The 56,451-nt window shown below is 67.7% G+C and carries 54 protein-coding genes (2 of these 54 running past the window's edge); 11 read left to right on the forward strand and 43 right to left on the reverse strand.

Features of this window, described 5'->3' with window-relative positions; all coding sequences use genetic code 11:
• The 16 genes from AC3WMA_RS06655 to AC3WMA_RS06730 form a co-directional block, all read right to left on the reverse strand.
• On the reverse strand, window positions 1-1,268 hold the 5' portion of the coding sequence (locus AC3WMA_RS06655; RefSeq protein ID WP_492284571.1) for an MFS transporter. 352 nt of this gene lie to the left of the window's left edge; only the first 1,268 of its 1,620 coding nucleotides appear in the window; the start codon lies at window positions 1,266-1,268; its stop codon lies off the left edge, out of view.
• Window positions 1,265-1,687: a DoxX family protein gene (locus AC3WMA_RS06660; RefSeq protein ID WP_492284572.1), complete on the reverse strand. Its 423-nt coding sequence runs from the start codon at window positions 1,685-1,687 to the stop codon at window positions 1,265-1,267. Before AC3WMA_RS06660 ends, AC3WMA_RS06655 begins: the two co-directional genes overlap by 4 nt.
• A gap of 2 nt (window positions 1,688-1,689) precedes the next feature.
• Window positions 1,690-3,687, reverse strand: coding sequence for an amidohydrolase (locus AC3WMA_RS06665; RefSeq protein ID WP_492284573.1), 1,998 nt, complete (start codon window positions 3,685-3,687; stop codon window positions 1,690-1,692).
• Entirely contained in the window at window positions 3,687-3,956 is a 270-nt protein-coding gene (locus tag AC3WMA_RS06670; protein ID WP_492284574.1) for a XapX domain-containing protein, read from the reverse strand. The genes AC3WMA_RS06665 and AC3WMA_RS06670 overlap by 1 nt, the downstream gene beginning before the upstream one ends.
• A 61-nt stretch (window positions 3,957-4,017) precedes the next feature.
• The gene (locus tag AC3WMA_RS06675; protein WP_492284575.1) at window positions 4,018-4,854 is read right to left on the reverse strand and encodes an alpha/beta fold hydrolase; all 837 of its coding nucleotides are present in this window, start codon (window positions 4,852-4,854) and stop codon (window positions 4,018-4,020) included.
• A gap of 2 nt (window positions 4,855-4,856) precedes the next feature.
• A complete protein-coding gene (locus AC3WMA_RS06680; protein WP_492284576.1) occupies window positions 4,857-5,510 on the reverse strand; it encodes a hydrolase in 654 nt (217 codons plus the stop codon).
• Window positions 5,511-5,641: 131 nt separating this feature from the next.
• Window positions 5,642-6,076 carry a response regulator gene (locus AC3WMA_RS06685; RefSeq protein ID WP_492284577.1) on the reverse strand — a complete coding sequence of 145 codons (435 nt, stop codon included), beginning with the start codon at window positions 6,074-6,076 and terminating at the stop codon, window positions 5,642-5,644.
• A gap of 62 nt (window positions 6,077-6,138) precedes the next feature.
• Entirely contained in the window at window positions 6,139-6,786 is a 648-nt protein-coding gene (locus AC3WMA_RS06690) for a response regulator transcription factor (protein ID WP_492284578.1), read from the reverse strand.
• A complete protein-coding gene (locus AC3WMA_RS06695; protein ID WP_492284579.1) occupies window positions 6,783-8,363 on the reverse strand; it encodes a sensor histidine kinase in 1,581 nt (526 codons plus the stop codon). The genes AC3WMA_RS06690 and AC3WMA_RS06695 overlap by 4 nt, the downstream gene beginning before the upstream one ends.
• Before the next feature lie 232 nt (window positions 8,364-8,595).
• Complete coding sequence (locus AC3WMA_RS06700; protein ID WP_492284580.1) at window positions 8,596-10,038, reverse strand: metal-dependent hydrolase family protein; 1,443 nt, start codon at window positions 10,036-10,038, stop codon at window positions 8,596-8,598.
• A 147-nt stretch (window positions 10,039-10,185) separates the two neighbouring features.
• The gene (locus tag AC3WMA_RS06705) at window positions 10,186-11,631 is read right to left on the reverse strand and encodes a GntP family permease (RefSeq protein WP_492284581.1); all 1,446 of its coding nucleotides are present in this window, start codon (window positions 11,629-11,631) and stop codon (window positions 10,186-10,188) included.
• Between the two features lie 65 nt (window positions 11,632-11,696).
• Entirely contained in the window at window positions 11,697-12,749 is a 1,053-nt protein-coding gene (locus AC3WMA_RS06710; RefSeq protein WP_492284582.1) for an urea transporter, read from the reverse strand.
• A gap of 144 nt (window positions 12,750-12,893) precedes the next feature.
• A complete protein-coding gene (ureC, locus tag AC3WMA_RS06715) occupies window positions 12,894-14,597 on the reverse strand; it encodes an urease subunit alpha (protein ID WP_492284583.1) in 1,704 nt (567 codons plus the stop codon).
• A 1-nt stretch (window position 14,598) separates the two neighbouring features.
• Window positions 14,599-14,910 carry an urease subunit beta gene (locus tag AC3WMA_RS06720; RefSeq protein WP_492284584.1) on the reverse strand — a complete coding sequence of 104 codons (312 nt, stop codon included), beginning with the start codon at window positions 14,908-14,910 and terminating at the stop codon, window positions 14,599-14,601.
• A 9-nt stretch (window positions 14,911-14,919) separates the two neighbouring features.
• A complete protein-coding gene (gene ureA / locus AC3WMA_RS06725; protein WP_492284585.1) occupies window positions 14,920-15,222 on the reverse strand; it encodes an urease subunit gamma in 303 nt (100 codons plus the stop codon).
• 30 nt (window positions 15,223-15,252) lie between these two features.
• Entirely contained in the window at window positions 15,253-16,146 is an 894-nt protein-coding gene (locus AC3WMA_RS06730) for an urease accessory protein UreD (protein WP_492284586.1), read from the reverse strand.
• A 338-nt stretch (window positions 16,147-16,484) separates the two neighbouring features.
• Between AC3WMA_RS06730 and AC3WMA_RS06735 the strand changes: the two genes are divergently transcribed.
• From AC3WMA_RS06735 to AC3WMA_RS06770, 8 genes are all read left to right on the forward strand, one after another.
• On the forward strand, window positions 16,485-17,090 hold the full coding sequence (locus AC3WMA_RS06735; RefSeq protein WP_492284587.1) for an urease accessory protein UreE: 606 nt from the start codon (window positions 16,485-16,487) through the stop codon (window positions 17,088-17,090).
• 60 nt (window positions 17,091-17,150) lie between these two features.
• Window positions 17,151-17,801 (forward strand): urease accessory protein UreG, encoded by a 651-nt coding sequence (gene ureG / locus AC3WMA_RS06740; protein ID WP_492284588.1) that lies wholly within the window; start codon window positions 17,151-17,153, stop codon window positions 17,799-17,801.
• Between the two features lie 3 nt (window positions 17,802-17,804).
• Window positions 17,805-18,500: an urease accessory protein UreF gene (locus AC3WMA_RS06745; protein ID WP_492284589.1), complete on the forward strand. Its 696-nt coding sequence runs from the start codon at window positions 17,805-17,807 to the stop codon at window positions 18,498-18,500.
• A 77-nt stretch (window positions 18,501-18,577) separates the two neighbouring features.
• Window positions 18,578-19,027 (forward strand): nickel-responsive transcriptional regulator NikR, encoded by a 450-nt coding sequence (nikR, locus tag AC3WMA_RS06750; protein ID WP_492284590.1) that lies wholly within the window; start codon window positions 18,578-18,580, stop codon window positions 19,025-19,027.
• A 100-nt stretch (window positions 19,028-19,127) separates the two neighbouring features.
• Window positions 19,128-20,660 carry an ABC transporter substrate-binding protein gene (locus AC3WMA_RS06755; RefSeq protein WP_492284591.1) on the forward strand — a complete coding sequence of 511 codons (1,533 nt, stop codon included), beginning with the start codon at window positions 19,128-19,130 and terminating at the stop codon, window positions 20,658-20,660.
• 9 nt (window positions 20,661-20,669) lie between these two features.
• Window positions 20,670-21,626: an ABC transporter permease gene (locus AC3WMA_RS06760; RefSeq protein WP_492284592.1), complete on the forward strand. Its 957-nt coding sequence runs from the start codon at window positions 20,670-20,672 to the stop codon at window positions 21,624-21,626.
• On the forward strand, window positions 21,623-22,456 hold the full coding sequence (locus tag AC3WMA_RS06765; RefSeq protein ID WP_492284593.1) for an ABC transporter permease: 834 nt from the start codon (window positions 21,623-21,625) through the stop codon (window positions 22,454-22,456). Before AC3WMA_RS06760 ends, AC3WMA_RS06765 begins: the two co-directional genes overlap by 4 nt.
• The gene (locus AC3WMA_RS06770) at window positions 22,453-23,157 is read left to right on the forward strand and encodes an esterase/lipase family protein (RefSeq protein WP_492284594.1); all 705 of its coding nucleotides are present in this window, start codon (window positions 22,453-22,455) and stop codon (window positions 23,155-23,157) included. The genes AC3WMA_RS06765 and AC3WMA_RS06770 overlap by 4 nt, the downstream gene beginning before the upstream one ends.
• Window positions 23,158-23,170: 13 nt before the next feature.
• On the opposite strand, the gene AC3WMA_RS06775 is transcribed toward AC3WMA_RS06770, so the two are convergent.
• The 22 genes from AC3WMA_RS06775 to AC3WMA_RS06880 form a co-directional block, all read right to left on the reverse strand.
• Entirely contained in the window at window positions 23,171-24,892 is a 1,722-nt protein-coding gene (locus tag AC3WMA_RS06775) for an alpha/beta hydrolase (RefSeq protein ID WP_492284761.1), read from the reverse strand.
• A gap of 125 nt (window positions 24,893-25,017) precedes the next feature.
• Window positions 25,018-26,817: an SLC13 family permease gene (locus tag AC3WMA_RS06780; RefSeq protein WP_492284595.1), complete on the reverse strand. Its 1,800-nt coding sequence runs from the start codon at window positions 26,815-26,817 to the stop codon at window positions 25,018-25,020.
• Between the two features lie 19 nt (window positions 26,818-26,836).
• Window positions 26,837-28,468 (reverse strand): complex I subunit 5 family protein, encoded by a 1,632-nt coding sequence (locus tag AC3WMA_RS06785; protein WP_492284596.1) that lies wholly within the window; start codon window positions 28,466-28,468, stop codon window positions 26,837-26,839.
• Window positions 28,468-29,988, reverse strand: coding sequence for a complex I subunit 5 family protein (locus AC3WMA_RS06790; RefSeq protein ID WP_492284597.1), 1,521 nt, complete (start codon window positions 29,986-29,988; stop codon window positions 28,468-28,470). Before AC3WMA_RS06790 ends, AC3WMA_RS06785 begins: the two co-directional genes overlap by 1 nt.
• A complete protein-coding gene (locus AC3WMA_RS06795; RefSeq protein WP_492284598.1) occupies window positions 29,985-30,290 on the reverse strand; it encodes an NADH-quinone oxidoreductase subunit K in 306 nt (101 codons plus the stop codon). Before AC3WMA_RS06795 ends, AC3WMA_RS06790 begins: the two co-directional genes overlap by 4 nt.
• Entirely contained in the window at window positions 30,287-31,219 is a 933-nt protein-coding gene (locus tag AC3WMA_RS06800) for a hydrogenase subunit MbhD domain-containing protein (protein WP_492284599.1), read from the reverse strand. Before AC3WMA_RS06800 ends, AC3WMA_RS06795 begins: the two co-directional genes overlap by 4 nt.
• On the reverse strand, window positions 31,216-31,509 hold the full coding sequence (locus AC3WMA_RS06805; protein WP_492284600.1) for a monovalent cation/H(+) antiporter subunit G: 294 nt from the start codon (window positions 31,507-31,509) through the stop codon (window positions 31,216-31,218). The genes AC3WMA_RS06800 and AC3WMA_RS06805 overlap by 4 nt, the downstream gene beginning before the upstream one ends.
• Window positions 31,506-31,793, reverse strand: a complete 288-nt coding sequence (locus AC3WMA_RS06810; protein ID WP_492284601.1) for a monovalent cation/H+ antiporter complex subunit F — start codon at window positions 31,791-31,793, stop codon at window positions 31,506-31,508. Before AC3WMA_RS06810 ends, AC3WMA_RS06805 begins: the two co-directional genes overlap by 4 nt.
• Window positions 31,786-32,280: a Na+/H+ antiporter subunit E gene (locus AC3WMA_RS06815; protein ID WP_492284602.1), complete on the reverse strand. Its 495-nt coding sequence runs from the start codon at window positions 32,278-32,280 to the stop codon at window positions 31,786-31,788. Before AC3WMA_RS06815 ends, AC3WMA_RS06810 begins: the two co-directional genes overlap by 8 nt.
• Before the next feature lie 143 nt (window positions 32,281-32,423).
• Window positions 32,424-33,482: an AI-2E family transporter gene (locus AC3WMA_RS06820; RefSeq protein WP_492284603.1), complete on the reverse strand. Its 1,059-nt coding sequence runs from the start codon at window positions 33,480-33,482 to the stop codon at window positions 32,424-32,426.
• A 65-nt stretch (window positions 33,483-33,547) separates the two neighbouring features.
• Window positions 33,548-34,603 (reverse strand): patatin-like phospholipase family protein, encoded by a 1,056-nt coding sequence (locus tag AC3WMA_RS06825; RefSeq protein WP_492284604.1) that lies wholly within the window; start codon window positions 34,601-34,603, stop codon window positions 33,548-33,550.
• Between the two features lie 60 nt (window positions 34,604-34,663).
• On the reverse strand, window positions 34,664-35,173 hold the full coding sequence (locus tag AC3WMA_RS06830) for a DUF1269 domain-containing protein (protein WP_492284605.1): 510 nt from the start codon (window positions 35,171-35,173) through the stop codon (window positions 34,664-34,666).
• Between the two features lie 96 nt (window positions 35,174-35,269).
• A complete protein-coding gene (locus AC3WMA_RS06835; RefSeq protein ID WP_492284606.1) occupies window positions 35,270-36,403 on the reverse strand; it encodes an efflux RND transporter periplasmic adaptor subunit in 1,134 nt (377 codons plus the stop codon).
• Window positions 36,400-39,480 carry an efflux RND transporter permease subunit gene (locus AC3WMA_RS06840; RefSeq protein ID WP_492284607.1) on the reverse strand — a complete coding sequence of 1,027 codons (3,081 nt, stop codon included), beginning with the start codon at window positions 39,478-39,480 and terminating at the stop codon, window positions 36,400-36,402. Before AC3WMA_RS06840 ends, AC3WMA_RS06835 begins: the two co-directional genes overlap by 4 nt.
• A complete protein-coding gene (locus AC3WMA_RS06845) occupies window positions 39,477-40,577 on the reverse strand; it encodes an efflux RND transporter periplasmic adaptor subunit (RefSeq protein ID WP_492284608.1) in 1,101 nt (366 codons plus the stop codon). The genes AC3WMA_RS06840 and AC3WMA_RS06845 overlap by 4 nt, the downstream gene beginning before the upstream one ends.
• 191 nt (window positions 40,578-40,768) lie before the next feature.
• Complete coding sequence (locus AC3WMA_RS06850; protein ID WP_492284609.1) at window positions 40,769-42,040, reverse strand: MFS transporter; 1,272 nt, start codon at window positions 42,038-42,040, stop codon at window positions 40,769-40,771.
• 3 nt (window positions 42,041-42,043) lie between these two features.
• Window positions 42,044-42,997, reverse strand: a complete 954-nt coding sequence (locus AC3WMA_RS06855) for an AraC family transcriptional regulator (protein WP_492284610.1) — start codon at window positions 42,995-42,997, stop codon at window positions 42,044-42,046.
• A gap of 215 nt (window positions 42,998-43,212) precedes the next feature.
• Window positions 43,213-44,379, reverse strand: a complete 1,167-nt coding sequence (locus AC3WMA_RS06860) for an alpha/beta hydrolase (RefSeq protein WP_492284611.1) — start codon at window positions 44,377-44,379, stop codon at window positions 43,213-43,215.
• 648 nt (window positions 44,380-45,027) lie between these two features.
• Window positions 45,028-46,053, reverse strand: a complete 1,026-nt coding sequence (locus AC3WMA_RS06865) for an amino acid ABC transporter substrate-binding protein (protein ID WP_492284612.1) — start codon at window positions 46,051-46,053, stop codon at window positions 45,028-45,030.
• Window positions 46,054-46,088: 35 nt separating this feature from the next.
• Window positions 46,089-46,712, reverse strand: coding sequence for a L,D-transpeptidase (locus AC3WMA_RS06870; RefSeq protein WP_492284613.1), 624 nt, complete (start codon window positions 46,710-46,712; stop codon window positions 46,089-46,091).
• 14 nt (window positions 46,713-46,726) lie between these two features.
• Window positions 46,727-47,176 carry a hypothetical protein gene (locus AC3WMA_RS06875; RefSeq protein WP_492284614.1) on the reverse strand — a complete coding sequence of 150 codons (450 nt, stop codon included), beginning with the start codon at window positions 47,174-47,176 and terminating at the stop codon, window positions 46,727-46,729.
• A gap of 829 nt (window positions 47,177-48,005) precedes the next feature.
• Window positions 48,006-48,272 carry a YMGG-like glycine zipper-containing protein gene (locus AC3WMA_RS06880; protein ID WP_492284615.1) on the reverse strand — a complete coding sequence of 89 codons (267 nt, stop codon included), beginning with the start codon at window positions 48,270-48,272 and terminating at the stop codon, window positions 48,006-48,008.
• 769 nt (window positions 48,273-49,041) lie between these two features.
• Here AC3WMA_RS06880 and AC3WMA_RS06885 point away from each other — a divergent pair.
• The 3 genes from AC3WMA_RS06885 (at window position 49,042) to AC3WMA_RS06895 (ending at window position 52,333) form a co-directional block, all read left to right on the forward strand.
• Window positions 49,042-49,920, forward strand: a complete 879-nt coding sequence (locus AC3WMA_RS06885; protein WP_492284616.1) for a LysR substrate-binding domain-containing protein — start codon at window positions 49,042-49,044, stop codon at window positions 49,918-49,920.
• 92 nt (window positions 49,921-50,012) lie between these two features.
• Complete coding sequence (locus AC3WMA_RS06890; RefSeq protein ID WP_492284617.1) at window positions 50,013-51,197, forward strand: trans-sulfuration enzyme family protein; 1,185 nt, start codon at window positions 50,013-50,015, stop codon at window positions 51,195-51,197.
• Between the two features lie 113 nt (window positions 51,198-51,310).
• Window positions 51,311-52,333: an amino acid ABC transporter substrate-binding protein gene (locus AC3WMA_RS06895; RefSeq protein WP_492284618.1), complete on the forward strand. Its 1,023-nt coding sequence runs from the start codon at window positions 51,311-51,313 to the stop codon at window positions 52,331-52,333.
• 51 nt (window positions 52,334-52,384) lie between these two features.
• Here AC3WMA_RS06895 and AC3WMA_RS06900 read toward each other — a convergent pair whose 3' ends face one another.
• The 5 genes from AC3WMA_RS06900 to AC3WMA_RS06920 form a co-directional block, all read right to left on the reverse strand.
• Window positions 52,385-53,914 carry a copper resistance CopC/CopD family protein gene (locus AC3WMA_RS06900; protein ID WP_492284619.1) on the reverse strand — a complete coding sequence of 510 codons (1,530 nt, stop codon included), beginning with the start codon at window positions 53,912-53,914 and terminating at the stop codon, window positions 52,385-52,387.
• A 107-nt stretch (window positions 53,915-54,021) separates the two neighbouring features.
• Window positions 54,022-54,534, reverse strand: a complete 513-nt coding sequence (locus tag AC3WMA_RS06905) for a YcnI family copper-binding membrane protein (protein ID WP_492284620.1) — start codon at window positions 54,532-54,534, stop codon at window positions 54,022-54,024.
• Window positions 54,535-54,649: 115 nt separating this feature from the next.
• A complete protein-coding gene (locus AC3WMA_RS06910) occupies window positions 54,650-55,429 on the reverse strand; it encodes a DJ-1/PfpI family protein (protein ID WP_492284621.1) in 780 nt (259 codons plus the stop codon).
• A gap of 288 nt (window positions 55,430-55,717) precedes the next feature.
• Window positions 55,718-56,110, reverse strand: coding sequence for a hypothetical protein (locus AC3WMA_RS06915; protein ID WP_492284622.1), 393 nt, complete (start codon window positions 56,108-56,110; stop codon window positions 55,718-55,720).
• 90 nt (window positions 56,111-56,200) lie between these two features.
• Window positions 56,201-56,451 carry the 3' portion of a ribonucleotide-diphosphate reductase subunit beta gene (locus tag AC3WMA_RS06920; protein WP_492284623.1) on the reverse strand. It continues 877 nt past the right edge of the window, so the window shows 251 of its 1,128 coding nt (coding positions 878-1,128); its start codon lies beyond the right edge, outside the window; the stop codon is at window positions 56,201-56,203.

Raw genomic sequence — 56,451 nt, forward strand, 5'->3', positions numbered from 1 at the left:
GCGATCTCGGCCGCGACCAGCGGCTCCGGCCAATGGTTGGAGGGCGCGAGATCGGCCTCGCCGGCCGGCAGCTTGATCCGGTGCATGACGAGCCCGGCGACCAGCAGTGCCGCGGCGCCGATCAGTAGCGTTGCGCGAATGCCCACGGCCTCCGCTACCGCGCCCCAGCCCAGGCTGCCCGCCGTCATCGCGCCGTTGAACACGGTGAGATAGACCGCCAGCGCCCGGCCACGCACCCAGTTCGGCAGGATCGCCTGCGCCACGCCGTTGAGCGTGGTCAGCGCGACGATCCAGGCCGCGCCGAGCAGAAGCAGGACGGCGATCGCGAGCCATTGCGGCGGGCCGAGCGTCAGCGCCGCCATCACGGCGGCGGTGACGATCGCCGATAGCAGCAGCAATCCGTCGGCATCGAGCCGGGCGCGCAGGCGCGGCAGCAGCACGGCGCCGCCGATCGCACCGGCACCGACCGCGCCGAGCAGGACGCCGTAGAAACCGGCACCGCCGCCGAGCAGATTGCGCGCGACCAGCGGCAACAGCGCCCAGACGGCGCTGGCGCAAGCAAAGAAGATCGCCGCGCGCAGCAGGACGACATGCAATTCGCGGCTCGCCCGGGCGTAGCGGAGGCCTGCCCGGAAGGCTCCGGTGAAGCGCTCGCTCAGCGCATCGTCGGCGCCTTGCGGGCGCCGCCACCAGAGCAGAGCAGCGATGACGATGACGTAGCTCGCGACGTCGGCGCCATAGGTCATGCCGGCGCCGAAGGCCGCGAGGATCAGCCCGCCCAGCGCCGGGCCGATGGCGCGCGAGATGTTGATGCCGAGCGAGTTCAGGGCGACGGCGCTCTTGAGATCGGCCTTGCCGACGAGTTCCGGCACGATCGCTTGCCAGGTCGGCGCCATCAGCGCCGCGCCGACACCGCCGAGGAAGGTCAGGCCAACCAGCGCCGGCACGCTGAGCTGGCCCAGGCTCGCCAATGCCATCAGCGAGAGGCTGACGCAGCCGAGCAGGAGCTGGATCGCGATCAGGAACTTGCGGCGGTCGAGGATGTCCGAGAGCACGCCGGCCGGGATCGCCAGCAGGAAGATCGGCAGCGTCGCCGCAGCCTGGACCAGCGCGACCGCGGCCGGCGCACCGGAGAGGTCGGTCACCAGCCAGGCGCTGGCGACGTCGCGCATGAAGGAGCCGATATTGCCGATGATCGTCGCCGCCCAGAGCACGGCGAAGACCTTCTGGCGCAGCGGCGCGAAGCCCGAGGCGGTTTCGGCACTCATCGTGCCGCGCTCTTCCGGCGCCCGAGATCGTCCAGCGCGACGATGATGAAGCCGCCGATCAGGCCGAGATGCTCGAAGAAGCTGTTCGTCGCCATCATCCGCCCCTGGCCTGCCGGCAGTTCCCAGAAGCGGATGGCGATGAAGGTCGCGACGAGCGTGAAGCCGGCGAGCGCCAGCGCGGCGAGCCATCGCCAGTGGCCGATCAGGATCATCGCGGTGGCGGTGAGTTCGAGGACGATCACGCCGACCGCGAAGAGTGGCGCCGGGGTCAGGCCGAAATGGGTCATCTCGGCGATGGCACCGGGAAAATCGAGGATCTTGGTGATCGGCCCCTGGATATAGGCGGCGCAGAGTAAGAGAAGCGCGAACCAGCGCAAAGCACCGGTCTTCGGCGCGGAGAGATGGCCGTCGCCCGCCATGCTCATACCGCCCAGCAGGCGCAGCCGAGCGCGCCCCAGAAACTCCTGAGATCGCCGACCGGCAGCTTGCTCGACCAGGCGCCGGCATGGTCATGGCCATGGACGCCGCAGGAACTGGCGCAACCGCAATTGCTCAGCGCGGCGCGGCGCAGCGAGTTCTTGCCGGCGCCGTCCGGTTCGCCCCAGGCGCCGTAGCCCTTGAAGGTGCGGACAGGTGACCAGTCCGGCATGGCCGGCGGCGGGGCGCTCTGGTCGGCGCTGGCGAAGTCCCTGATGCCATAGACGACCTTGCCGCCGACGATGGTGAGATCGGCGCTGATGAACGAGATCTCGTCCTCCGGGCAGGCGAAGTAATCGCGGTCGGGCACGATCAGGTCGGCGAACTGGCCGACCGCGATCTGGCCCTTCTTGCCTTCCTCGTTGGAGAACCAGGTGACCTTCTCGGTCATCATCCGCAGCGCCGTCTCGCGGTCGAGGCAGTTGCGCTGCGGCGTCATGCGCAGGCCACCGACGGTCTTGCCGGTCACCATCCAGGCAAGCGCAACCCAGGGGTTGTAGGAGGCAACGCGGGTGGCGTCGGTGCCGGCGGAGGTCCTGACGCCCTTCTCCAGCAGGCGTGCAACCGGCGGCGTCGCCTCGGCGGCGGCCGCGCCATAGCGCTCGACGAAATACTCGCCCTGATAGGCCATGCGATGCTGCACCGCGACGCCGCCACCAAGCGCGGCGATGCGGTCGATCGAGCGCTCCGAGATCGTCTCGGCATGGTCGAAGAACCAATTCAGGCCCTTGAGCGGAATGTCCTTGTCGACCTTCTCGAAGACGTCGAGAGCGCGCGAGATCGTCTCGTCATAGGTCGCGTGCAAACGCCAGGGCCAGCGGTTCTCGGCGAGGATGCGCACGACGCCCTCGAGATCGCCCTCCATCTCGGGCGGCATGTCCGGGCGCGGCTCGCGGAAATCCTCGAAATCGGCGGCGGAGAAGACCAGCATCTCGCCGGCGCCATTGTGCCGGAAATAGTCGCTGCCCTGCTTGTATTTCGAGGTCTTCGTCCAGTTGAGGAAGTCGTCCTTCTCCTGCTTCGGCTTCTGCGTGAACAGGTTGTAGGCGAGGCGGATGGTGAGCTGGTTGTCGTCGGAGAGCTTCTGGATGACGGCATAGTCGTCGGGATAGTTCTGGAAGCCGCCGCCGGCATCGATCGCGCCGGTGACCCCGAGCCGGTTGAGCTCGCGCATGAAATGGCGGGTCGAATTGACCTGATAGTCGAAGGGAAGCTTGGGCCCCTTGGCCAGCGTCGCATAAAGGATATTGGCGTTCGGCCGCGCAAGCAGCAGGCCGGTCGGATTGCCGCTGGCGTCGCGGGTGATCTCGCCGCCGGGCGGCTGCGGCGTGTCCTTGGTGTAGCCGACGGCGCGCAGCGCGGCGCCGTTCAGCAGCGCCCGGTCGTAGAGATGCAGGATGAAGACCGGCGTGTCGGGCGCGACGGCGTTGAGTTCGTCAATCGTCGGCAGGCGCTTCTCGGCGAACTGGTGCTCGGTGAAGCCGCCGACGACGCGCACCCATTGCGGCGGCGGCGTCACCGCGACCTGCCGCTTCAGCATGTTCATCGCGTCGGCCAGCGAGCGCACGCCGTCCCAGCGCAGCTCCATGTTAAAGTTCAGGCCGCCGCGGATGATGTGGAGATGGTTGTCGATCAGGCCCGGCAGCGCGCTGCGGCCCTTGAGATCAATGGTTCTGGTGTCCGGCCCGGCATGGGCCATCACTTCGGCCTCGCTGCCGACCGCGAGGAAGAGGCCGTCCTTGATCGCGACCGCGCTCGCGGTCGGGTTGCCGCGGTCCAGCGTTGTGAAGCGGCCATTGCGGAGAATGAGATCGGCGGTCATCGGGCGGGCTCCAGGGCCTGTAGATTGCGGGCCGGGCGTTTGGGCGTTGGCGCTGCCGAGCAGGCCAGTCAGGGCGCCGGCGGCAGCGCCGAAGGTGGTTTGGCGGCGCGTCGGGCTCATCAGGCCTGTCCCTTGTCCTTGTCGTCGATGGGCTGGCGTGCCGGGAGCGCGCCGAAGACATGCTCGCCGCATTCGCGCTGCAGCCAGCCGAGGCTGAGCCCCTGGCCCGAGACCAACCGCTTGGCGATCGGCACGATCTGCTCGCCGGCGAGGATGCCGAGCAGGCCGATCAGCGCGATCACGGGCGGCGCCGGCGAGCGCACGTTCATGAGGCTGTAGAGGACGCCGACGAGCAGGCCGGCGCCGAGCGACAACAGATAGAGCTTCATCGCATCCCCCACGGCTGCGACCGGGGCGGCATGGCCGCCCCGGAGCGGATATCGGCCGGGCTCAGCCCTTCACGAAGGCGAGCAGGTCGGCGTTCAGCACCTCGGCATGGGTGGTCAGCATGCCGTGCGGATAGCCCGGATAGACCTTGAGCGTGCCGTTCTTCAGATGCTTGATCGATTCATGCGCGGAGGCGCCGATCGGCACGATCTGGTCGTCGTCGCCATGGGCCACGAGCGTCGGCACGCCGATCGCCTTGAGGTCGCCGGTCTGGTCGGTCTCGGAGAAGGCCTTGATGCCGTCGTAATGGGCCTTGGCGCTGCCCATCATGCCCTGGCGCCACCAGTTCCTGATCACGCCCTCGTCGACCTTCGCGCCTGGCCGGTTGTAGCCGTAGAACGGCCCGGTCGGGACATCCAGGAAGAACTGCGCCCGGTTGTCGGCGAGCGCCTTGCGGAAGCCGTCGAAGACCTCGATCGGCAGGCCGCCGGGATTGCCGGCCGTCTTGACCATGAGGGGCGGCACGGCCGAGACCAGCACCGCCTTGGCGACGCGGCCCTGCGGCTCGCCATGCTTCGCGACATACCGCGCGACCTGGCCGCCGCCGGTCGAATGGCCGATATGGACGGAGTTTCTGAGATCGAGGTGCTCGACGACTGCGGAAGCGTCGGCGGCGTAGTGGTCCATGTCATGGCCGTCCCAAACCTGGGCGGAGCGGCCATGGCCGCGCCGGTCGCTGGCGACGACGCGATAGCCCTTGTGCAGGAAGAACAGCATCTGGGCGTCCCAGTCGTCGCTGCTCAGCGGCCAGCCATGATGGAACATGATCGGCTGGGCGTCCTTCGGCCCCCAGTCCTTGTAGAAGATCTCGACGCCGTCCTTCGTCGTGACGAATGGCATGGTCAATGTCCTTCCTGAGCGCCGAACATGGTCTTCGCGTAGATGATGCCGAGCCCGTAGGCGCCGCCGAATGACTTCGCGATTCCCGTGGTCAGGTCGTAGGTTGCGGTACGAGCCCAGTCGCGCTGGAGCTCGAGCAGATATTGCAGCGAAGTCATCGGCCGCGCACCTGCCTGGACCATGCGCTCGATCGCGCGTTCATGCGCCTCGTCGGAGACGTCGCCGCAGGCATCGGCGATGACATAGACCTCGAAGCCCTGGTCGATCGCCGAGAGCGCCGGGCCGACGATGCAGACGCTGGTCCACAGGCCCGCGAGCACGATACGGCCCTTGCCGATCTCGTTGACGCGGGCGATGACGCCGGCATCCTCCCAGGTGTTCATCGAGGTGCGGTCGAGCATCTTCTGGCCGGGGAAGGCGCGACCGATCTCCTCAAACATCGGGCCGGAGAAGCTCTTCTCGGCGACCGTGGTCAGGATGGTCGAGGCGCCGAAGCCGGCCGCGGCATGCGCGACGAGGGCCGCATTGTTGCGCAGCTGGACGGCGTCGATCGACTTGGTCGCGAAGGCCATTTGCGATTGGAAGTCGATCATGATCAGCGTGTGATCCTGCGGCGTCAGCAGGAGCTTGCCTGGAGCGGCTTTGGCGGTCGGCATGTCGTGTCCCCCTTTTGCGAATGGTCCGGAAAGGGCTCGGCGGGGCCGATCGCCGGACCCGTGAAGCATGGCGTTTCGATCCGAAGCCCCGATGACGCGCAGTGGTACGCAACGCCCTCCCGTCGGGGCAATTATCCGGAGGTGTCGGTAACCCCCTGCCCAGGGATAGGGTGGCGTCCACGGGAGCCGTCCGGGGGAGGTTCGGCCGGCTTCGTCCCGAGGCAAGCCAGCAGCGCCTCGGGATCGCAGGGCTTGGCCAGATAGCCGTCGAGGCCGCTGCGGCGGGCATGCCGTTCCGTGGTCGCGTCGGGATAAGCTGTGATCAGAATCGCACGCGTGGAGGCCGCGCGCTCCTTCACTTCGAGACAGAGTTCGAGCCCGCTCATGACGGGCATGCGATGATCGGCGATGACGGCGACAACGGCCGGGAACACGCTCGATGTCAGGAGATCGGCAGCAGCAGCGAAGACGCAGGCCTCGAAACCCATCGCTTCGACCAGTGCCGCCATGGCGGCGCGGGCCGAGGCGTCGTCATCGACAATGGCAATCAGCGGAAGCCCGGCCATCCGAACCGACCCCTTGGGGCGCGTGATCCGGCCATCCTGCTTTCGATGCGCAGGGACGGCAATTATACCGGGGTATCGCCCGGCCTATGCCCGGAGCCAGCGAGCGCCAGCCGATCGGCGATCCGCACGAGATCGGCGAGCGAGGTCGCCCGCAGCTTGTGCATCACCTGCGCCCGGTGGACCTTGATCGTGACCTCGCTCAGCCCGAGCGCCTGCGCGATCTGCTTGTTCATCTGGCCGGCGGCGACAAGCGGCAGGATTTCTCGTTCACGCGGGGTCATGGTCGCGACACGGCCCTGCAATTCGGCGAGAGCAGCGGCTTTGGCGCGATCCTGCCGATTCTGCGCGATGGCGCGATGGACGCCGTCCAGCAGGTCCTGGTCGCGGAAGGGCTTGGTCAGGAACTCGACCGCGCCGGCCTTCATCGCTGCCACCGACATCGGGACATCGCCATGGCCGGTGATGAACACGATCGGCAGCGGATTGGCCGAGCGGCCAAGCTCGCGCTGGAATTCCAGCCCGCTCAGGCCCGGCAGGCGGACATCGAGCACGAGGCAACCCGGCCGGTCGGGGCGGGTAGACGCCGCGAAGGCCTGTGCGGTCTCGAAGCAGAGCACGTCATGGCCAACCGAACGCAGCAGGCTTTCCAGCGAAGCGCGCATCGCCGGATCGTCATCGACCACGTAAATGAGGGAGCCGCTTTCCGTCATGGCGAGGCGCTCTCGCTGGGAGAGAGACCGGCCGCGGCAGGCAAGGTGAACTGGAAGACCGCACCGCGCGGCTGGTTGTCGGAAGCCCAGAGCCGTCCGCCATGGGCCTCGATCACGGTGCGGCAGAACATCAGGCCCATTCCCATGCCGTTCGGTTTCGTCGTGAAGAACGGCTCGAATATACGGTCGCGCCCGGCCTCTGCCAAACCGCTGCCATTGTCGGCGATGGCGACGAGAACCTCGCCATGAGGCTGGCGCCGCGAACTCAACACGAGCAGGCGCTGGCCCGGCGTCGCGCACATCGCATCGACGGCGTTGTCGATCAGGTTGCAGAGTACCTGTTCGAGCTGGAGGGCGTTGCCGATGACGAGCGGCAGGTCGCCGTCGAACGCCGTCCTTACCTCGACACGGGCAAGGCGGACATCGCCCGCTAGCTGCCTGAGGGTCGCGGCGATCATCCGGTTGAGGTCCAGCGGCGCGCGCTCCTGCGTCGGCTTGACGAACATGGCGCGGATGCCGGCGACGATGCGGTTGGCACGGTGGCCATCCGCGACGATCCGCTCCAGAGCGGCCCGAATCTCGTCGATCTGGGGCTGCTCACGGTCGAGCCAGCGCAATCCGGCCGAGGCATTGGTCACCATGCTGGCCAGCGGCTGGTTGACCTCGTGGGCGATGGAGGCCGAGAGGGCCTCCGTTGCGGTCAGGCGGTTCTGTCGAGCCCGGCGCTCGGCGATCTCGGCGCGGGCCAGCCGGGCATGGACCGTCGTCGCCTCGGAAAGCAGCACCAGCAGCACGACACCGGCCGAGATCAGGCCATAGATGCGCCCCGCCCACCAGCCGACGCTCAGCCGGACCGCTGCGCTGAAATAGGAAATGAGGATGATCTCGCTCAACAGCGTGACGAGCAGGACCATCAGCCAGAGATCGAGCATCGAGCGCTTGCGCGCGGCGAGCGCTGCCAAGCCAGCGACATAGAGGACGACGGCAGCGGCGGGCACATAGCTCCAGAGCCGTGCGACGCTGCGGGCATCCGCCATGAAGGGCGGCAGCTTCGCGGCATTGGTGACGATCACCAGGCTGCAGGCCAGGGCCGCGATCACGGTTGCGAGGATGGTGCCGGCGAGGACGCGCTCCGTGGACCCAGGCCAGGGGCGCCGGCTGAGCAGCGCATAGGCGAGGACGAAAAGCGGGAAGCTCAGGCGGCGCAGGGCCGCGATCGTGGCTGTCGCCTGCAGATCCGGCTCCGGAGCAAGCGTCGTGAAGACGCCGGGAAAAGTCAGGGCCCAGGGAATCGCAAGCAGGGCCGAGAACAGGAAGCCAGCCGCCAGAAGCAGGATCGCGCGCGAGCGCTGAATGGCGAACTGGGCGAAGAGCAGGGCGGCTGCGGTCAACTCGACGATGAGGATCGCCGCGGCGTAGGCGGCTACGAAAGGCTCGGTGCCGATCGTGGGTTGGCGCGCATAGGGGATGGTCACGGCCAGCACGCCGATCAGCAGCGCGATCAGGCCGCCTGCCAGAAGGTTCTGGCGTGGAGTGGGCGGCGACGCCAGCGGCGAGCGCTCGGTTTGTGCGGTCATCGCCTCGCCTTGAATCGCGTCCGGGGCCGGACTGGCGAGAGTTCGCGCACGATCCCCCGGCTTGCGTCAATCTCTTCGGCAAGCGGCCGGGCCTGAGCCAATCTCGGACTCGGCATTCGCGTGATCGAGGACATCGAACTCGGCGATCAGGACCGGGGTTGCCTGCCCGTCCTGGGATGGCGCGGGCGACACGCGACGAGCGAGCCACCCCGTTGGTGACGAAGCCTGTGGTTCACAACGTGTTCTTGTGGACGCGGCCATCCTTCATGATCACCGCGAAATTCCTGTGCGGGTCCTCGAGCAGCTTGATGTCGTCGAGCGGGTTGCCCGCGACCACGAGCAGGTCGGCAAAAGCGCCCTCCGCGAGCACGCCGAGCTTGCCCGGATAGGGATTGCGCATGTTGGAGAGGCCGAGCAGCTCGGCATTCCCCGCCGTCGCCATCTGCAGGGTCTCGGCGTTGCTGTACCAGTTGCTGAGATGGGTGAGCATGATGTTCTGGCGGGGTGTCAGCTCGGGCGAGAACAGGACATCCGAGCCCCAGGCGGTCTTGATCCCGAACTTGCGGGCAAAGCCATAGAGCTGCGGCGTGCCGACGAAGATCTGCTCGGCGCGCTCGGTGCCCGGCCCGGTCTGCGAGGCCGCATCCGCCATGGTCAGGAAGGGCTGCGTGCTGAGCCAGACGCCCTTCTCGGCGATCATCCGGGCCGTGGCCTCGTCGATGAGATGGGCATGCTCGATCGACGTCACGCCGGCGGCCACGGCGCGGCGGACGGCGCGCGTCGTATAGGCATGCACCGTCGCATAGGTGTTCCAGTCCTGCACCACGGCAACCGCGGCGCGCAGCTCGTCCTCGCTGAAGGTGAGGATGTCGAGCGGGCTGCGCGGCGACGAGACGCCGCCACCGCCCATCAGCTTGATCTGCGACGCGCCCTGCAGCAATTGCTCGCGGATGCGCATCTGCAGGTCGCCGACGCTGTCGACGATCGCAGCCCCTCCGAACAGCTCGCCCTTGCTCAAGCGGCCGCCATCGCGCGGAAACTCGGTCTGCAACCTGAGGTCGCCGTGGCCGCCGGAAGTGGTGATCATGGCGCCCGACGGATAGATGCGCGGGCCGGGGATCAGGCCGGCATCGATCGCCTGCTTGAAGGAAAAGACGGGACCACCGAGATCGCGAACCGTCGTGAACCCGCGCATGAGCGTGCGGTTGGCCTCGGCGGTCGAGGATGCATAGATGATGCCGGGATCGCCGTTCAGCAGGATGGGGAGCGGCACCGCGGCGAAGATCGTGTGCCAATGCGCGTCGATCAGGCCGGGGATGAGAACGCCGTTGCGGCAGGCGATGACGGTCGCGCCGGCTGGTGCGGGAGCATTGCTGAAATCGACGGAGGCGATCCTGCTGCCCTCGACCAGGACCTGCGCGCCCTCCCGCACCTTGCCCGTGACACTGTCGAACAACCGCGCTTCGCGGAACAGGGTCTTGGTCGGCGGCGCGGCAGTCTGCGCCGAGGATTGCCCGGGCAGCATGCCGGACAGGGCAGCGGCCGCCGCCCCACCGAGAAGGCCGCGCCGCGACAGGGTTTCGAGGCGGCGGGAAGCGGCGTGCAGTTCAGGATTATGGCAACCGCACCCGGCGCGATGAGCCAGATGCCCGTATTTCTCACCGAGTCTCAGCATCGCTTCTCTCCCTCAGGCTGGCCAGACGACCTTGCCGCCAAGCCCTCGCCAGCAGCCGCGGTGGGCCCGGAACGGCATCGCAGCGATCGGATCGTCGTTTCGCTCGATGCCCGCCCCGAACCGCTCATCAGCAGGCGGACTATACGCCTAGAACGAGCCGACGACCGAGCCAAGAAACAGCACGGCCATCAGCGAGATGACCACGCCGACGATCACGGTCATGACCATGTCCTTGTAGCTCTCGGCATGGGTCAGCTTGCTGATCTGCAGCAGCATCAGCACCGTGCCGTTATGCGGCAGGGCATCCAGCGTGCCGGCGCTGATCACGGTGATGCGGTGCATCAGCGCGGGATCGACGCCATAGGTCGCGGCAAGCTTGAGGAAGTGATCGCCGAGCGCGGCAAGCGCGATCGCCGAGCCGCCCGAGGCCGTGCCGGTCAGCGCGGCAAGCGTGTTCATCGCGACCGTCAGCGAGATCAGCGGGCCGCCGGGGAGGCCGATGACAGCGTCCCGGACGAGATTGAACGCCGGGAGGGACGCGATGATCGCGCCGAAGCCGACCAGGCTCGCGATCGTCAGCATCGGCAGCGCCGCGGAATTCGCGCCCGCGTCGAGGCTCTCGCGGATATTGGGCATACGGCGGAAATTCACCGCGATGACCGTCAGGTTCGCGGCCGCCAGCGCCAGCATCACCGACCAGACGCCGCCGATCGTGTTGATCGACGTGCCGCCCCAGGAGGGCTCGGCCAGGAAGGCGAAATTCATCCGCGGCAGCACCACGAGCGCCATCAGGAAATTCACGATGATGACGACGACGAGCGGAAGCGCCGCCAGCACGAAGGGCGGATGGTCTTCCGCGCGCTTGCCATGGTCGAGCTCGGCGGGGTCGAATTCGCCGGCGACCGTGGCCTTCTCGCGCAGCTTCTCGTCGATGACGGCCGGCTCCTCGGAGACCGCCCCGAAGCCCTCTCCAGCGGCACGGGCCTTCGCTTCCGCGCGAGCGAGCCACCACAGGCCGAAGGCCAGCGTGATCAGCGAGGCGACGATGCCGATGCCGGGAGCGGCGAAGGTGGTCGTGCCGAAATACGGCATCGGGATCGCGTTGTTGACCGAGGGCGTGCCCGGCAGGGCCGTCATCGTGAAGGTGAAGGCGCCGAGGCCGATGGTGGCCGGCATCAGGCGGCGGGGAATGTCGGCCGCCTTGAACATCTGCTGCGCCATCGGGACGAGCACGAAGAAGGCAACGAACACGCTGACGCCGCCATAGGTGACGATGGCCGAGGCGAGCACCACGGAGAGGATGGTCCGCTTCGTGCCCAGGCGCTCCGTCAGGTATTTGGCGATCGAGGCGATCGAGCCGCTATCATCCATCAGCTTCCCGAACAGGCCGCCGAGCAGGAAGATCGGGAACCATTGCGCCACGAAGCGGGCCGCGCCCGGCATGAAGGTCTGCGTCCAGTGCGCGAGGGCGGGCTCGCCGGCCAGGATCGCCGCGGCAAGGCCGGCGATCGGAGCGACCATCAGGATGCTCCACCCGCGATAGGCGAGCCACATCAGCAGCGCCAGGGCGACAAGGATGCCAATCAGTCCCACAGCCGAAACTCCTTCTCAAAAACACGTTTCGCGCCGGCGGTGCGGCGCGACTGAAATCCCGATGATCAATGCGCCGGCCCGGCGGTCGCTGCCCGGCCGGCGAGATGACGGCGCCGATTGTCCTCGGGCGTGGTCGCGTCGGGCGGCAGGACAGGGATCAGCGCCTTGAAGCCTTGCGCTCCGATCAGCATCAGCCAGGTCACGAGCACGAAGGTCGAGGTCAGCACGGGCATTCCGATCGGCTTCAGGAAGATCGCGACGGAAGCCCAGAGCCAGGTCGTCACGACGATGCCGAACAGCGTGTAGAGGAAGCTGCGCCAGGTCAGGACGAGGAAGAAGCCACCGAGCGCCATCGCCGTCAGCGCGGCGTTGTAGCCGAACAGGCCGTCGCGGATCGCCCCTTCAGGCCCACCGAAGATTGCGGCGGTCGCAGCGGCCAGTCCCGCCCCGATGAGCGCCATCGCAGCGCTGATGCGCGAGTTCACGGCGATGCCGAGGACGATCAGGTAGCCGGCGATCCAGTTGTCCTGGAAGAAGATCTGCCCGATCGCGTTGCCGATCCCCATATACCAGGTCGGCAGGATATAGGCCGCCGCCTGGGCGTACTGGTCCGGCGAGACCGGCTTCGCCAGCGGGCCGGCCTCGATATTCGCGAATTTCAGCACGGCGAAGAGGAAGAGCCAGCCGACAAGGACGAAGGGCGCCGTCAGCGCCGCGACCTTGTGGGGCTGGAGCAAGGCGCCGATGGCGGAGAAGACGACGCTGGTCATGGCCGCGGCGAACAGGATGTAGACGAACATCGGGAAGGACGGCACCGCGCCGGTGCGGAAATTCGCGCTGGTGAAGGCGACGAGCGCGAGGCCGACGAGGGCGCCGTTGAAGCCGAAGAGGCCGTCCGCGATCAAACCCTTATCGGCATCGAGCAGCCGCGCGGTCAGGGTCGAGACGACCGCGCCCAGCAGGCAGATCGCACCATAGATCCAGGAATTGAAGAAGAGCGCGCCGAGAATGATCGCCCCGGACACGGGGTTGTTCTGGAACACCACCTGCCCGATGCCGCGCAGGACATGGATCGCGAAGGCTGCGACGGCATTCCCCTCAAACTGTCTCGTATCCATGCAAGCGTCCCCTCCGACGGCAAGCCCGGCCGCATGCCGGGCCGTTCAACCTGCATCGGCCCGGCGGTCGTGGCTGGCCCTGGAGCAGGCGTTCCAGGGCCGATCGTGGCGGCGGCACGGCACAGGCGGCCGGCCGCCTCTTCCTCAGAACAGGAAGTAGCGCTGCGCCATCGGCAGCGAGGTCGCGGGCTCGCAGGTGATCAGCTCGCCATCGACCCGCACACGGTAGTTCTGGGGATCGACCTCGATCTTCGGCGTCAGCGAATTGTGGATCATGTCCTTCTTGCGGACGCCGCGCGTGCCCTTCACCGCCACGAGCTGCTTCTGCAATTGCAGCTTGTCGCCGATCTTGTCGTCGAGCGCCGCCTGCGAGACGAAGGTCACGCCGGTCTTGCCCCGCGCCCGGCCGAGGACCGCATACATCGGCCGGTAATGCACCGGCTGCGGCGTGGAGATCGAGGCATTGGGATCGCCCATCGGGGCGGTCGCGATCATGCCGCCGAGCAGCACCAGCGACGGCTTGACGCCGAAGAAGGCCGATTTCCAGAGCACGAGATCCGCGCGCTTGCCGACCTCGACCGACCCGATCTCATGGGCGAAGCCGTGGGTGATCGCCGGATTGATCGTGTATTTGGCGACATAGCGCTTGCAGCGGAAATTGTCGTTGCGCTCGCTGTCCTCCGGCAGCGGGCCGCGCTGCACCTTCATCTTGTGCGCGGTCTGCCAGCAGCGCAGCGTCGTCTCGCCGATGCGCCCCATCGCCTGCGAATCCGACGACATCATCGAGAAGGCGCCGAGATCGTGGAGGATGTCCTCCGCCGCGATCGTCTCCTTGCGGATGCGCGACTCGGCGAAGGCGACGTCCTCCGGAATCTGCGGGCTGAGATGGTGGCACACCATCAGCATGTCGAGATGCTCGTCGATCGTGTTGATCGTGTAGGGCCGCGTCGGATTGGTCGAAGACGGCAGGATGTTCTCCTGCCCCGCCGCGGTGATGATGTCCGGGGCGTGGCCGCCGCCCGCGCCTTCCGTATGGAAGGAGTGGATGGCGCGGCCCTTCATCGCCGCGAAGGTGTCGGCGACGAATCCGCTCTCGTTCAGCGTGTCGGAATGCAGCGCGACCTGGATATCCATCTCGTCGGCGACGGAGAGGCAGTTGTCGATCGCGGCCGGGGTCGTGCCCCAGTCCTCATGCAGCTTGAGGCCGATGACGCCGGCCCGGACCTGCTCGCGCAGCGGCTCGGGCAAGCTCGCATTGCCCTTGCCGAGCAGGCCGACATTGATCGGCAGGTCCTCGACCGCCTCGAGCATGCGGTGGATGTACCAGGGGCCGGGCGTGACGGTGGTGGCGAGCGTGCCGACCGAGGGGCCGGTGCCGCCGCCGACCAGCGTGGTTGTGCCGCTGGTGAGCGCTTCCTCGGCCTGCTGCGGCGCGATGAAATGGATATGGGTGTCGATGCCGCCAGCGGTCAGGATCTTGCCTTCGCCGGCGATGACGTCGGTACCGGGGCCGATGACGATGTCGACACCCGGCTGGATGTCGGGATTGCCGGCTTTGCCGATCGCGCTGATCCGCCCGTCCTTGACGCCGACATCCGCCTTCACGATGCCCCAGTGGTCGAGGATGACCACATTGGTGAAGACGAGGTCCGCGACCTCGGCGGCGTTGCGCTGGCCCTGCCCCATGCCGTCGCGGATGACCTTGCCGCCGCCGAAGCTGACCTCCTCGCCATAGACGGTGCGGTCCTCCTCGATCTCGATCACCAGCTCGGTATCGGCGAGACGGATGCGGTCGCCCTTGGTCGGCCCATAGAGGGAGGCGTAGTTTTCACGGGTGATGCGCGCCATCTCAGCTCTCCAGCTTTCCCATGATCTTGGCATTGAAACCGTAGACGACCCGGTCGCCCGCGAGAGCGACGAGCCGGACGGTCCGCGACTGGCCGGGCTCGAAGCGCACCGCCGTGCCGGCGGGGATGTCGAGCCGGAAGCCGCGCGCCTTCTCGCGATCGAAATGCAGGGCCGTGTTGGTCTCGTAGAAATGATAATGCGAGCCGACCTGGATCGGCCGATCGCCGGAATTGGCGACGTCGATCGTCTGGAGCTCACGCCCGGCGTTGAGCTCGATCTCGCCGTCCTCGATGAAGAATTCACCCGGGATCATGTCAGCACCTCACGGGATCGGGCTGTGGACGGTGACCAGCTTGGTCCCGTCCGGGAAGGTGGCTTCGACCTGCACGTCGTGGATCATCTCCGGGACACCGTCCATGACGTCGGCGCGCGTCAGCAGGGTCGCGCCATAGGACATCAGGTCCGCCACGGTGCGCCCGTCGCGCGCGCCCTCCAGGATCGCCGCCGAGATATAGGCGACGGCCTCGGGGTAGTTCAGCTTGACCCCCCGGGCTTTCCGCCGTTCCGCCAGCAGCGCGGCGGTAAAGAGCAGAAGCTTGTCTTTCTCACGCGGAAGCAGCTCCATCGCCTTCCCCCTCCTTCCCTATCGATCGTCTCAGGTTGCCCAGATGCGGGGCGTATCGGCCGGCTTGCCCTGCCCCAGCGTCCGAAGCACGTTCCATGCCCGCACGAACAACGCCTTGCCGTCTCCGATGCGCGGCCCGAGATAGCGGCAGACCACGACCTCATCGAGCTGGCTGACGGAAAAGACCGTGCTTTCATCGATCGCGGCCCGCACCTGCTCGGCAGCATCCTCACTGACCGCGCCGGCATAGATCATCGTGCCCCAGGTCGGCTGGCCGGCCAGCGAGTAGGCCGCTTCCATCAGGGGGGAACCGCCTTCCAGCTCCAGGCGCTCGAACCAGATCGGCCTGTCGCCGCGCCGGATCTCGATGCGCTGGCTGAGCCGACCCGTCTCGAAACGCTCCCCGGCCGCCGGACGGCCGAGGCACAGGAAATCCCAGCCGACATAGGTGGCATCGGGCGCGAGCGACACGCGGGTCTCCATCCGCGCGTCGCCGCCGTCGAAGACGATGGTTTCCTGAGGCAGGTATTCGCAGACCGCACCCGCCCCGACCTCGACATGGGTCGATTGCGTGCCGGCGCTGTACTCGCTGCGATAGAATTTCGTCGCGCCGGGGGTCGTCAGCAAGGCGCGGGCACCCGCATCGACATGGAAGCGCAGGTCGAGCCGGTCGCCCCCCGCGACCCCGCCCGGCGGGTGCAGCAGGTAGATATGGCAGGTTCCGTCCTTCTCCGGATGGAACGGGCGCTGGACGACGAGCGGGCCGAGATGACGCCGGCGAACGAGCCGGGTCTTGCCAGCACTCAGTGCAAACCACAGTTCCAGTTCGGCCAGCCAGGAACTCTGCGGCGCCGCGTAATGGGCGCGCGCCAGAGCGGTCGACTGAACGGCCTCCGAAGGCGGAATGGGCACGATTGCGTTCATAGACCGCTCTTCAGTCAAGCCACTTCAAATCCACGCCAATCCAGCCCAGAATGAGGGCAAATTCCTAGCATGCACCAGAGAGGCCAGCAAACAGAAAGCCATATAAAGGAAGCGGAAAAGCCATTCCTGTACCGTGCGTCCCAGGCACCATGCAATTTATCTCAAATTAAAACACAGACACTTCGTTCGACTTCAGGAACAACGACGGCGCGTATACTGGAACGACGAAGCCAATTGCACGAACACCTGGACTTACTTCATTGTGAGAGCTTGACACGGCGTGCCCTCCGGGCTCACCGCGGATCGACGAACCGGCCTTGCCCGAAACGGAGTGAAGCATGTTGAAAGCGATAGCCGTCAGGCGGGCAACCGACGCCTCCCCATCTTCCGAGCCCGTCCTCGGCCGCGCCGTCCTCCAGCATGACGAGCGCCATCTGCGGCGGCGCATGATCGAAACGAATGACGGCCGGAAGGTCCTGGTCGATCTCCCTGAGACGGTCGTGCTGGCTGCCGGCGACGCGCTCGCGATCGAGGGCGGCGGCACCATCGAGATCGCGGCCGCCGAGGAGCCGCTCTATGCCATCCGCGGGCGGGACCCGCTCCATCTCACCGAGCTCGCCTGGCATATCGGCAACCGCCATCTGGCCGCGGCCATCGCGGCGGACCGCATCCTGATCCTGCGCGACCATGTCATCAAGGCCATGCTCCACGGGCTCGATGCCGAAGTCGAGGAGATCGTGGCCGCCTTCAACCCGGTGCGCGGCGCCTATTCCGGCCATGGCCACAGCCATGCGCACGAGGACGCCGACCATCATCACGGCCATGATCATCACCACGATCACGGTCATCATCACGACCATGATCATGGCCACGACCATCATCACGATCACGGTCATCACACGCATTCCCACGCCCATGGGAAGCACCACCATCATCATGACTGACCCCGGCGCTGCGGTACCTTACGCCGCCGGCGGCCTCAACCTTGCAAGGTCTTTGCGCTCATGATCTCGAAGAACGGCCCTCTCCGCGTCGGCATCGGCGGCCCCGTCGGCTCCGGCAAGACGACGCTCACGGAGAAACTCTGCAAAGCGATGCGCGACGACTACTCCATCGCCGTCATCACCAACGACATCTACACCAAGGAAGACGCGATGATCCTCGTGCGCCTGCAGGCGCTGTCCGAGGACCGCATCGTCGGCGTCGAGACCGGCGGCTGCCCGCATACCGCGATCCGCGAGGACGCCTCGATCAACCTGCAGGCCATCGCCGAGATCAACCGCAAGATCCCCGATCTCGACATCGTCTTCATCGAGTCCGGCGGCGACAATCTGGCGGCGACCTTCTCGCCCGACCTTGCCGATCTGACGCTCTACGTCATCTCCGTCTGCCAGGGCGAGGAAATCCCCCGCAAGGGCGGCCCCGGCATCACCCGCTCGGACTTCCTGATCATCAACAAGAGCGACCTCGCCCCCTATGTGAACGTCGATATCGAGGTGATGCAGTCCGACGCGGCGCGCATGCGCGGAAAGCGCCCCTTCGGCTTCACCGATCTCTCGCGCGGCAAGGGCCTCGACGCCGTCGTCGACTTCATCGTCGAGCATGGCGGGTTGCAGGCCAACCAGCGCCAAGAGGCGAGCCCGGCCGAGGCCTGACGCATGGCGAACGATCCAGTGGCCGATAGCGGCCAGGCTTCGATCCCGCTGCATCTGCTGCGCCTGGTGAGTCAGGGCCTGCCGGTGGGAGGCTTCTCCTATTCGCGCGGGCTCGAAGCCGCCATCCATGCCGGCTGGGTCACCAATGAGGCGACGGCGCGCGACTGGATCCTCGGCACGCTGCGCGCCAATGTCGCGCAGCTCGACGGCGCCCTGTTCTGGCGCATGGCGACGGCGCTGGAGGCGGACGATCGCGAGCGCTTCCACGCCGTAAACGCCTGGCTCTTGGCCGGGCGCGAAAGCCGTGAGTTCCAGCGCGAGGACAGGAGGCAGGGCGAGGCGCTATTGCGGCTCCTCGCCGATCTCGACGTTCCCGCCGCACGCGAAGAACAGGGGCAGGCCCTGACCTATGCCGCGGCCTTCGCGCTTGCCGGCCATCACTGGCGCATCGCGCCGGAAGCCGCGCTAAACGGCTTCCTCTGGGTCTATGTCGAGGGGCAGGTGACCGCCGCGATCAAACTCGTCCCGCTCGGGCATACGGCGGGCCAGCGCCTGCTGATCGAGGCCGCCACGGCCATCGAGGAGGCCGCCGCGCGCGCCCGATCGCTTGGCGATGACGAGGTCGGCAACCTCGCGCCTGCGCTGGCCATGGCGAGTGCCTGGCACGAGACGCAATATAGCCGCCTATTCCAGTCGTGAGCCGCGCCCAGCCTCGCAATTCCCGCCGAGCCGACCTATCCTGCGACGGACAGGACGCGCCGGGAGCAGGAACCAGGGTGGAACGAGTCACGATCACCATCGATGCCGAACTTCTGGCATTCGTCGACGCGCTGAGCACGGCGAAAGGCTATGGCAGCCGCTCGGAAGCGATCCGGGACATCCTGCGCAAGGCGGCCCATACCGAGCTAGAAGCCAATCCGGCCGCCCCTTGCTTCGCGACGCTGGCCTATGTCTACGACCACGAGACGCGCGATCTCGCGCGCCGGCTGACCAACCAGCAGCACGACCACCACGATCTCTCGATCGCGACGCTGCATGTCCATCTCGACCGGCACGAATGCCTGGAGGTCGCGGTGCTGCGCGGCGCGAGCGGGGATGTGCGCGCCTTCGCAGACGGGGTCATCAGCCAGCGCGGCGTCCGCCACGGACAGCTTCACCTCTTGCCGGGTGCACCCGAGCATTCCCATGAGCCGGGCCACGCGCATTCTCATCCGCATGAGCACTGAAGCGCGGTGACTTGTGCCGATTCCGGCGCAGCTCCGCATTTGCTATCCCGCCGTTACGGCAGTATGATGTTTTTATCAAAATATCATACTGCGAGTATCCATGGCACGGCTCCTCATCGCGTCGCTCGCTTTGGCCCTTGGCCTGACCACGCCGGGCCACGCCACTTCGCGGGAGCAGCAGCCTGCCCTGCGCGTCGCCGAGATCTGGGAGATCTCCACGCTGGATCCGACCCAGGACGGCACGCTGATGAAGGAAAAGGCCATGGTCACCGAGACGCTGGTGACCGGCCGCCCCGACTTCACCCTGGCACCGGGGCTCGCCACCTCCTGGAAACGCGACAGCGACACGGTCTGGACCTTCGCCCTGCGTCCCGGCGTCACGTTCCATGACGGCTCGCCGCTGACCGCGCAGGCCGCCGCCGCAAGCCTGACCAACGCGCTCCAGCGCAGCGGCACGGCCCGCAGCTACACCAAGATCGCCAGCCTCGCCGCGCGCGCCGAGCAGACGCTGGAGATCACCACCACCGAGCCCTTCCCGGCGCTGCCGGCCGCGCTCGTCTATGCCAGCACGGCGATCGTCTCCCCGGCCTCGCCGAAGATGGCGGACGGGACGATCGAGCGGCCGATCGGAACGGGACCGTTCAAGGTCACCGCCTGGCAGCCGGCGGCACAGAGCTTCACGGTCGAACGCTTCGACGGCTACTGGGGCGAGAAGCCCTCGATCCCCGCCATCACCTTCCGAGGCATCCCCGACCCGACGACGCGCTCGCTCGAACTGCAGAAGGGCAGCGTCGATTTCACCTCCGAAGTCCCCTATGGCGACCTCGACACGCTGGTCGACAAGGGCTTCACCGTCTCGCGCAACGTGACGGCGCGCAACTACGTGCTGAATTTCGGCAGCCTGAAGGATACGCCCTTCGCCGATATCCGCGTCCGCAAGGCCCTGTCGCTCGCCATCGACCGCGACGAGATCGCGCAATATGTGCTGTTCGGCATGGGCCGCGCCGGCATCGGCGCTTTCCCCGGCACCATGGCTTTCGCGGACACCTCGATCGCGCCGCCGAAGACCGACATCGCCGCGGCCCGCAAGCTCCTGACCGAAGCCGGCTATGCGCCGGGCCCCGGCGGCGTCATGACCAAGGACGGCAAGCCGCTCGGCTTCACCCTCTATACCTATGCGCAGCGGCCGGGCCTGGTGCCGATCGCCGGCGCGCTCCAGGCCCAGCTGCGCAAGCTCGGCGTGCCCGTCGAGATCAAGGTGACGACCTTCTCCGCCATCGCGAAGGAGATGAAGCCCGGCGACGCCCGGCTCGCAGCCCTGGCTTCGGCGATGTATCCGCATCCGGATTTCTACCTGCGCCAGACCTATCACTCGGCCGGCGCCACCAACACATGGGGCTATGCGAACCCGAAGGTCGACGCGGCGCTCGCCGCCGCGATCACCACGCGCGACGAAGCCGAGCGCAAGGCGGCCTATGACCTCGTCCAGCGCATCGCCGCCGAGGAGGAGCCCTGCCTGACCATCGCCCATTACGGCGTCAACGTCGCGATGCGGCCAGGCATCACCAATTACAGCTTTAATCCGATCGCCCATGACTACATGCTCGATCCGCAGATGACGCTCGCGCGCTGAGACGCCGCGATGGGGGCTTACGTCCTGCAAAGGCTCGCGCTCGCCATCGCGACGGTGCTCGCCGCGACCTTCCTGACCTATGTGCTCCTGCGGCTCGTTCCCGGCGAGCCGGCGCAAGTGATCCTGACCCGCGTCTTCCTGCAGGACCAAACGGCGACCGTCTCGCAGCAGGATGTCGCGGCCATCGCCGACCGTTTCGGGCTGAATGCGCCCTTGATCGTGCAATATGGCCGCTGGCTTGCCGGCGCACTGACGGGCGATCTCGGCATTTCGATCCGGACCGGGCGGCCGGTCACGCTCGAACTCGGCTGGCGGCTGTCGGCAACCGGGCTCATCGCCCTGCTGGCGACGCTTACCTCCCTCGCCCTGACCTTCGCCACGGTCACGCTCAAGCGCTCCTTTCCGACGCCCGCAGCCGCACGCGGCTTCGAGCTCCTCGCCGTCGGCTCGATCGCGCTGCCGTCGTTCTTTCTCGGCGTCGTCCTGATCATCCTGTTCTCGCTCCGGCTCGACTGGCTGCCGGTCAGCGGCTTCGAAAGCTGGGCGCATGTCGTGCTGCCGGTCGCGGTGCTGGCGCTCGGCCAGTTCGGCTTCAACGCCATCCTGCTCGACGACACGCTGAACGAGGCCCTTGGCGCACAGCACATCACGACGGCGCGCGCGAAAGGGCTCGGCGACCGCGCGATCCTCTTCACCCACGCCCTGCCGAATGCGCTGATCCCGCTGATCCCCTATCTCGCGCTTCAGTTCGCCTTCCTCATCGGTGGCGTCGTGATCGTGGAAAGGCTGTTCTCGATCCCGGGCCTTGGCGCCTATCTCACCGACGCGCTCGACAGCCATGACGGCCCGGCCTTTCTCGGCGCGATCGGCGTGATCGCCTTGGCGGTTGCGGTCGCGAATCTCATGGCCGATCTCGTTCTCACCCGCGTCGATCCGCGCATCCGGCTGAAGCGGGCCGCGCCATGACGGCTCTGCGCCGGGGCGACTGGCTCCTTCTCGTGATCGCAGTCCTGTTCGCCCTCTCGATCGCATACGGGCTGATGCTCGACCCGGTCGAGACCTCGCTCCGCTACAGCCTGCGCGCTCCCAGGGTCGATTTCCTGTTCGGCACCGATCATCTTGGGCGCGACGTGCTGGCCCGGATCGCCCATGGCTTCCTGCTCGATTTCGGCCTGTCGCTGACGATCGTCGCCCTGTCCTTCGCCGTCGGCATCAGCGTGGGCATGCTGGCCGCCGAGCTTGCCGGTCCGGCCGACCGGGCGCTGACCTTCATCATGGACGTGCTGACCTCCCTGCCCCAGATCGTCATCGCACTCATCCTCGCCGCCCATCTCGGTGGCGGCTCGCTGTCGCTGATCCTCGCCCTGTCGCTGACCGGATGGGTCAAATATGCGCGCATTGCCCGCGCCACCGCCTTCTCGTTGCGGGAGCGCGAGTTCGTGACCGCCGCGCGCGTGGCTGGCGGCGGCCGGCTCTATGTCCTGCGGCGCCATGTGCTGCCGCATCTGCTGCCGATCTTCTCCGGGCTGATCGCCCTCCAATTCGGGCACAACATCCTGAACATCGCCGCGCTTGGCTTCCTCGGCATCGGGGTCCAGCCGCCTGCCCCCGAATGGGGCGCGATGATCGCGGAGGCCCGGCCCTATTTCTCGCGGGCGCCCTGGCTCGCCATCATGCCGGGCATCTACCTGTTCGCGATCACGCTATTCGCCCTCATGATCGCCCGCAGCCGCTGGATTCGGGAGATGCCTACGGCCTACAGTCAGGGGACGCCCGCCTCCGAAACCCGATCATGAGCCAAGCCGAAACCGTCGTCATTCTTCACGGCCTGGCGCGCAGCAAGGCATCGCTCCTGCTGATCGAGAAGACCCTCGCGACCCTCGGCTACGACGTCGTCAACGAGACCTACGATTCGACGACATGCGTGGTCGAAGACCTGCTCGACCATGTCGGGAACGCGGTCGGCGGCTGCGGCGACGCGCCCATCCATTTCGTCACGCATTCGATGGGCGGCATCCTGTTGCGAGCCTGGCTCAAGCGGCACCGGCCGGCCAATCTCGGGCGCGTGGTGATGCTGGCGCCGCCCAATCACGGCTCCGAGCTGGTCGATGGTCTCGGCCGCCTGCCCGGGTTCGAGTTCATCAACGGACCCGCCGGCCTGCAGCTCGGCACCGCGCCGGACAGCTTGCCCAACTCCCTGCCGAACGCCGATTACGAGCTCGGCATCATCGCCGGCAGCCTCTCGCTCAACCCGATCCTGTCGCCGTTCTTCTCGGGGCCGAACGACGGCAAGGTCTCGGTCGAGAGCACGAAGCTGGAAGGCATGGCGGACCATGTCACCCTGCCCGTGACGCACACCTTCATGATGAACAACCCTCTGGTCGTCGCGCAGGTCATAACCTTCATCCGCACCGGGCGTTTCAATCACGGCCTGACACTGTCCGAGCTCACCCGGGATGTCGCGACCTATCTTCAGGAGCGGGTCGCCCGCTCCTGAAGACGCCTCATCCTCAGCCCCCGCGATTGTCGTAAGCGCCCTCTTCGCCATCGCGATCATCGCTGCCGCGCTGGGCGTGATCCCAGAGATGACGCTTCAACGCGGCCTGCGCCTCCGGCGACCAGCTCCCCGCTCCGGCCACCGCGACCCAGGCTTCGACATAGTGCTGGGGCGCATAGACATGCCCGTAGCCCATCGGCGTCCTCGTCGCGAAGGCCATGTCGACGAGAAGCTGCAGGCCGGTCACCACCGGATACCAGCGGAACTGCGGCGAGACGTCGGGGCCGCGCGTCGGCTCAAGCCAGGCAGGCTTTCGGAAGAAGCTGCGGCGGTCGAAGAAGGTCACCGCGTCGCTGGCATACTGGAGATAGACGATCCGCATCACGCCCCAGGGCGTCGCAGGCGGAACGGTCGGTCCGTTCTGGTTCATGAAGCGGACGGCGCGGCCCTCCCGGTATTCCGGCAGCCAGGCCGGCGAGCCTTCATTGCGCCGGTCGGTGATGTCGCGCCAGAAGCGGTTGCCGAAGGGCGGGCCGCTCCAGACGGCACCGTCGATCGGATCTCCGATCAATTCGAGCAGTTCGATCGACCGTTCCGAGTTCATCGAACCCAGGCTCAAGCCGTGCAGGTAGAGCCGCGGCCGGCTCTCCTTGGGCAGGCGCGTCCAGTGGCCATAGACCTCGCTGAACAGCGCTCGCGCCGCCTCGGAACCGTATTCCGGCTGGGCCAGCAGCGAGAGTGGGCTCGACAGATAGGAATATTGCAGGGCGACGCTGGCGACGTCGCCGTCGCCGAGATGCTCGATCGGGCTGATCGCGGAGGGATCGACCCAGCCGGTGCCGGTCGGCGTGATCACGACCAGGATCTTCCGGTCGAAGGCGCCCGAACGCTTCAGTTCCTCCAGCGCCAGCCGCGCGCGCGCCTCCGCCGTCCCGGCGGCACGCAGCCCGACATAGGTGCGGATCGGCTGCATCGCCGGCCGGCCCGACAGGGCGGTGATCTCGGCAGCACTCGGGCGCGAGGCCACGAACTCGCGGCCCGCCCGCCCCAGCTCCCGCCATTTCACCAGCGAGGCCTGACTGCCGGATTGAAGCGGGTCCGTCGGCTGCGGGCTGGCCGGCTCGATCAGGGCGTCGCGTTCGCGGAAGGAGGAATCCAGCACGCGAAAGCCGACGCGCACCAGGAAGCCGTTGGCGAGCGACCAGACCAGAACCGTCGTGATCGCGAGGCCAGCCACGAGCGCGACCCGCCGCGGCATGAAGCCCAGCGGCCGGCGCGCCAGGAAGAGGGCCATCAGCCGGAACAGACGCGCCAAGGTCAGCAGCACCGCGAAGGTGACGAGCGCGATCAGGCTGACCTTGAACGGATGGGCGCTCTCGATCGGCTCCATCGACATCACGCGGCGGATGGAATTCTGCCATTCCGCCGCATTCGCCAGGAAGATGCCGGCGACCAGCAAGCAGATGCCGGCGACGACGATATTGACGATGCGGCGCAGCCGCTCGTTGGGCGCCGGCATCTCCAGATAGGTCCAGAGCCAGCGCCAGGCCGTGCCGAAGCCGTAACCCGCGGCAAAACAGACACCGCCCAGAACGCCCTGGATCACGGCCGTGCGCGGCACGAGCGTGGGGGTGAGCGAAGCTGCGAACAGGAAGGTGCCCAGCGCCAGGCCGATGCCGGACAGGCCACGGCTCCAGCGCAGCGGAAGCAGGAGGGCTCTCGTGCCGAAGCTCATCATCGCACCTGCTGTCCGTCACGGCGGACGATCGGGCTGCCATATCCATCGATCGCGGGCTGCGTCCGACAGCTTCGGCCGGTGAAGCGGGTTCGGGCGAGGGCCCGGCAAGCACGAGGCGACATTCAGAAGCTCCAGACCATCGGAACGTAGAAAACAGACATGACGAAGAACCAGAGCATCAGCGGCAGCCCGAGCTTCCAGTAGCTGTTGAAGCTGTATCCGCCCGGACCCATCACCATCATGTTGGTGGCGGTCGCGATCGGTGTCAGGAACGCGGCCGCGCCCGCGACGCAAAGGCTCATCAGCACCGGGCGCGGCGAGACGCCCAGTCCCTCGGCCGCAGCCATGGCGATGGGGATGACCAGCATCGTCGTCGCGGTGTTGCTCATCACCTGGCCGAGGGCGGCGGTGAGAACGAAGAGGCCGGCAAGGAAGACGAGCGGCCCCGCCTCACCCGTCAGAGTCACGAGATGGCCGGCCACGATCTTGGCCGCGCCGGACTGCACCATCGCGGTCGAGAGCGGCATCATGGCCGCGATCAGGATCACCGTCGTCCAGTTGATCGCGCGATAGGCCTGCTCCGGCGTCATGATGCGGGCGAGGATGAGCGCACCGGCGCTGAGCAGCCCCGCGACGGCCGGCGGCACGATGCCCGTCGCCAGCATCGCGACGAGGCAGCCCAGCACGGCCAGCGTGACGCCCGCGCCAGCCCCCATCGGAACGGCCTGGCGCCGGACGAGATCCGGCGAATTGACGACGAGCACGTCGGGATCGTCGAGATGCAGATCGAGCGCCTCCCAACTGCCTTCGAGCAGCAGGGTGTCGCCCGCGCGCAGGGTCTCTCCCGGCTCGATATCGGCGCCGGCCCGCTGCACGGCCAAGACGACGAGATCGCCGCTATCGGTCACCATGCCGGGAAACAGGGCGCGTCCGATCAGCGCCGAGCGCGGGGGGATAACCACCTCGGCGAGCCCCGAGCGCTTGCTCAGGAGCCCCTCCTGCTCGCCCTCGCCGCGCAGGGCGAGGTGCTTCTCAGCCGCGAACCGGGCGACGGCTTCGGCATCGCCGCGCACCAGCAGGTAATCGCCCTCGGAGATCGCGGGCGCGCGCAGTGGCGTCCCGGTTTCCCCGGCCTGCACCACGACGAGGCTGAGCCGCCCTTCCATCCCGAGATCGACGGCAGCGGGCGCGACGCCGATATAGCTGCAGCTCGGGCGCACGCGCAGCCTGAAGATGCCGTCGCGCAAGCCATAGTGCTCGACCAGCGTCTGGGCGTGCTGGCTGAAATCGGCCGGCAGCCGCGCGCTGCTCTGCTCCGGCAGGAGCCGCTTGCCCAGCAGCAGTATCAGCAGGATCGTTCCCACCAGCAGCGGCAGGCCGACAAGGGCGAACTCGGCGAAGGCAAAGCCCTTCAGGCCGGCATCCTCCAGTGCCTCGGAGACGAGGATGTTCTTCGGCGCGCCGGTCAGCAACAGGTTGGAGCCGGCATGGGAGGCGAAGGCGAGCGGCATCAGGAGCTGCGAGGGCGACTGGCGCAGCCGCACCGCCGCCATCACCGCGACCGGCATCAAGGCCGCGATCGCGCCGCTGCCGGTGATGAGCGCGCTGAGCGCACCGGCCGCCGCCGTCATGATGACGAGCAGGCGCGTCAGCCCGTTGCTGCCGGCCCTGGCGATCAGGTACTGGCCGGCCCAGGCGGTGATGCCGGTCCGTTCCAACGCAGCGCTGACGATGAAGAGGCTGGCGACGAAGAGCGTCGCGCGATCGCCGAAGCCGGCGAAGGCCTGGTCGAGCGTGACCACACCGGTCGCCCAGAGCGCGAGCGCCGCTCCCATCGCGACCACGACGACCGGCAGCCTGTTCCAGCAGAACAGGGCAATCGTGATGACGATGACGAGGGCGGTACTTGCGATCGGCGTCATGGCGGGGCCTCCGGCTTCGTCAGGCCCGGAGCATCAAAGCCCCGCCGAGCAGAATGGCAAGGGCGATCAGCCCGAGCCCTGCTGCCGGCCAGCGCCTGAGATGGACGTCGATCTCCCCGATCCTGTCGGAGAGGCCGCGCATGAGCGGCTGCCCCGCCTGCGCCAGCACGACGATATCCCCTTCCGGAATCAGGCCGAGACGCTGGGGCCAGCGCCGGACCAGCAGCATCGCTCCCGCACCGAGCAGCATTGGCCAGGTCACCTTCCAGAGCGCGTCGGGCGCGACCAACGAGGCTACGGTCTCCCCGGCGACAGCTGGATAGAGCGACCAGGGAATGACGAGCGAAGCGGCCACCACGACCAGCCAGGGCACGAGTTGACCGAGCGGCGGCGAGGCGGCGGCATCCTCGGCCGTGTAATCGCGCAGGAGCAGCAGGAGATGGACCATCAGCATGGTGCTGCCGGCCCCGGCCAAGGTCATCGCGCCGGCAAGCCAGCCATAGCCGAGCAGTGGCTTGGTCGCGAGCTTGGCCAGCGCACCGCTGGTCAGGGGCATGCCGCCGAGGCTCAGCGCGAGCACGGCCATCAGCAGGAACACCAGCCGGAAGCGGCGCCCGCCGGTCACGGCGAGGATGCCGACGCCGAGGAAGAGCGCGCCCTTCACCAGCGTGTGGTGGACGGCATAATAGGCCGTCAGATGCGTGGCTTCGGGATCGGCATTGGCGAGGCCGACGCCGAGCAGCACCGCCAACAGCCCCATCTGGCTCACGGTCGAATAGGCGAGGACCGTCTTCGCGCGCTTCTGGGTGATGCCGACGAGGACGCCGTAATAGGCCGTGATGACACCCGCACCGATCAGGACGACGCCCCAGAACGGCGCTCCGGCCTCGAAGGGCAGGAAGCGGATCAGTCCGATCACGCCGGCCTTGACCACGACGCCGCTGAGCACCGCAGAAGCCGGCGTCGGCGCGGCCGGATGCGCCAGCGGCAGCCAGACATGCAGCGGCACCAGCCCCATCTTCAGCGCGAAGCCGAGGATGAACAGCGCGACGATGCCGTCGCGCATCGGCGAGGCGGAGAGCTCCGCGACGACGCTGCGGATCGGCGGATTGGCATCGGGATGGCCTGCCGCCAGCATGACGAGCGCGATCAGCAGGAGCGCCTCGGCGGCGAGCGCGAGCGCGACATAGATCACGCCGGCGCGATAGGCCGGCGGACTCAGCTCATGGATGATCAACCCGTAGGCGGCGAGGCTCGCCAGCGTGAAGAGCAGGTAGAAATTGACGACGTCGCCGACGACGAAGAGGCCGAGGCTGCCCGTCAATGTCAGGAGCCACCACACAGTGAAGCGTTGCCTGCCGGCATCGCGGGCCATGAGCGAGGCAGCATAGGCGCCGGCCGCGCTCCACAGCAAAGCCGCGCCCGCGAGCAGGATCGCGCCGGGCTCGTCGAGCACCAGCGTCAGCCGGAAGGGCGGCGGGAAGATCGCGAAGCCGCCCTTCGGCACGAGGATCGCGGCCGCAAGCGCCGGCAGGGGAGCGAGGACCAGCACGGCAAGGGCTCGTGCCCGGAACCAGGGCGACAGGCAGCAGAGCGCCAGCCCGAGCGGCACCAGCGGTACGGCGGCTAGGAGGAAGGTGGGAGCGCTCATCACAGCCCCGCCATCGCAAGGCCGCTGCGGCCGATCTGCAGGAAGCCGAAGGGGCGCAATGGCACGAAGCCGAGCAGCACGGCCGCGACCGCCAGAGCAAGCGCCGTCAACTCGAGCCGCCGCGGCACGGCTTGGCGCGACGGAAGCGGCCCTGCCGCAACCGCGAGCGCCTTGTCGATGACGCGGAAGACATAGCCGCCGGCAAGAAGCCCGCCGAGCAGGATCGTCACCGCCAGCCAGGGGTAGCCCTCGATGACGGCCGCGGTCAGGAGGAGGCATTTCGCGACGAAGCCGCCGCTCGGCGGAACGCCCATCAGCGACAGCCCGGCCAGTCCAAAGGCGACCGCGCTGATCGGCAGCACCCGGCCGAAGCCGCCGAGATCGGCAATGCGGTCATGACCATAGGTCTTGATGACGATGCCGGCCGCCAGGAACATCGCGGATTTGGCGAGCGCATGCGAGATCAATTGAAGCGCGCCGCCGGTCCAGGCGATCGTCTCCCAGGGCGGAGTACCGGCGCCGCCGGCCGCGAGCGGGAAGATGATGAAGAGATAGCCGATCTGCGCGACAGTCGAATAGGCGATCATCAGCTTCAACCGTGCCTGACGGAGCGCCATGACGCTGCAGAACAGGATCGAGGCCGCGCCGAGCACGGCGAGCAGCTGACCGGCGAGCAGCGCCACCTGCCCCGGGGCGACGTCGAGCACCAGCCGCAGGATCAGGAAGATCGGGGCCTTGATCACCAGCGCCGAGAGCACCGCGCTGGCCTGCGCCGGCGCGCCGGCATGGGCGGGCGGGAGCCAGAGATGCAGAGGGAAGAGCGCAGCCTTGGCCAATAGCCCGACGATCATCAGCGCCAAGGCCACCGACAAAGCGGGATCGGTCCGGCTCAGGCGCGACAGCGCCAGCAGGTCGAGCGTGCCGTACTGGCCATAAATCAGCCCGACGCCGAGCAGGTAGAGCAGCGAGCCGAGGAGCGCGAACAGCAGGTAGCGCAGCGCCGCGTTGACGGTTTCGGTCCGGCCGTCGAGACAGACCAGCGGCACCGCGGCGAAGGTCAGGAGCTCCAGCGCGACATAGAGATTGAACAGGTCCTCGCCGACGAAGACGATGTTCAGCGCGCTCCAGAGCGCGAGCAGCATCAGCCAGAAGGTCGTCCGCTCCCGTTCGTTGCCCGTATCCTCGCGCAGCCCGTACTGGACATGCGCGAACAGCCCGACCGCGACCACGACCAGCGCCGTCATGACCAGCATCGCGCCCGAGAGCCCGTCAGCCCGCAAGGCGATCCCGAGCGGCGGGCGCCAAGCGCCGACGACATAGGTCAGGGCCGCGCCGCTCGACACCAGCTCGACGGCGATCGCCATGGCAACGGCGAGCCCGGCCGCGAGCGTCGCCAGCGCAATCCGAACCGTGCTGCGCGGACCGCAAGCCAGGATCGCCAGCACGGCGCAGACCGGCAGGATCACGGCCAAGACCAGCAGGAAGCCGCCCGGCGTGGTGGCGTGGAGGCCCGCGGTCACGCGTCGTCGCTCCGCGGCTCGGCGAGCCGCTTCAGCAGGGCGACCGCCAGCGCGCTCGCCGAGAAGGCGACGACGATGCCGGTGATCACCAGCGCCTGCGGCACCGGATCGGCCTCGAAGCCAGCACCGCCGCCGCGCCGCGCAACGGCTCCGAAGACGAGGAAGATGCCGGCGCCGAGGATGTTGCAGCCGACGATGCGCCTGAGCAGGCCGGGAGAGGTGACGACAGCGAAGAGGCCGATGCCGACGAGCGCCGCGCCGCACAGGCCGAACAGCACACCGGGTTGCAGTAGCGCCGTCATCGCGCCGGCGCCTTCCGGGCGGAGCCGGCGACCAGCATGGCCAGCGCCGCCGCGACGGACAGCGTCAGGGCTGCCTCGATCGCCAGGATCAGCGGTTTCGCCAGCGCCTTCGGATAGGCGAGGAAAGCATCGGCGAAGGCGAAGCCGAGAAAGGCGATCACCACGAACAGGATCGGCCCGCCCGCAAGCGCGAGCCGCAGCGGCAGGCCTGCCGTCTCCGGCGGGGCGCGCAAGCCCGCCAGCATCACCAGCAGCCACATCGCCGCCAGCACGGTGCCGGCCTGGAAGGTGCCGCCCGGCGCATCGGCGCCGACCCAGAACATGTAGACGCCGATCACCACGCCGAAAGGCGGCAGGATGCGAGCGAGATAGGCGAGCGGCTCCGGAACATTGGCGGGCTTGATTGCAGGCGCCCCGCCCCAGGTCTCATCGGATGCCAGCGACCAGACGCCGATCAGGGCGAGCAGCACCACGACCTTCTCCAGCAGCGTGTCGAGCGCACGATAGGCCAGCAGCACGGCCGTGACGGGATTGCCCAACCCGGTCGCGGGAAGCGCCTCCGCCGCGGCCGGCGCGAGCGTCGGGGCCGGCGAGGCGAAGCTCAGCACGGCGAGGCCGAGCCCGGCGGAAATGGCGGCACAGCCTGCGGCGATCGCGAGCTTGCCTTTGCGCGTCACCGCCTCCTCATGCTTGCCGCGGCCGCGGATAGCGGCCTCAGCCCGCAGCAGCAGGATTCCGGTCCCGCCGCCGCCGATAGCGATCTCGGTCAGGGCGACGTCGGGCGCCGCGAGCCGGACCCAGACCAGCCCGAGCAGCAGCCCGAAGGCGAGGAAGGCGATGATCGCGCTGCGCTCGTCCGGCTCCCTGACGACATGGATCGCGAGCGCCAGCAGGCCGGCGACGAGCGCACCATCGAAGAGCAGCATCATCGATCGGCTCTGTCGCGATGGACGGCGCGCGCGAGCAATTGGCTCGCCGTCGCCGCCGAAAGCTGCGCCAGCAGCCAGATGCAGAGCAGCTTCAGGCCGCCCGCGATGCTGGCCATCTGCGGCAGGAGGCCGAGCACGATCAATCCGAGTCCGAGATTGTCGGCCTTGCTGATCGCATGCAGCCGGCTCAGCGTATCGGGAAAGCGCAGAAGGCCGAGCGCGCCGGCGAGGAACAGCAGCGCGCCCGCGCTCACCAGAACGATGGTGGCGATGTCGGCGAGGCCGCTCATGGCTGCTCCTTCGCCGGATCAGGTTCGGCGGCCGGCTCGGCCATGCCGAGCGCAAAGGCCATGCAGGCAAACGCCGCGAACAGGGCGAGCAGCAACGCGACATCGATCACGGCGGCAGAGCCGGAAGCGGCTCCCAGCAGCAGAAGCACCCCCGTGCCGCCGGTCCCGAGCAGTTGCAACGCCATCATGCGCTCGGCGAGGACGCGGGAGCGGAGCACGCGCAGCAGCGCAAGGAGCGTGATCGCCAGGATGAGGAATGCTGCCGCTGCGAGCATGTCAGCCATCGCGCCCCTCCGCCCGTAGGACACGGCAGAAAGCGATCTCGTCAGCGGCGACCTGCTCAGCGATGGGCTCGCGCAGATCGAGGCAATGGATCAGCAGCATCCCGTCGGCCGCGACGGAAACGGGTAGCTTGCCGGGCTGCAGGCTCATCACGGCGCACGCAGAATCACGTGCCATGCCACCTGGAACGATCGAGCGGCAGGTCGCGAAACCCGGCAGCAGATCGGGATCACGGGCAAAGGCCCGTCGCGCCACATCGACGCCCGCGACAACGGATTGCGGCAGGAAACGGATCAGGAAACGGATCAGGCCGCGAAGAGAAAGCCCAGCGCCGACCGGCCACAGCACGGTACTGGCCCAAGCTCCGGCGGCGCTTGCGGCGATGCCGACCGGCAAATCCTTAAGCGCAGACCCCATCAGGATCACCCATAGCGCCAGCAGGCACAGCCCCCGGACGAGGAGCGCCGAAAACCGCCTGTCATCGGCCACGGCCGCCCCATCCATCGCTTCCGCCCGCCTCCGGTCGCTGCCTGCCAACGCTGCGATGCAGGGTAGCCATCGCCCGGACGGGCAGCATCAGCCGGGCGTCTCACCGCTGTGCGCCACGTCCCATTCTCCCCGGAGGCCGCGGGTCAGGCCGCAGTGCCGGAACCGCCCGCGGCGCCCGCCTCCTTCGGCACCGCGCCGATCATCTCCGCCAGCCAGCGGCTCGACGGGTGCAGGGCGCAGAAGGTGATCAGGGCGATCGTGATAGGGACGCCGATAAAGGCGCCGAAGACGCCCCAGAGATAGCTCCAGAAGAAGACCGAGAACAGGACGATCGGCGGCGAGATCGAGAGCGCACTGCCGGCGACCCGCGGCTCGATATAGCTGCCGACGATGAACTGGATCAGGTTCAGGCAGGCGAAGACCGCGATGACCGCCTGCCAGGAGCCGAACTGCGTCATCGCGAACAGGGTCGGGAAGACCGTGGCGACGAGCGGGCCCATGAAGGGGACATAGTTCAACAGGAAGGCGATGAAGCCCCATTCCTCGGCCAGCGGCAGGCCGACGGTGCGGGCGAAGACCCAGACCAGCAGGCCGGTGATGACGCTCATCGCCGTCCGGACCAGCATGTAGCGGCGGATCTTGGCGGCCGTCGCGATGCTGCCGCGCAGGATCAATTCCGCCATCTCGCGGTTGCGCATCACCTTGAGCCTGCGGCCGAAATCCTCGACCTCGAGCAGGCCGAGCAGCACGTAGACCAGCACCACCAGCCAGAAGCTCATCGTGCTGTTCAGCCGGCCGCTCACGGTCTGGACGGCGCGCAGCACCCAGGCCGAGCTGAAATTCTCCGACCACAGCGCCGCAACCGCGATGCCATGCCCTTCGAGCCAGAGCGTGATCTGCTCGTAGAAGGCCTGGAAGCGCGCGGCATCGCTGACGATCCAGCGGCCGACCCGGCCGAAGGCCCAGACGATCAGCGAGCCGAAGGCGAAGAAGGCGACGACCATGACGAACAGGCTCAGCGCCAGCGCCAGCAGCCGCGGCAGCGCGCCCTGCAAGGCCTTCTGCAAGGGCCAGACCAGCGCGATGATGAACAGCGCGAAGGCGACCGGCGCGAAGACGGAGCTCGCGATCGACAGCGCGACCACGAACAGGATTACGGCGATGATGACCTGCGCGGCCTGGGAGGTCTTGGCGCTCGTCATAGGCCGGTCCGGCTCCGGGCGTGAAACCGCGTCGCAGCGGCGGATTTCTTCAGCACAGGCACTCGTCAGACCCCCTTGGTGAACTCGTCGAGATCGAGCGTCGAATGCTTGCCGATCTCGTCGCGATGCGCCCGGTAGAACGCTTCGGCGGAGCGCCTGCCCTCGTCATGGAGCATCGTGAAGAACTCCCACTCGGCATTGAGCTTCGAGGAATAGCCGAGTTCGATCATGGCGTCGCTGGTGATGCGGTGGAGGCGCATGCGCGCCCAGCGCGCGCCCTCGCCCGTGCCGGAGAGCGCCTCGCGCTGCAGCAGCGCCATCATCCGCAGCTCCTTCAGTAGCACCGCGTTGAAGGAGACCTCGTTGAGGCGGTTCAGGATGTCCCGAGCATTGCGCGGCGTGCCCGGCCGCTCGACCGGGTTGATCTGGATGAGAATGGTGTCGCTGGCCGTGCTCTCCTCGATCAGCGGGGTCATCGTCGGGTTGCCGGAATAGCCGCCGTCCCAATAGCTCTCGCCGTCGATCTCGACCGCCTGAAACAGCGTCGGCAGGCAGGCCGAGGCGAGCAGCACGTCCGGCGTGATCTCGCCGTTCCGAAAGATGCGGTTGCGGCCCGTCCGGACATTCGTCGCGGAGATGAAGAGCTTGATCGGGCCCCTTGCGATAGCGTCGTAATCGATCGCCTCGGCGAGGATGTCCGTCAGCGGGTTCGTACCCGACGGGTTGAGGGTGTAGGGCGATACGACGCGGGACATCATGTCCATCGCCACGAAGAGCGGCGAGGTGTCGAGCGTCCAGCGGCCGAGCAGCACGTCGAGCGGCGAGCGCTGGAACGGGCTGAAGCGGGCCGCCTCGGACACCTTCCGCCAGTAGCGATCCAATGCCTCGCGAGCGCCTTCACGCCCGCCGAGCGCATAGCCGGAGGCCAGCACGGCGGCATTCATCGCGCCGGCCGAGGTGCCCGAGATCGCCTCGATCGTCAGCCAGTCCTCCTCGAGGATCCGGCTCAGCACACCCCAGGTATACGCGCCATGCGCACCGCCGCCCTGCAGGGCAAGGTCGATGTTCAGCGGAGCGCGCGCGTCGCTGCCGCGGCTGGAGGCGGAAGGCGTCTTGCTCACCGGAATACCTCTCTGGTCGGCAAAGCCCGCCATCTCATGACGGCGGACTTCGGTCGCAGCTTACGCCTTCGGGGCCTCGGTCTCCGCCACGGCCGAGAGCGCCGCACGCAGCTGCGCCTCCTTGGTCTCGTCGAAGGAGGTCTGCATCAGCGTGCCGCCGACGCCCTTGAGATCAGCAAGCACCTTGTCGGTCGTCATCTTGCGGATGAGCAGGAACAGGCCCGCCGTGTTCGGCTGCAGGGCCTCGGCCGCATCCTTCATGAACTGGTCGTTGATGCCGATATCGCTGAACTTGCCGCCGAGCGCGCCGGATGCGGCACCAAGCGCCGTGCCGATCAGCGGGTTCAGGAAGATGAAGCCGATCAGCGTGCCCCAGAGCGCACCGGAAGCCGCGCCCGTGGTGGTGAGGTTGATCATCTGGTTGAGCTTTACATGGCCCTTCTCGTCCTTGACCACCACGACGGCGTCACCCAGCTCGATCAGATATTCGCGCTGCAGGGAAAGGACCTTCTGGCGGACCTCCTCAGCCTTCTGTTCCGTCGGGAAGGCGATGAAGACGAGATCGCTCATGTCGATGACTCCGTACTCGTGGGGTGAGAAAGAACCGGCAACCGGCCGGTCAGGCCGGAAGGCTTGCAGTGTGAGAAAGGCAGGCGCGAGCCTTCCTCACGGTCGCTGCGGCGAAGCCGCGGCCGATTGCGGCCCCGGCAGCGGCCTGATGCGCTGGCCGGGATGCAGGGCCTGCACGCCGGCCGAGACGATCATCTCGCCGGGCGCCAGCCCCTGCGAGAGGATGATCTTGCTGGGATCGAAGCGCAGCACGTCGATGTCGCGCAGCGATACCGTCGACTTGGCGGGGTCGACGACCCAGACGGCGGGCGAACGGCCCTGCTGGGTCAGCGCGCTCGCGGGAATGGCGACAATCGCCGCGGTCGAGACCTCGATCGTGCCGACGACGGTGGAGCCGAGCCGCATCGCCTCCGGCGGGTCCTGCAATCCGACCCGAACGGCGAAGGTCCGCGTCACCGGATCGGCCTGCGGCGCAACCTCGCGCACCGAGCCATAGGCCGTGACACTGGGCGCATCGGCCAGCGAAACGCGGATCTTCGCATCGGCGAAGCGCGGATCGAGCAGTGCGGCCGGCACGTTGAAGACGGCATCGCGGCTATCGTCGCGGGCGATCTGGACGAGAACCTGACCGGGCTGGACCACTTCGCCGGGCTCGACCTGGCGGGCCGTCACGACGCCGGCGACATCCGCACGGAGTTCGGTGAAGCCGAGCCGGTCCCGCGCGAGCTCGACCTGCGCTTCCGCATTCTCAAGGGCAGCCTGCGCTGTCTCCTGCGCGCGCCGCGCCTGATCGTAGCGCGGCCGCGTGGTGAAGCCCTGCGCCATCAGGCGCTCCTGACGTTCATAGGTATTGCGGGCCGTGCTGACCTCGCCGCGCGCTGCCTCCAGCGCAGCCTTGGCAGCCGTCAGCGCGTTCTGCTCCAGGGCCGGCTCCAGGCGGGCGATGACCTGCCCGGCCTTGACCCGGTCGCCGACATTGACCGGGCGTTCCAGCACGCGTCCGCCGATGCGGAAGGCGAGCCCGACATCCTTCTTGGCCTGAACCTCGCCGCTAAGCTGGACATCGTCGGAGAACTGCCCGGCGGCGACGGTGACGACGCCGACCGGGCGGGCCTCCGCCGGCGACGCCTGCTCGTTGCGGCAGGAAGCGAGCGCCGCTGCGAGCAGCGTGAGGCTTCCCATTCGGCGGAGCGCCTTCAGCGGAATACGCTTCGTCACGATCGGGCTCATGACAGGGTTCCTCCTGCGCTGGCCGGTCGCTTCGCCCCGCTCGGCCCTGTCGCAGCGCCGAAGACGGCGACATAGAGCACCGGCAGGAGAACCAGGGTCAGCACCGTCGCGACCAGCAGGCCGCCCATGATCGCGAAGGCCATCGGCCCCCAGAACACGGTCGGCGCGATCGGGATCATGCCGAGCACGGTCGAGACCGCCGTCAGCATGATCGGCCGGAAGCGCGTGCCGGCCGCGTCGATGGCAGCCTCGACGACGCCCTTGCCGGCGGCACGCTCATCCTCGATCTGGCCGACCAGGATCACCGCATTCTTGGTGATGATGCCGATCAGGGCGAGGATGCCGAGCAGCGCGACGAAGCCGAGCGGCTTGCCCGAGAGCAAGAGCGCCCCGACAACGCCGATCAGGCCGAGCGGCGCGATGCTCAGCACGATCGCGAACAGCCTGAAGCTCCTGAGCTGCGCCATCAGCACCGTGAACATGATCAGCAGCATGACCGGGATCACGGCGATGACCGAGGCCTGCGACTTCGCGCTTTCCTCGACCGCGCCACCAACGGCGATATCGTAGCCGGCGGGCAGGCTCTTGCGCAGCGCGTCGATCGAAGGCTGCAGCGCGTTGACGACGGCATCCGGCAGGACGCCCGGCGCCACATCGGCCGCCACCGTCAGGTTCGGCACACGGTCGCGGCGCCAGATCAGCGGCGTCTCGAGCCCGTAGCTGAAGCTGACGAATTGCGAGACCGGCACCGAGCGGCCGCTCGGCAGTGCGACCTGCATGCTGCGCAACGTGTCGAGCGAGACGCGGTCGGTGTCCTGCGCCCGGACGACGACATCGACCAGATAGATGGAGTCGCGCACCTGCGTCACGACGGTGCCGGAGACGACCGTGTTCACGATCGCTGCCACCGCCGCAGAGCTCAAGCCAAGCCGGCGCGCCTCATCCTGATCGACGCGCAGCCGCAATTCCCGCGAGGGTTCGATCCAGTCGAAATTGATGTGGCGCGCATTGGGATTGGCCGCCATGACCTGCCCAAGCCGCAAGGCGATGGAGCGCACCTCGGCCGTGTCCGGACCGCTGACGCGATACTGCACCGGCGAGCCCACCGGTGGGCCGAGTTCGAGCGGCGAGACGCGGGCGACCACGTTCGGAAGCTCCTTGGCGAGCAAGGTCTCAAGCTTCGTCCGCACCCGCTCACGCGCCGCCACGTCCTTGGCAACGATCACGGCCTGGCTGAAGAAGTCGTTCGGCAGTTGCGCATTCAGCGGCAGGTAGAAGCGGATCGCGCCGCGGCCGATATAGGTGCTCCAGCGCTCGATATCGGGATCGCCCTTCAGGGAGGCCTCGAAGCGGTTGACGAGGTCCTCGCTCGCATAGATCGAGGCGTTTTGCGGCAACGTGAGATCGACCAGCAGCTCAGGCCGGTCGGAGGCCGGGAAGAACTGCCGCGGCACCAGCGGCAACGCCAGGATCGAGGCCGCGAACAGGCCGAGCGTGACTGCGATGGTGATCCAGCGCAGCTTGATCGCCCTCGAGAGCAGCGAGCGGAAACCGCGCTCGACCCGGCCCGGCTCCTTGCTCTGCGCCGAAGCCTTGGGCGCCTTCAGCATGGCGACGCCGAGCACGGGCGCGAAGAGGACGGCGACGAACCAGGAGACGACGAGCGCGATCGTCACCACCGCGAAGAGCGAGAAGGTGTATTCGCCGGCCGAGCTCGCCGCGAAGCCGATCGGCACGAAGCCGGCGATCGTCACCAGCGTGCCGGCCAGCATCGCAGTCGCGTATTTATCGAAGGCGAAAGTCGCCGCCTTGAGTTTCTCCTCGCCCGCGGCGAGCCGCGTGACCATGGCGTCGGTCGTCGTCATCGCGTCGTCGACGAGCAGGGCCAGCGCGATGATGAGCGCGCCGAGCGAGATGCGCTGCATGTCGATGCCGGCGACCAGCATGCAGGCGAAGACGATGGCGAGCGTCAGCGGGATCGCGAGTGCGACGACGAGCCCCGGCCGCACGCCGAGGCTGATGAAGCTGACGACCATGATGATGCCGACGGCCTGCCAGAGCGACATCATGAAGTCGTCGATCGCATGCGAAACCGTCACGGCCTGGTCGGCCACGAGGTTGGGCTCGATGCCGAGCGGCAGGCCGGCAGTGACCGCGTCCATCGCCTTCTTGATGTTGCGGCCGAGCGCGAGGATGTCGCCGCCCTCGCGCATGGCGATGCCGAGCCCGATCGACTCGCGGCCATTGACGCGGAACATCGGCGTCGGCGGATCGGCCTGGCCGCGCCTGACGGTCGCGATATCGGCCAGCCGCACCATCCGGTCGCCGACCGGGAAGTTGATGTTCAGCAGGTCCGCTTCCGACTGGAAGGCGCCGGAGACGCGCACGAAGAACTTCTCGTCCTGCGTCTGGATCTCGCCTGCGGGCCGAACCACGTTCTGGGCCTGGAGGGCCGCGAGCAGGCCACCGCGATCGAGCCCGAGATTGGCGAGTTCCCGGACCGAGAACTCGATGAAGATGCGCTCGTCCTGCGCGCCGATGATCTCGATCTTCGAGACGTCCGGCACGAGCAGCAGCCGCGACCGGATGGACTCGACATGGTCGCGCAATTCGCGGCTGGTGAAGCCGTCCGAGGTGAAGCCGTAGATGATGCCGAAGGTGTCGCCGAAGCGGTCGTTGAAGAACGGCCCGAGTGTGCCGGCGGGCAGTGTGTGCCGCATGTCAGCGATCAGGTTGCGCACACGGTACCAGGTGTCCTGCACCTGGCGGCCGGGCACGTCGCCCTTGAGGTTGACGAAGATCGTGGTAACGCCGGGCCGGGTGAAGCTGCGCACGCTGTCGAGGCCGGGCGTCTCCTCGATCTGCCGTTCGAGCCGTTCCGTGACCTGGCTCAAGGTGTCTTCCATGCTGGCACCAGGCCAGACGGCGGAGACCACCATGGTCTTGATGACGAAGGCCGGGTCCTCGTTGCGACCGAGCCTGATGAAGGCGAAGACGCCGGCGACGACCGCCACCACCATGAGATAAATGACGACCGAGCGGCTCTTCAGCGCCCATTCCGACAGGTTGAAGCTCATCGCGTCTCGGCTCCGGTCAGGCGCACCTGCTGGCCTTCACGGAGAAGCCCGGCACCGGCGGTCACGACGATGTCGCCGACCTGCAATCCCTTGGAAATGCTGGCGGCGGCGGGATCGGCATTGGCCACTTCCAGCTGTCGCAGCGAAACGGTCGATGTCTTCGGGTCGACCACCCAGGCACCGACCTTCTGGTCGCGCCGGGTCAGCGCCGTCGCGGGAATGGCGATGCCGCCGGCACCCTCGGCGCGGATCGCACCCGAGACGGCCGCACCCAGCCGGAAGCTCGGCGCCGGATCGGTGAGGCCGACCCTGATCCTGAAGGTCCTGGTCACGGGATCGGCCTGCGGCGCGATCTCGCGCACCCGGCCCTTGGCCTCCGCGCCGGCCTCCCCACTCAACGCGACCCGCACCGGCATGCCCGGCGCGAGGCGGCGCACCAGGTCGGCGGGGATCTCGAATACCGCGTCGCGGCCGTCGCGCCGCGCCAGCTGGACGATCATCCGACCGGCGGCGACGACCTCGGCCGGCTCGGCACCGACGCGAGTGACGATGCCCGGCGCGTCGGCCTTCAGCGTCGTGAAGCCGACGAGGTCCTCAGCCGAACGGACGCGCGCCTGCGCGGCCTCGACCTGAGCACGTGCCGCGGTCAGCCCCTGCCGGGCGGCATCGAAATCCGCCTGCGTGGTGATGTGCCGCTCAAGCAGATGGCTCTGCCGCTGGAACTGGTTCTCCGCCTTGCGCAGGTCACCTTCGGCGGCAGCCAGCGCCGCCTGGGCCGAGCGGAGATCATTGAGCTCGTTTTCGGGATCGAGCCGCGCGACGACCTCGCCCTCGCGGACATTCGCGCCGACGCCGACGAGGCGCTCCGCCAAACGGCCTCCGATGCGGAAGGCCAGCGCGGCCTGGTCCTGAGCCTCGACATGACCGGTGAAGGTGAGATCGGGCGCCGGGCGCGGCGGCTCGACCGTCACGGTGCGCACGAGCCGGACCGGCGGGGGCGGCGCCTTCTCCTCGCTGTTGCAGGATGCGACGGCCATCGCGACGGCCACCATGGCAAGCAGGCTGCCCGTGCCGGGGGAAGCGTCACCGCGCCTCATGCCAAGCCTCCGGCCATTGCTGCCGCGAGCTGCGCGCCAGGGTGCCGCAAGCCTTGCCTCTGCATCGAACTACATCCCCTGACGGCCACGGCTTCATCTGCGCACGGGCTTTTTTGCACCCGCGAAATCCCGCGAACGCTAGCAATACGGGCGGGAACACGGATCAGCTCAGAATCCCAACTCTGGGCTGCTCATCTCATTTGTTGCTGCGGCAGCTCCCCGGCGACGGCGCGCCGCAAGCCGTAAGCGACCGGCAGCAGCAGCAGCAGCCCCGCCCCGGCAACCGCTGCCATGACGAGATAGATTCCCTCCCCCCAGCCCTCGTACAGCCAGCCGGACAGGGTCGTCAGAACCGCCATCAGACCGGCCCAGCCTCCCGCGAGCCAAGCCTGGGCGCTCGCCTGCATCCGGCCGGGCGCCAGCCGCGACAGCAGGAAGATGCTGCCGAGATGCGTGACCCCGAACGTCACGCCATGCGTGAGCTGAAGCCCTGCCAGAGCCGGCAAACCGGGATCCTGCGCCATCGCTGCCCAGCGCAGGATCGTGGCCGCGGCCGCCGCAAGCAACAGGCCGGCGGCACTGCCGGCGCCGCTCATCCGATAGCCCAGACAAGCGAACAGGACGACCTCGGATAGAACCCCGAGCGACCACAATCCCCCCATCATCGGGCCGGAGATGCCGTTGGCCTGCCAGTGCAGCGCGCCGAACCCGTAGAACGCCGCGTGGCTTGCCTGCACCAGCGCCGCACCGGCAATCGCGCAAACGAGGAACAGCGGATGGGCCGGCCAGCCATCGCCCTGCGCGCGGCCGGCGGAATGGCTCGCCGTCCCCTTCATGCAGCCTGCGGCCGCCACCGCCGTCGCGATCGCCGAAGTCAGCAGCAGAACGATGATCGATGCGGCCGAAAACCATTCGAGGGCCCAGCCGGCAATGATGTTGGCGGCAGCAAAGCCCAGCGCACCCCACAGGCGGACACGGCCATAGGTCAGCTCCGGCCTGACCGTCCGGGCAAGGCGCTCCAGCGTCATGGTATCGGCCAAGGCGATCAGGGGGCCCTGCGCCAGCGCAATGGCGATGACGACAAGAAGGATCGGCCAGAAGCCGTTCGCAACGGTCAGAAGGCCTGTCCCCGCCGCGACCAGCGCGGCGCAGAGCGTCAGCACCACGGCGATACGCCCGCTCCGATCAGCCAGCGCGCCAACGGTGGGATTGGCGATGATGCGGGTCAGCAGCGGAGCGGCCAGGACAATTCCGATCGCGTCACTGTCGAGGGATTGCGCCTTGAGCCAGAGCGGGAAGAAGGGAAGGTTCACCCCGAGCTCGAAGAACAGGCATGCATAGAGCAGCGCCAGCCGGCCGACGGGCACCTGCGGCGCAATCCCGGCCTGCCCTGTCATAGGTACAGCCGGTTCGCTGCCGGCCAGTATCCCGGTCTTCTTGCGCAGGAACGAGAGGATCGGCACCGCTCAGCCCGGCACGGGGGCTTCGGGCTCATCGGCGAAATAGCGGATCAGGCCACGCTCGCGCGCTTCCGTCGGGCTGTAGCCGAACTCGCGGCGAAAGGCCCGGCTGAAGGTCGAGTGATCGGCAAAGCCGACTTCGTTTCCGATCGCGTGAATGGAACGCGCGAACCGATGGGAGCTCAGCCGGTAATGGGCCTCGCGCAGGCGCTCCCGGTTGATGAAATGAGCCACGCCGCCGCTGCTCTCGAACAGCCGGTAGAGCTTCGAGCGGGACATGGCCAGAAGCCGGGCCAGCCGCTCGGGCCCGAAATCGGGGGCGGCCATGTTCTGGCGCACGACGGCGCGTGCCCTGTCGATCAGGACCGAGCCCGGCAGATGCCGCGCCAGCTCGGAGCTGACCGGCCGGGGCGCGATGCAGGCTGCGACGAGCGCCTTGGTCGGCATCTCCAGACTTGCGGCATGCTCGGGGGTGACGAGAGGCAGCCGCCGGACAAGGCCATCCATGTAGCCGGCCAGCAAGGGCGCGAACTCCTCGCTCACGGTGAGACCATGGGCATCGTCGAGGCGCTGCTCATCCTGGGGGTGCCGGTCACGCGGAAGGTAGAGGGTGATGACCTCGCTGTCCTGGGCCTGCCCCTCGAAGGGAAGCGCCAGCGAACGGAAGCTCAGATCCTCGTATGGCGCGCCGTCGGCCGCCGTCGTTCGCGCCAGCACCACGCACCAGTGATCCAGATAGGATTTGGGACGATGTCGCCATTGGCGGCCGGGAGCGCCCGCATAGACGACATGCGTCAAGACGAGCTCTCCCAGGTTCCAGGAGGAAAACTCGGCGCCGAATCCTGCGGACGCCTCCCCGATCGGAAGGAGCTCGATCGTATCCTTGTGCAGGGAACGCCAGGCGTCGAACTGATCCTGTGCCCGTAGCCCCGCCGTGCGCAAATGCGGCACCGCAAACATGTCGATGTCCCTTCTCACGCCGCCCCGAGAGAAAGCCGGTATCAGATCCCGTCACGCTGCATGCAGCGCCAAAAGAGCAATGCAGACAGCGAACTCTAACACTCAATGATTTCGAACAAAATTGATCCCGGTCAAACCGATCGGATCATGCAAATAATCGTAAAATCATACTTATCGTCATCAAGTATCACCCCCCACCATCATCAACGTCAACCCTATGGCACGGCCGCGGCATCGAAGACCCGGATCGGTGCGGTGACCAGCATCGTCGCGGCCGAACCGATCACACCTGCTGCCGCGACAGGGGCGGGAACGTCGGAATCGGTGATGACCTGGCCCTGCAGCAGGCGCCCGCCGATCAGGCGCACGGCATCGGGGCTTGCGGCGAAAAGGTCGTGGTTCAAGCGATCGCCGGCATTGACCGCCGACAGATCGATCACCGTGATCCCGGCCTGACCGGCGAACTGGCGGCGGTACTCCTCCTGCGTGGGATCGATGCCGCCGAGCCGCGTCGCCCCGCGCGCGATGAACCTTGAGACCTGCAGGGCCCGGTCGTGCTGCGCCGTGAACAGCGTGATCTGCGGGCGCTTCGGCCCCATATCCTCGATCTGCCGGCGGAAGACACCGACATCGAGGTCGGGCGACGCCAGGATGAGATTGCTGATCTTGCGCGGGACGCCGCCTTTCCGCAGCGCGATCTGCCTGACCGCCTCGACGGCGGGCCAGCTCCCCATCGAGTGAGCGAGGATCACCACCTCGCGGACCTCGGGGCCGGCAACGGCCACTTCGAGCAGGTCCGCAAGATCCGACCGCGAATAGGAGGCGTTGTCGAAGTCCCGGCTGTAATCGAGCAGATAGCCGCGCGAGGGCCAGGAGAAGAGGACCGGGGCAGCGTCGGCGTCGGCGTCATGCGCCAATTGCGCGAAGCGGAAGACGGCGCGGTCGAACGGCGTGTTGAAGCCATGCACGAAGACGAAGACGCGCTTCCCGCGCCCGCTGGTCGACCTGAACCAGTTGGCGAGCCCGGCTTTCGACACCGGCGTCGAGGCCGTCACCACGAAATCCCTGGCCGGATCGCCCGGAACCGATCGCGGCAGCTGGATGGTGCCGGGCTCGCGGCCCGGCGGAATCGAGACGACGATGTTCCTGAACGAAACCTGCTCGCCCCGCTCGCCGGTGAAGAGGATTCCGGGATTGTCGGATGGCGCGCGCGTCGTCGCAGCCAGCATATTGACGCTGTCCGTGCCGGGAGCAGGAGCCACCGGAAGCAGCAGCCCTTGCGGCGTCGAGGCGCAAGCCGCCAGCCCGGCCGCGAACACGGCCGGCAGGAGCACCCGGGAGCGGGGCCACGCCGCGCCGAGACGGCTGCTTATCGACGTCAAGAATCTCATGCGGGACGGACCGTAGGTAACCGCTCCGGTGCCGACAAGCTCAGGTTTGCTGCACCGCGATGCCGGATCGGATTTTGGGACAGGAGATCAAGAATTGAGATTCTCTGCCAATATTCCGTCCGCGACAAGCCTCTCGTCGCCGCACCGCAAGGACTGGAATTCATACAAGAATACAATCCGGCATGAATTCAGTGCTCCACCGGAGACCAATCGGCGCTTGCATGACAATGACAAACGCGACCAACGTATCGCACCGCCCCGATGCGGCACCGAGAGCAAAAACTATACTTAAGGTTGCAAATGGAACGCAGGGCATTTCTGATTGCGCTTTTCGGCGGTGTGCTGTCCGCCGCGACGGCCGAAGCCTCACCGCGCGATGAGCGGACCGCCGCGGCGGCAAGCGCGCTCGACACGCTGGATGCAGAATTCACGCAAGGACCACCGCAGCCGCGGGCGCCCGGCGCGGCAACGCTTCCGGCCGGTCCCCGCGATACCCGGCCGCGGCGGAAGAACTGGCATCGCTATCGCCAGCGCAATCGCCGGCCATTGCCACCGCCGCCATGGCGTCGCGGACGCTGAGGACAGGGATGGCGTGGTGCCGCGCCTTCAGAACGCGCGGCACCCCGCCGGATCCAGGCCTTACCGCAGCGGCGGCGCGTAGAGAACGCCGCCCATGCTCCAGAGCTGGTTGAGCCCGCGCGGAATGCCCAGCTTCGAGCCGGTGCCGAGATTGCGCTCATAGATCTCGGCATAGTTGCCGCCCGCCTTGACGGCGCGGACCGCCCAGTCGGCCTCGAGGCCGAGCGCCTTGCCGAAACCACCTTCCGCGCCGGTGAAGCGGCGCGCATCGGGCTTCTGGGATTTGAGGGCCTCATCGAGATTGGCCGCGGAAATCCCGAGCTCCTCGGCGTTGACCAGCGCGAAATTCACCCATTTCACCAGCGTGAACCAGGGGAAATCGTCGCTGCGCACGACCGGCCCGAGCGGCTCCTTCGAGATCACGTCCGGCAGCACGATCGCCTCGGCCGGCGTCGCAAGCCTCAGCCGCTCGCCATGCAGGGCCGACTGGTCGCGGGTCAGCACGTCGCATTGCCCGGACTGGAAGGCGGAGAGCGCCTCGGCCGCACTCGGATAGACCTTCTCCTCATAGGTCATCGAGTTGGCCTTGAAGAAATCGGCGAGATTGAGCTGTGTCGTGGTGCCGGCCTCGACGCAGATCTTCGCCTTGTCGAGCGACAGCGCCGTGTCGACCTTGAGCGCGCGCTTCGCCAGGAAACCCTGGCCATCGTGATAGGTGATGCCGGCGAAGGCGAGGCCCAGCTCAGCCTCGCGGCCCAGCGTCCAGGTCGAGTTGCGCGCGAGAAGGTCGACCTTGCCGCCCTTCAGCGCATCGAAGCGCTGGCTCGCCGAGAGCGAGGTGAAGGCGACCTTGCCGGGATCGCCCAGCACGACCGCCGCCACGGCGCGGCAGAAATCGACATCGAAGCCGCGCCAGTTGCCCTGCGCATCCTTCTCGGAGAAGCCGATCACGCCTTCGCTGACGCCGCATTGCAGCGTGCCGCGCTGCTTCACGGTGTCGAGCGTGCCGGCGCCGGCGGGAAGGGCGAGGCCGAGGAGGGTCGCGAGACCAAGACCGCCGCGACGAAACCAGGAAACCTTCGACATGTCTGTCCGTTCCTTCTGCGATTCAGCGGTAGCGGTTACAGCGTCGCCTTGTGGCGGATGACGACCTTGGTCCCGACGGGCACGCGGTCATAGAGATCGGCGATGTCGCCATTGGCGAGACGGAAGCAGCCAGACGAGATCGCCTGGCCGATCGTCTCGGGCTGGTTGGTGCCGTGGATGCGGAAGACCGTCGAGCCGAGATAGAGCGCACGAGCCCCCATCGGGTTGCCCGGGCCGCCGGCCATGAAGCGCGGCAGATAGGGCTGGCGCTGCAGCATCTCCGGCGGCGGGCGCCAGTCCGGCCATTCCGCCTTGCGGCTGACCTGGACCTGGCCGGACCAGGTGAAACCCTCGCGGCCGACGCCAATGCCGTAACGCAGGGCCCGTCCGTTGCCCTGCACGATATAGAGGAAGCGCTCGGCCGAATGGATCACCACCGTGCCCGGCGCCTCGTTCGAGCGGAACAGCACCATCTGGCGGGCATAGGGCCCATCGGTGATGGTGGCTTCCTCAGTCGAGACACGGCCCGGCTCGTCGCCGATATCCATGGTCTCCTGAATCGCGGCGGGCGGGCGCGGCTGCGCCACCGCCGGCACGGCGAGAAGCGGCACCAAGCCGAGGCTGGTAGCGAGCAGAGCGGTGCGGATGCCGTGGTTCATCTCATCGCCTCCGGTCAGCCGCAGCGGCTGTAGATGAAAGTGCCGTAGCGGGCATTGGCATCGGGATCGACGAAGCGCGACACGATCTCCTTCGGCTTCACCGACAGCAATTCGCGATCCTGCGGATCGCCTGCCGGGGCCTCGAAGCCGAGATAGTTCTTACCGCCGGGACCGGCCTTCAGCCTGAGCTCATAGAGCTTGGGGTCATCCGCGACATGCATCATCACCCCGTCGCCGGGACCCTTGGCGATCACATAGGGCTGCTTGCACTGGCCCCGTGCCTCGGCTTCGGTGCGCTTGCGGTCCTTCTCGGTATGGAAGGACGCGACACCCCAACGCCCGACCAGGGCATCGCGCGAAATATTGGCCGGGGCCGGCGCAGATGCACCCGTCGCGCTGCCGCTCGCGACGGGCGGCAGGCTCTCGCCTCCGCCGCAGCCCGCGAGAAGAAGCGGCAGCGCCACGCTGCAGGCCACCGCACTGACGGACGGCCACCGGGCGCTGCGAGAATACGCGGGCTTGCTTGTCATCGTCCCTCCTTGCGGCCTGGTCAGCGTCGAGGCCGGACCGGTTGCCGCCGCCTTTTCCCGAATGATCGGTCGCCCGGTCCGCCCGAAAGCTCGCCGGCCGCCGCGCCGTCTTGTCGCCGCTCACCGGAGCCAAGCGGAACGCCGGGCATGAGAGCCGCAAATCCAGCCCCGATCAAGCCCGCCGGCCGGGACCATGCCGCGCCCTCGGTGAGGGCTGCTGCCCCGGAGGCGGCTGAAACCCGCAAATCTCAAGGCCCATTCGCGCCCGGCAGGATCAGCGGACCGATCGCATCATGATCTGAAATCGGCTGCGCAGGCCGCAAGGTCGCCATGTCCATGGCCCTGCATGCCTGCAACGATGTCGGGCAGGTACTGCCGCAAGCCATCAGGGCGATGCCGGCACCGGCCGCCGACGACCCCGTGTCCGGCGCAAATTCACGCGCGGAGGGCGTTCCGGCCGGGTATGGGACTGCCGGCGGAGCTGCCGCTGACGATTGTAGTAGAGTTGCGGCCGCTGGCTGAATTCGACCTCGGCCCGATCGAGCGCGCTGGCCGTTTCCGGCGCCAGGGCCTCTGGACCCAAGGGCGCCGCACGGGTGGGAGGATTGGGTAGCAAAGCCGCCCCGGCCAACCCGAGAAACCCCGCCAGCACCGATCGCCTGCTCGTCATGCCATGCCCTTCCCGCTCCGGCGCATCACGGATCATGCCGTCGGGCGGCGTCGCTGCGCAACACCGCCCGGCGGCCGAAGCCGATATGCAGCCTCAGGGGCAGCGCGCCTCGAAGACGCGGCCCTGGCGATCGCGGTAGAGGCAGTTATTGGGCGTGGTCGCCCGGCCGATCACGGCCCCGGCGACGCCGCCGACGGCAGCACCGATCGCCGCGCCGCGGCCGCCACCGGCAATGCCGCCGACGATAGCCCCCGTGCCGGCGCCGATCGCGGCTCCGCCGAGCGTCCGCTGGTCGGCTGAATTGGTGTTGCACCCTGCAAGGGCCAGACCGATGGCGAGGACGGCAAATTTCAACCGCATCTGAGACATTCCTCTTGAATTCAACAGCCTTCAGGCATGCCGGACATGCAATCGACAACGAGACGCTATCGTCGCATTCGAGCACCTGAATCCAGCCGAGCCTAGGCTGCGGAACCGGAAATGCATCCTCCGAGAATCCCAAAATATGTACTCGTAATCCCAAATACGGCACCCCCATCGTTTTCGAAACTGATCGACTTGACACATGAAGCAAACGAACCCGTGATTGCCTCAGTCAATCAAATTCACCTGCCAGAATGACAGGCTTAAACAGCAGTATCCAGATTCAAAACATCATTCTTGCGCTACATCGATACATCTGAGGGCACTTATCAATGAACAGGCGATCATTCCTGCTTGGGATACTTGCTGCCAGCTCGGGGCTTGCCGGGACATTGGTGGTTGAAGATGCCTCCGCAGCCCCCGCGGTTTGCACGGCGGCATCGCCCTCCTGCACGGACGACGTCGTCGCGGCGCTGCCTGACGGGACCCAGGCGGATTGGTCGCAAGCTCATCGCGGCCGGCATCGTCATGGCCCGCCGCACCATCGCCGCCGGCATGCACGCCGCCAGGTGCGGGTTTGCCGCACGTTTCGGGACCGCTTCGGCCGGCGCGTCCGCCGTTGCCATTGGACCTGGGTCTGAGCCGGCCCTCGCATCGGGCAGCCGATCCCAACGCCTTTGCCTGTTCGCCCTGGCCTATCCGATGGTCCGCTTTCCCGTGGGATGCGCTAGCATCACGCCGATTGCAGGGACCGGACGCGCGAACCTTGAACAGCCGCCAGATCGAAGTCTTCGCCGCCGTGATGAAGGCCGGGACCGTGTCCCGTGCGGCCGAGATCCTGGGCGTCACCCAGCCGGGCGTCAGCCGGCTGATCGCCGAGCTTGAGCGGTCGCTCGGCTTTGCCCTGTTCGACCGGGTGCGCAACCGCATCGTGCCGACGCCCGAGGGGCGGACCTTCTTCGCCGAGGTCGAGGCCAATTTCCGCGGCATGGATCGGCTGCGTGCCGGTGCCGCCCGCATCCGCGACTATGGCGCCGGGCAGCTGCGGGTCGCGACGCTGTCGGCGCTGAGTTCGTCGATCGTCCCCAACGCCGTACTGCGCTTCCGCAGCCTGCGCCCCGATGCGACCGTGACCCTGATGGTCCTACCGTCCCGCGACGTGCGGGACGGTGTCGCCTCCGGCATCTACGATATCGGGCTTGCCGCCGATGAGATCGATGTAACCGGGGTCGTGCACCAGCCCTTCGTGCAGCCGCGCGCGCTCTGCGCCATGCCGCTCGGCCACCCGCTCGCCGAGCGCGAGAGCATCGGTCCGCGTGACCTGTCGGGCGTCGATTTCGTCGCCTATGTGCCGGAGGATCGCGCCCGCCAGCGCTTCGACATGATCATGTCCGAGGCCGGGGCGCCGCCGCCCCGCGTGGTGGTCGAGACGATCTATGCCGCGACGGTTTGCGCCTTGGTGGCGCAAGGCGTCGGCGTCGGGCTCGTTAGCCCCTATGCGATCGCCGGCCACGACCAGAGCCGGATCGTGCTGCGCCCGTTCGAGCCGCCGGTGCAGAGCCGGAGCTACCTGATCCTGCCGCCGGACCGGCCGAAGTCGCAGCTCGTGCGCGACTTCATCGACTGCCTGATGGCCGCGCGTTGAAACCATAACAATCCGGCATCGAGCCATGCCTTTTGGCTGATTGCCCGCTTGTCCCGGGTGCCTGAGGATTTCCCGAGCGAGGGAAACCCACCATGCATGACCTGACACTTTGCGTTCACCACCCGGCCGTCAACGAGGACGGCTATGCCTCGCTCGCCGTGCCGACGCACCGCGCCTCGACCATCGTCTATCCCGATGGCGCGAGCTTCATGGCCCGCAAATATCGCGGCTTCGACGGCTATACCTACGGGCTGCACGGGACGCCGACGACCCGCACGCTCGAAGCGCAACTGACGGTCCTGCACGACGGCGCCCGCACCGTGCTCGTGCCCTCCGGACAGGCGGCGGTGACCATCGTCATGCTGTCGGTGCTGATGCCCGGCGACAAGGTGCTGATCCCCGACCATGTCTATCCGCCGGTGCGCAGCTTCTGTGCCGAATATCTCGAACCGCGCGGCATCGCCTATGGCGTCTATGACCCGCTGATCGGGGCCGGCATCACCGATCTCATCGACGAGACCGTCAAGCTGGTCTGGGTCGAGTCGCCCGGCTCGAACACGATGGAGGTGCAGGACGTGCCGGCCATCGCTGCCGCCGCCAAGGCGAAAGGCGTGCTCGTCGGCTGCGACAACACCTGGGCAACGCCGCTGATCTTCAAGCCGCTGGAGCATGGCACCGATTTCGCCTGCGAGGCGCTGACCAAATATGTCGGCGGCCATTCCGACCTGCTGCTGGGCTCGGTGACGGTCAGGGACATGGCGCTGCGCCAGAAGATGAAGGAGATTCTGCGCGGCTTCGGCGTCGGCGTCTCACCGGACGAATGCCAGCTCGCTTTGCGCGGCATCGAGACCATGGGTCTGCGCGTCGCCCATATGGGCAGGGTTTCCGAGGATTTCGCGCGCCGGCTCGTCGACCATCCCATGGTCGAGCGCGTGCTGCATCCCGCCCTGCCCTCCTGCCCCGGCCACGCGATCTGGAAGCGCGACATGGGCCGCTCCTCCGGCCTGTTCAGCCTCGTGCTGAAGCCCGTCGACGACGACACAATGAGTGCGGCATTGAGCGCGCTGCGCGTCTTCGCGATCGGCGCCTCCTGGGGCGGCACGCGCAGCCTCGTCGCGCCGCAGGCGATCACGCCGGACCGCACCGCGACAGCCTGGACCGCGAAAGGCCCGCTGCTGCGCATCAGCATCGGCCTCGAGGAACCGGGCGAGCTCTGGGCCGATCTGAGCCGGCTGCTCTCGGTGCTCGGGCAAGCCACCGCGAGCCAAGCGGCCTGACCGGACGCAGGGCCAAGACTGCGACGACAAGGACACGGCGCGGGACTCGCGCCGTGACGGGAGGATTTTGCCCGAAGACGGCCTCCGAACCACAAAAACGAAGGGGAACTACCATGAAGACGCTCTTCACCGGGCTGGCCACAGCATTTGCGGCGGCCTGCCTCGCGGCGCAGCCCGCGGCCGCCGATACGCTCAAGACGATCCGCGACCGCGGCAAGATCATCTGCGGCACGAGCACCGGCGTCGCCGGCTTCTCGACCCAGGATGCAAACGGTCGCTGGCAGGGCTTCGACATCGATATCTGCCGCGCACTCGCGGTGGTGATCTTCAACGACACGGAGAAGGCCTCCTTCGTGCCGCTGACCTCAAAGGATCGCCTGATCGCGCTGCAAGCCGGCGAGGTCGACGTGCTGCCGCGCACGACGACCTGGACGCTGGCGCGCAATTCCGGCCAGGGCGTCACCTTCACCGGCGTGAACTACTATGACGGCCAGGGCTTCATGGTCCCGAAGAAGCTCGGCGTCGCCAGCGCGAGCAAGCTCGACGGCGCCTCGATCTGCGTCGCGCAGGGAACGACGAGCGAGCTCAACCTCGCCGATTATTTCCGCCGCACGAAGATGAAATACGAGGTCGCCGCCTTCGGCACGTCGGAGGATGCCCTGAAGGCCTATGAGTCCGGGCGCTGCGATGCCTATACGACCGACGTGTCGGCTCTCTCTGCCAATCTGCTGAAGTTTCGCGATCCGGGCGAGCACCTGGTGCTACCCGAGGTGATCTCGAAGGAGCCGCTCGGCCCCTGGGTCCGCAGCGGCGACGACACCTGGTTCAACCTCGTGCGCTGGACGCTATTCGCCCTGATCAATGCCGAGGAGCTCGGCGTGACCAAGGCCAATGTCCGGGAACTGACGGAGAATTCGACCAATCCGGAGATCCGCCGCTTCCTCGGCAAGGACGGAAAATACGGCGAAGCGCTCGGTGTCACCAATGACTGGGCGGTGCGGATCATCGCCGCGGTTGGCAATTATGGCGAGAGCTTCGAGCGCAATCTCGGCATGAGCTCGCCGATGAAGCTCCAGCGCGGCCCCAACGCGCTCTGGACCGAAGGCGGGCTGCAATACTCGCCGCCCTTCCGCTGAGCGACCCGGCCCGGTGAAGAGCAGGCGGGACCGCCTCGCCTGCTCTTCACCTCAAGGGCGGATCACGACGACATCCTTGATCCGTCGCATCTCGAAATCCGAGATCAGGATCTCAAGCTCGACCTCCCAGCGGCCGGCCACCGGCAGGGTCAGGGCATCGATCCGCCAGATGCCGTCCTGCCCCAGCTGCGCCCGGCGCTCGATCGGCTCGATGCCGGCCGCAGCATTGCTGAAGCCAAGATTGAGCTCCTTGGCCGGCAGGGGGCCGAATTCACCGTTCATCAGAACGATCTCGACCGCGACAGGCCCTGCCCGGCCGGGCGTGACCGTGACATCCGCCATGGCCTGCAAGGTGTGAATATGGACGGAAGCCGGCTGCGCCTGCGCCGCCAGGATCGCCCGCGGCGGCGGCGTGAAACGCCAGAGCGCCGCCGTGCCGAGGATCACGACCAGCGCCGCCAGCTCGACGACGATGACGCGCGTCATGGCGCGCGCGGCGGGTAGGTCGCCGGCCTCGACCCGTCGTGTCAGGCGCCAGCGGTTCAAGCCCGCCAGCAGGAAGACGAAAGCGACGAGCGCGAGCTTGGCGAGAAGCACGCGACCATAGGCCGTCGTGAGCAAGGCTCCCAACGTTTCGACCTGCACCCAGGCCAGGACCACGCCGCTGAGCAACAGCACGGCGACGACGAGCACGATGCCAGAGGAGAAGCGCCGCAGCGCATCCTTGCCAGCCTCACTCCGCAAAGCCAGCGCGAGCGGGAGCAGTGCACCCACCCAGGCGGCGATCGCGCTCGCATGCAGGAATACGGCGGGACGCATCAGCCATTGCGGAGAAGCGGCGCTGGCATGGCCACTGCTCGCGAGGGCGAGGCCAGCAACCATCGCCGAGAAGAGGCCGACGATGCTAGCCCCCCTTGCCTGCCAGCGGATGCCGACGAAGGCCAAGGTCAGGGCGATGGCTGCGAGAATGATCGTCCAGAGATAGCTGGTCGCCGCAGCGGCTTTCCAGACGGTTGGCTGGAAGAAAGCACTGAGCGAAGCCCCGAGCGCATCGAGCCCTTGCGCGCCGAGGGCGACCGGCAGGCAGAGCAGGCCAAGGCCCGCCATGGCCGTCGCGAAGCGTCTGGCCCCACGACCGAGCGGGCCGACCCATGCCTGGCTCGCGGCCGCACCGCATCCCAGGAACAGGCCGAGATAGAGCCCGAGGCGACTGAGCCAGACCAGAAGACGGACCGGATTGTCGGCCTGCTCTCCAAGATCGGGCGCCGTGCCGCCCGGCGTCCCGACCGAGAAGACCAGCGCGCCACCGACAGGGTGGCCGTCCTCGGAGACCACACGCCAGCTCAACGCATAGGTACCGTTCGCCAGCGCGGCGGGAAGCTCGATCGCGACGGTGCGGTCCTTCAGGGCGAAGCGGCCGAGCGCCTGTGCCCCGCCACCGGGTCCGACGAGCCGCAGCGCCAGGGGCGAAACCGGCTCGCTGAAGACGAGTTCGACCTGTTGCGGCGCGGCGGCGAGCACGCTGCCATCGGCCGGCGTCGCGCTGTTCAGCGCGGCGTGGCTCCAGCCGAGGCGAGGCATTCCGGCGCATGCCAGCAGGACGAGAACGAACAACAGGCAACGATTCAATCGGACAGGCATGGCGCATCCTCGTGGCGGAGCGCTCGGGCGCTCCGCCACTGACGGGGTCACTTGGCGGGCGTGAGCTTCACACCCGGGGCCGGGAACTTGTAGTCATCGGCAGACCTGCCGGCGGCGGGAATCTCGATCCAGCGCTCCACGCCGCCGCCCTCGCATTCCTGCACGACCGGAACGTAAAGCGTGGCGTCGGCCTTCAAATCCTTGGTGAGATAGCCGCGCAGCACGAACTCGTCGTAATGCTCGTCGAGCAGCTTGCCGCCGCTCCAGACCACTTCCTTGACGCCCTCGGTGGTCGGCGTGCCGTAATAGTCATAGGATTTCTCGTACTTTCCCTTGACGGTTTCGAGGGTCCAGCCGGACTTCGGCATCGGCTTCACAGCGATGACGCCCTCCGGAATCTGGACGCGGACCTTCGTGGTCGCGGCGCCCTTGCAGCCATGCGGCACGCGCAGCACCGCCTTATAGGTCGCGCCCACGGGAGCCGACTGGTTTTCAAGGGTGACATGGGCCAGCGCCGGGCCGGCCGCGACGAGGCCCGCGAGGGCGAGAAGATATTTCATGGCAATTGTCCTTGGTGACGAAAGCCGCTCGCGCGGCGGGGATGCGGCCGGCGGGCTGCCGGCCGAATGGGGAAGCGAGGAAGGCGAAAGCAGGCGAAGGCGACGTGCCATCGCGTCAGCCCTTGAGCCGGTTGGCGGCGCGACCGGCGGCATCGCGCGCAGCGGCAAGCGCCCGCGCCCGGCGACGCAGGACGTCGTCGGTCAGCGCCTGCCCGGCCCTGGCGGGAGAGCCACTGTCGAACGGCGGCTGCGGATCATATTCGAGGACGAGCTGCGCGCGCCGCGCCCATTCCTCGCCGAGCAGCTGCGCGCCGAGCGCGAGGCCGAAATCGAGCCCTGCCGTGGCGCCTCCGCCCGTGACGAGATTGCCGTCGGTGACGACCCGCCCGTCGGAGCGGATCGCGCCGAAGAGCGGGAGCAGATCACGGATGTACCAATGGCCGGTCGCCTTGCGGCCTTGCAGGAGGCCCGCCGCCCCGAGCAGCAACGTGCCGGTGCAGACCCCGGTGAAATAGCGGGCCTTGCCACCGACCTCTCGGAGGAAGGCCAGCGTTTCCGCGTCGTCGAGCAAGGCGACGGTGCCGTCGAGACCGCCCGGCACGAAGAGCACGTCGACATCGCGCGGACAGTCCGCGAAGCTCGTCGTCGGCGTGACGGATATGCCCAGCTCCGTCGGCACCGGCGTGCGGTCCTTCCCGACGAGATGGATTTTTCCGCCGGTGAGATTGAAGACGCTCTGCGGCCCGACGAGGTCGATCAGGACCATCTTCGGATAGACCAGCATGGCGAAGCTCGGCGCCGGCCGCGCGGGCTCGGCCTGAGCGCGGGCCTGCTCGGCAGCGGCCAGCAGCAAGCCGGCGGCGCTCAGGCCCAACGTCATGTCTCTGCGATTCATCGCGTCGTTCCCTTGGGTTTCGATGGGTTTGCGCGCGGCCGGGCCTGGCCGTCGCGATTCAGCGAGACGGCGCCGCAACAGCCCGTAAGGGCATCGGGAGCGGCTTGAACGGGCCGATCAGCGCGTCGCCGACGGCGCATGCGCCGCCCGCGAGGCGAGCCTGGAGATGGAGTGGCATGGCACCGGATTCCGCGCCGTCACGGCATCGGATCGGGACAGAAAGCCCTCACGACGACCGGCGGCAGGCTGAAGACAGCCGTCGCGGACGCCGTGGCGCCGGACGGCGGCTCAGGCGAAAGCGGGCGGTGCGCGCGGGTTGCCGGGGGAGTGGTCGGAGATAAAGCCGACGGGCCGGTCGAGACGGCGGGCAAAGGCGACGAAATCGGCCGGCCGCTGCGACAGGACCTGGAAATCGGACTGGGCCGGGTCAGCCCCGGCGAGCATCGGGCAGCCGGCCGTGCAGCAGCTCATGCCGGCATGGTTCTGCGCCTTGTCGTGATCGCCGCCGGGGCTTGAGTCCCCGCTCGGCGCGCAATGCGTCAGCGCGAGGGTGCGGTCGAGCGAGAGCGCGTTGGCATAGCTGCCCGCAGCAAAGCCGGCGAACAGCGCCTGGACCACGAGCAGATAGGCCGCGAGGATCGCGACCCAGGACCTGCCACGGGATGATGCGCGGTGCTGCACGAGAACTCCCCCGCGCCATGCATAGCCTGCGAAGCGGGGCCGCGGAAAGCGACAGAAAGTCACAAGGCAGGCGGCGCGGCGCCCGCCGCCTCACTCCCAGCTCAGCGCGCCGCCGTTCTGGTATTCGATGACGCGGGTCTCGAAGAAGTTCTTCTCCTTCTTGAGGTCCATCGCCTCGGACATCCAGGGGAACGGGTTCTCGGTTTCCGCGAAAACCGGCGGAAGGCCGAGCTGGGCGCAGCGGCGGTTGGCGATGAAGTGCATGTATTGCTCGCAAAGCGCCGCATTCAGGCCGAGGAAGCCCCTCGGCATCGTGTCGCGGCCATAGGCCGCTTCCAGCT

The organism is Allobosea sp. FW305-C-101 (genome assembly GCF_058783685.1).

What these genes read in the sequence shown, in the direction of transcription:
- AC3WMA_RS06660 (WP_492284572.1), bottom strand. Translation starts at nt 1,687, where the DNA reads ATGGCGGGCGACGGCCATCTCTCCGCGCCGAAGACCGGTGCTTTGCGC.
- AC3WMA_RS06700 (WP_492284580.1), bottom strand. Translation starts at nt 10,038, where the DNA reads ATGCTGAGACTCGGTGAGAAATACGGGCATCTGGCTCATCGCGCCGGG.
- AC3WMA_RS06665 (WP_492284573.1), bottom strand. Translation starts at nt 3,687, where the DNA reads ATGAGCCCGACGCGCCGCCAAACCACCTTCGGCGCTGCCGCCGGCGCC.
- AC3WMA_RS06780 (WP_492284595.1), bottom strand. Translation starts at nt 26,817, where the DNA reads ATGACGCCGATCGCAAGTACCGCCCTCGTCATCGTCATCACGATTGCC.
- AC3WMA_RS06775 (WP_492284761.1), bottom strand. Translation starts at nt 24,892, where the DNA reads ATGAGCTTCGGCACGAGAGCCCTCCTGCTTCCGCTGCGCTGGAGCCGT.
- ureC (WP_492284583.1), bottom strand. Translation starts at nt 14,597, where the DNA reads ATGGCGCGCATCACCCGTGAAAACTACGCCTCCCTCTATGGGCCGACC.
- AC3WMA_RS06805 (WP_492284600.1), bottom strand. Translation starts at nt 31,509, where the DNA reads ATGAGCGGCCTCGCCGACATCGCCACCATCGTTCTGGTGAGCGCGGGC.
- AC3WMA_RS06845 (WP_492284608.1), bottom strand. Translation starts at nt 40,577, where the DNA reads ATGAGGCGCGGTGACGCTTCCCCCGGCACGGGCAGCCTGCTTGCCATG.
- AC3WMA_RS06785 (WP_492284596.1), bottom strand. Translation starts at nt 28,468, where the DNA reads ATGAGCGCTCCCACCTTCCTCCTAGCCGCCGTACCGCTGGTGCCGCTC.
- AC3WMA_RS06910 (WP_492284621.1), bottom strand. Translation starts at nt 55,429, where the DNA reads ATGAATCGCAGAGACATGACGTTGGGCCTGAGCGCCGCCGGCTTGCTG.
- AC3WMA_RS06695 (WP_492284579.1), bottom strand. Translation starts at nt 8,363, where the DNA reads ATGACCGCACAAACCGAGCGCTCGCCGCTGGCGTCGCCGCCCACTCCA.
- AC3WMA_RS06795 (WP_492284598.1), bottom strand. Translation starts at nt 30,290, where the DNA reads ATGACGGCGCTACTGCAACCCGGTGTGCTGTTCGGCCTGTGCGGCGCG.
- AC3WMA_RS06720 (WP_492284584.1), bottom strand. Translation starts at nt 14,910, where the DNA reads ATGATCCCGGGTGAATTCTTCATCGAGGACGGCGAGATCGAGCTCAAC.
- AC3WMA_RS06900 (WP_492284619.1), bottom strand. Translation starts at nt 53,914, where the DNA reads ATGCCTCGCCTCGGCTGGAGCCACGCCGCGCTGAACAGCGCGACGCCG.
- AC3WMA_RS06675 (WP_492284575.1), bottom strand. Translation starts at nt 4,854, where the DNA reads ATGCCATTCGTCACGACGAAGGACGGCGTCGAGATCTTCTACAAGGAC.
- AC3WMA_RS06680 (WP_492284576.1), bottom strand. Translation starts at nt 5,510, where the DNA reads ATGCCGACCGCCAAAGCCGCTCCAGGCAAGCTCCTGCTGACGCCGCAG.
- AC3WMA_RS06830 (WP_492284605.1), bottom strand. Translation starts at nt 35,173, where the DNA reads ATGAGCGATCTCGTCTTCATCGCCTTCCCGACGGAACAGAAGGCTGAG.
- AC3WMA_RS06690 (WP_492284578.1), bottom strand. Translation starts at nt 6,786, where the DNA reads ATGACGGAAAGCGGCTCCCTCATTTACGTGGTCGATGACGATCCGGCG.
- AC3WMA_RS06670 (WP_492284574.1), bottom strand. Translation starts at nt 3,956, where the DNA reads ATGAAGCTCTATCTGTTGTCGCTCGGCGCCGGCCTGCTCGTCGGCGTC.
- AC3WMA_RS06855 (WP_492284610.1), bottom strand. Translation starts at nt 42,997, where the DNA reads ATGTTTGCGGTGCCGCATTTGCGCACGGCGGGGCTACGGGCACAGGAT.
- AC3WMA_RS06685 (WP_492284577.1), bottom strand. Translation starts at nt 6,076, where the DNA reads ATGGCCGGGCTTCCGCTGATTGCCATTGTCGATGACGACGCCTCGGCC.
- AC3WMA_RS06770 (WP_492284594.1), top strand. Translation starts at nt 22,453, where the DNA reads ATGAGCCAAGCCGAAACCGTCGTCATTCTTCACGGCCTGGCGCGCAGC.
- AC3WMA_RS06840 (WP_492284607.1), bottom strand. Translation starts at nt 39,480, where the DNA reads ATGAGCTTCAACCTGTCGGAATGGGCGCTGAAGAGCCGCTCGGTCGTC.
- AC3WMA_RS06890 (WP_492284617.1), top strand. Translation starts at nt 50,013, where the DNA reads ATGCATGACCTGACACTTTGCGTTCACCACCCGGCCGTCAACGAGGAC.
- AC3WMA_RS06870 (WP_492284613.1), bottom strand. Translation starts at nt 46,712, where the DNA reads ATGAACCACGGCATCCGCACCGCTCTGCTCGCTACCAGCCTCGGCTTG.
- ureA (WP_492284585.1), bottom strand. Translation starts at nt 15,222, where the DNA reads ATGGAGCTGCTTCCGCGTGAGAAAGACAAGCTTCTGCTCTTTACCGCC.
- AC3WMA_RS06765 (WP_492284593.1), top strand. Translation starts at nt 21,623, where the DNA reads ATGACGGCTCTGCGCCGGGGCGACTGGCTCCTTCTCGTGATCGCAGTC.
- AC3WMA_RS06810 (WP_492284601.1), bottom strand. Translation starts at nt 31,793, where the DNA reads ATGGCTGACATGCTCGCAGCGGCAGCATTCCTCATCCTGGCGATCACG.
- AC3WMA_RS06865 (WP_492284612.1), bottom strand. Translation starts at nt 46,053, where the DNA reads ATGTCGAAGGTTTCCTGGTTTCGTCGCGGCGGTCTTGGTCTCGCGACC.
- AC3WMA_RS06710 (WP_492284582.1), bottom strand. Translation starts at nt 12,749, where the DNA reads ATGGATACGAGACAGTTTGAGGGGAATGCCGTCGCAGCCTTCGCGATC.
- AC3WMA_RS06835 (WP_492284606.1), bottom strand. Translation starts at nt 36,403, where the DNA reads ATGAGCCCGATCGTGACGAAGCGTATTCCGCTGAAGGCGCTCCGCCGA.
- AC3WMA_RS06820 (WP_492284603.1), bottom strand. Translation starts at nt 33,482, where the DNA reads ATGACGAGCGCCAAGACCTCCCAGGCCGCGCAGGTCATCATCGCCGTA.
- AC3WMA_RS06755 (WP_492284591.1), top strand. Translation starts at nt 19,128, where the DNA reads ATGGCACGGCTCCTCATCGCGTCGCTCGCTTTGGCCCTTGGCCTGACC.
- ureG (WP_492284588.1), top strand. Translation starts at nt 17,151, where the DNA reads ATGATCTCGAAGAACGGCCCTCTCCGCGTCGGCATCGGCGGCCCCGTC.
- AC3WMA_RS06905 (WP_492284620.1), bottom strand. Translation starts at nt 54,534, where the DNA reads ATGAAATATCTTCTCGCCCTCGCGGGCCTCGTCGCGGCCGGCCCGGCG.
- AC3WMA_RS06730 (WP_492284586.1), bottom strand. Translation starts at nt 16,146, where the DNA reads ATGAACGCAATCGTGCCCATTCCGCCTTCGGAGGCCGTTCAGTCGACC.
- AC3WMA_RS06880 (WP_492284615.1), bottom strand. Translation starts at nt 48,272, where the DNA reads ATGCGGTTGAAATTTGCCGTCCTCGCCATCGGTCTGGCCCTTGCAGGG.
- AC3WMA_RS06735 (WP_492284587.1), top strand. Translation starts at nt 16,485, where the DNA reads ATGTTGAAAGCGATAGCCGTCAGGCGGGCAACCGACGCCTCCCCATCT.
- AC3WMA_RS06745 (WP_492284589.1), top strand. Translation starts at nt 17,805, where the DNA reads ATGGCGAACGATCCAGTGGCCGATAGCGGCCAGGCTTCGATCCCGCTG.
- AC3WMA_RS06800 (WP_492284599.1), bottom strand. Translation starts at nt 31,219, where the DNA reads ATGATGCTGCTCTTCGATGGTGCGCTCGTCGCCGGCCTGCTGGCGCTC.
- AC3WMA_RS06895 (WP_492284618.1), top strand. Translation starts at nt 51,311, where the DNA reads ATGAAGACGCTCTTCACCGGGCTGGCCACAGCATTTGCGGCGGCCTGC.
- AC3WMA_RS06760 (WP_492284592.1), top strand. Translation starts at nt 20,670, where the DNA reads ATGGGGGCTTACGTCCTGCAAAGGCTCGCGCTCGCCATCGCGACGGTG.